43 protein-coding genes (2 of these 43 cut by a window edge) are annotated in these 57,671 nt (G+C 44.3%); 18 read left to right on the plus strand and 25 right to left on the minus strand.

From position 1 onward, the window contains the following. From H1A11_RS12260 to yaaA, 12 genes are all read right to left on the minus strand, one after another. Positions 1 to 497 carry the 5' portion of a PA14 domain-containing protein gene (locus tag H1A11_RS12260; protein ID WP_181757267.1) on the minus strand. Its footprint begins 952 nt before the window's first position, so only the first 497 of its 1,449 coding nucleotides appear in the window; it begins with the start codon at positions 495 to 497; its stop codon lies beyond the left edge, outside the window. Between the two features lie 12 nt (positions 498 to 509). After that, entirely contained in the window at positions 510 to 2,831 is a 2,322-nt protein-coding gene (locus H1A11_RS12265; protein WP_181757268.1) for a glycoside hydrolase family 20 protein, read from the minus strand. Then, complete coding sequence (locus tag H1A11_RS12270; protein ID WP_117600841.1) at positions 2,828 to 4,279, minus strand: glycoside hydrolase family 125 protein; 1,452 nt, start codon at positions 4,277 to 4,279, stop codon at positions 2,828 to 2,830. The genes H1A11_RS12265 and H1A11_RS12270 overlap by 4 nt, the downstream gene beginning before the upstream one ends. A gap of 14 nt (positions 4,280 to 4,293) precedes the next feature. Continuing rightward, positions 4,294 to 5,898: a trehalase family glycosidase gene (locus H1A11_RS12275; protein ID WP_181757269.1), complete on the minus strand. Its 1,605-nt coding sequence runs from the start codon at positions 5,896 to 5,898 to the stop codon at positions 4,294 to 4,296. 20 nt (positions 5,899 to 5,918) lie between these two features. Then, positions 5,919 to 7,061 (minus strand): alkaline phosphatase, encoded by a 1,143-nt coding sequence (locus H1A11_RS12280; RefSeq protein ID WP_181757270.1) that lies wholly within the window; start codon positions 7,059 to 7,061, stop codon positions 5,919 to 5,921. A gap of 13 nt (positions 7,062 to 7,074) precedes the next feature. After that, the gene (locus H1A11_RS12285) at positions 7,075 to 7,938 is read right to left on the minus strand and encodes an endonuclease/exonuclease/phosphatase family protein (RefSeq protein ID WP_181757271.1); all 864 of its coding nucleotides are present in this window, start codon (positions 7,936 to 7,938) and stop codon (positions 7,075 to 7,077) included. 18 nt (positions 7,939 to 7,956) lie between these two features. Further along, a complete protein-coding gene (locus H1A11_RS12290) occupies positions 7,957 to 10,887 on the minus strand; it encodes a GH92 family glycosyl hydrolase (protein WP_117965226.1) in 2,931 nt (976 codons plus the stop codon). Positions 10,888 to 11,087: 200 nt separating this feature from the next. After that, positions 11,088 to 12,734: a RagB/SusD family nutrient uptake outer membrane protein gene (locus H1A11_RS12295; protein WP_181757272.1), complete on the minus strand. Its 1,647-nt coding sequence runs from the start codon at positions 12,732 to 12,734 to the stop codon at positions 11,088 to 11,090. Positions 12,735 to 12,756: 22 nt separating this feature from the next. Continuing rightward, positions 12,757 to 15,906, minus strand: a complete 3,150-nt coding sequence (locus H1A11_RS12300) for a TonB-dependent receptor (RefSeq protein WP_181757273.1) — start codon at positions 15,904 to 15,906, stop codon at positions 12,757 to 12,759. A gap of 175 nt (positions 15,907 to 16,081) precedes the next feature. Continuing rightward, positions 16,082 to 16,906, minus strand: coding sequence for an ROK family protein (locus tag H1A11_RS12305; protein ID WP_181757274.1), 825 nt, complete (start codon positions 16,904 to 16,906; stop codon positions 16,082 to 16,084). Positions 16,907 to 16,989: 83 nt separating this feature from the next. Beyond that, complete coding sequence (locus tag H1A11_RS12310; RefSeq protein ID WP_181757275.1) at positions 16,990 to 17,985, minus strand: phosphatidylinositol-specific phospholipase C; 996 nt, start codon at positions 17,983 to 17,985, stop codon at positions 16,990 to 16,992. A 147-nt stretch (positions 17,986 to 18,132) separates the two neighbouring features. Beyond that, positions 18,133 to 18,906, minus strand: coding sequence for a peroxide stress protein YaaA (gene yaaA / locus H1A11_RS12315; protein ID WP_131225422.1), 774 nt, complete (start codon positions 18,904 to 18,906; stop codon positions 18,133 to 18,135). A gap of 191 nt (positions 18,907 to 19,097) precedes the next feature. Between yaaA and recJ the strand changes: the two genes are divergently transcribed. The 9 genes from recJ to dnaG all read left to right on the plus strand — a co-directional run bounded on the left by recJ (position 19,098) and on the right by dnaG (position 31,450). Then, the gene (gene recJ, locus H1A11_RS12320; RefSeq protein WP_181757276.1) at positions 19,098 to 20,813 is read left to right on the plus strand and encodes a single-stranded-DNA-specific exonuclease RecJ; all 1,716 of its coding nucleotides are present in this window, start codon (positions 19,098 to 19,100) and stop codon (positions 20,811 to 20,813) included. 187 nt (positions 20,814 to 21,000) lie between these two features. Then, positions 21,001 to 22,980, plus strand: coding sequence for an ATP-dependent DNA helicase RecQ (locus H1A11_RS12325; RefSeq protein WP_227201684.1), 1,980 nt, complete (start codon positions 21,001 to 21,003; stop codon positions 22,978 to 22,980). 114 nt (positions 22,981 to 23,094) lie between these two features. Then, positions 23,095 to 24,054 carry a lipopolysaccharide assembly protein LapB gene (locus tag H1A11_RS12330; RefSeq protein ID WP_181757277.1) on the plus strand — a complete coding sequence of 320 codons (960 nt, stop codon included), beginning with the start codon at positions 23,095 to 23,097 and terminating at the stop codon, positions 24,052 to 24,054. Positions 24,055 to 24,075: 21 nt separating this feature from the next. Further along, a complete protein-coding gene (locus H1A11_RS12335) occupies positions 24,076 to 24,825 on the plus strand; it encodes an endonuclease/exonuclease/phosphatase family protein (RefSeq protein WP_181757278.1) in 750 nt (249 codons plus the stop codon). Between the two features lie 294 nt (positions 24,826 to 25,119). Beyond that, positions 25,120 to 25,968 carry a prephenate dehydratase gene (locus H1A11_RS12340; RefSeq protein ID WP_181757279.1) on the plus strand — a complete coding sequence of 283 codons (849 nt, stop codon included), beginning with the start codon at positions 25,120 to 25,122 and terminating at the stop codon, positions 25,966 to 25,968. Further along, a complete protein-coding gene (locus H1A11_RS12345) occupies positions 25,943 to 27,127 on the plus strand; it encodes a pyridoxal phosphate-dependent aminotransferase (RefSeq protein WP_117965209.1) in 1,185 nt (394 codons plus the stop codon). Before H1A11_RS12340 ends, H1A11_RS12345 begins: the two co-directional genes overlap by 26 nt. Positions 27,128 to 27,317: 190 nt before the next feature. Then, positions 27,318 to 28,385, plus strand: a complete 1,068-nt coding sequence (locus tag H1A11_RS12350; protein ID WP_131225425.1) for a bifunctional 3-deoxy-7-phosphoheptulonate synthase/chorismate mutase type II — start codon at positions 27,318 to 27,320, stop codon at positions 28,383 to 28,385. Between the two features lie 101 nt (positions 28,386 to 28,486). Beyond that, entirely contained in the window at positions 28,487 to 29,260 is a 774-nt protein-coding gene (locus H1A11_RS12355) for a prephenate dehydrogenase/arogenate dehydrogenase family protein (RefSeq protein ID WP_117600823.1), read from the plus strand. An 87-nt stretch (positions 29,261 to 29,347) separates the two neighbouring features. Continuing rightward, positions 29,348 to 31,450 carry a DNA primase gene (gene dnaG / locus H1A11_RS12360; RefSeq protein ID WP_131225426.1) on the plus strand — a complete coding sequence of 701 codons (2,103 nt, stop codon included), beginning with the start codon at positions 29,348 to 29,350 and terminating at the stop codon, positions 31,448 to 31,450. Positions 31,451 to 31,472: 22 nt separating this feature from the next. Here dnaG and folE read toward each other — a convergent pair whose 3' ends face one another. From folE to H1A11_RS12425, 13 genes are all read right to left on the minus strand, one after another. Beyond that, positions 31,473 to 32,060 (minus strand): GTP cyclohydrolase I FolE, encoded by a 588-nt coding sequence (folE, locus tag H1A11_RS12365; RefSeq protein ID WP_005829983.1) that lies wholly within the window; start codon positions 32,058 to 32,060, stop codon positions 31,473 to 31,475. Positions 32,061 to 32,068: 8 nt separating this feature from the next. Further along, a complete protein-coding gene (locus H1A11_RS12370) occupies positions 32,069 to 32,527 on the minus strand; it encodes an SPOR domain-containing protein (protein ID WP_181757280.1) in 459 nt (152 codons plus the stop codon). Positions 32,528 to 32,629: 102 nt separating this feature from the next. Beyond that, entirely contained in the window at positions 32,630 to 33,385 is a 756-nt protein-coding gene (gene tpiA / locus H1A11_RS12375) for a triose-phosphate isomerase (RefSeq protein ID WP_005829974.1), read from the minus strand. A gap of 79 nt (positions 33,386 to 33,464) precedes the next feature. Continuing rightward, on the minus strand, positions 33,465 to 34,757 hold the full coding sequence (locus H1A11_RS12380) for a BT_3928 family protein (protein ID WP_117965205.1): 1,293 nt from the start codon (positions 34,755 to 34,757) through the stop codon (positions 33,465 to 33,467). Then, positions 34,747 to 35,289 carry a DUF1599 domain-containing protein gene (locus H1A11_RS12385; protein ID WP_005833349.1) on the minus strand — a complete coding sequence of 181 codons (543 nt, stop codon included), beginning with the start codon at positions 35,287 to 35,289 and terminating at the stop codon, positions 34,747 to 34,749. The genes H1A11_RS12380 and H1A11_RS12385 overlap by 11 nt, the downstream gene beginning before the upstream one ends. A gap of 135 nt (positions 35,290 to 35,424) precedes the next feature. Next, positions 35,425 to 36,294: a M23 family metallopeptidase gene (locus H1A11_RS12390; protein WP_117965248.1), complete on the minus strand. Its 870-nt coding sequence runs from the start codon at positions 36,292 to 36,294 to the stop codon at positions 35,425 to 35,427. Positions 36,295 to 36,562: 268 nt separating this feature from the next. Beyond that, complete coding sequence (gene recG, locus H1A11_RS12395; protein WP_181757281.1) at positions 36,563 to 38,659, minus strand: ATP-dependent DNA helicase RecG; 2,097 nt, start codon at positions 38,657 to 38,659, stop codon at positions 36,563 to 36,565. Beyond that, entirely contained in the window at positions 38,647 to 39,321 is a 675-nt protein-coding gene (locus H1A11_RS12400) for a 2-C-methyl-D-erythritol 4-phosphate cytidylyltransferase (RefSeq protein WP_131225428.1), read from the minus strand. The genes recG and H1A11_RS12400 overlap by 13 nt, the downstream gene beginning before the upstream one ends. A gap of 34 nt (positions 39,322 to 39,355) precedes the next feature. After that, positions 39,356 to 39,910 (minus strand): DJ-1 family glyoxalase III, encoded by a 555-nt coding sequence (locus H1A11_RS12405; protein WP_131225429.1) that lies wholly within the window; start codon positions 39,908 to 39,910, stop codon positions 39,356 to 39,358. 14 nt (positions 39,911 to 39,924) lie between these two features. Further along, the gene (locus H1A11_RS12410) at positions 39,925 to 40,743 is read right to left on the minus strand and encodes a TonB family protein (protein ID WP_181757282.1); all 819 of its coding nucleotides are present in this window, start codon (positions 40,741 to 40,743) and stop codon (positions 39,925 to 39,927) included. Between the two features lie 34 nt (positions 40,744 to 40,777). Then, positions 40,778 to 41,188 carry a biopolymer transporter ExbD gene (locus tag H1A11_RS12415; protein ID WP_005833355.1) on the minus strand — a complete coding sequence of 137 codons (411 nt, stop codon included), beginning with the start codon at positions 41,186 to 41,188 and terminating at the stop codon, positions 40,778 to 40,780. 34 nt (positions 41,189 to 41,222) lie between these two features. Beyond that, positions 41,223 to 41,939, minus strand: coding sequence for a MotA/TolQ/ExbB proton channel family protein (locus tag H1A11_RS12420; protein ID WP_118273888.1), 717 nt, complete (start codon positions 41,937 to 41,939; stop codon positions 41,223 to 41,225). After that, positions 41,939 to 42,652 carry a pyridoxine 5'-phosphate synthase gene (locus H1A11_RS12425; protein WP_119961195.1) on the minus strand — a complete coding sequence of 238 codons (714 nt, stop codon included), beginning with the start codon at positions 42,650 to 42,652 and terminating at the stop codon, positions 41,939 to 41,941. Before H1A11_RS12425 ends, H1A11_RS12420 begins: the two co-directional genes overlap by 1 nt. 104 nt (positions 42,653 to 42,756) lie before the next feature. Here H1A11_RS12425 and H1A11_RS12430 point away from each other — a divergent pair, with 104 nt between their 5' ends. The 9 genes from H1A11_RS12430 to H1A11_RS12470 all read left to right on the plus strand — a co-directional run. Then, positions 42,757 to 43,626 carry an NAD kinase gene (locus H1A11_RS12430; RefSeq protein WP_118273887.1) on the plus strand — a complete coding sequence of 290 codons (870 nt, stop codon included), beginning with the start codon at positions 42,757 to 42,759 and terminating at the stop codon, positions 43,624 to 43,626. Positions 43,627 to 44,170: 544 nt separating this feature from the next. After that, positions 44,171 to 44,752: an RNA polymerase sigma factor gene (locus H1A11_RS12435; RefSeq protein WP_181757283.1), complete on the plus strand. Its 582-nt coding sequence runs from the start codon at positions 44,171 to 44,173 to the stop codon at positions 44,750 to 44,752. Positions 44,753 to 44,805: 53 nt separating this feature from the next. Further along, positions 44,806 to 45,810, plus strand: coding sequence for a FecR family protein (locus H1A11_RS12440; protein ID WP_119961196.1), 1,005 nt, complete (start codon positions 44,806 to 44,808; stop codon positions 45,808 to 45,810). A gap of 225 nt (positions 45,811 to 46,035) precedes the next feature. Beyond that, a complete protein-coding gene (locus H1A11_RS12445; RefSeq protein ID WP_181757284.1) occupies positions 46,036 to 49,359 on the plus strand; it encodes a TonB-dependent receptor in 3,324 nt (1,107 codons plus the stop codon). A 14-nt stretch (positions 49,360 to 49,373) separates the two neighbouring features. Further along, the gene (locus tag H1A11_RS12450; protein ID WP_119961198.1) at positions 49,374 to 51,104 is read left to right on the plus strand and encodes a RagB/SusD family nutrient uptake outer membrane protein; all 1,731 of its coding nucleotides are present in this window, start codon (positions 49,374 to 49,376) and stop codon (positions 51,102 to 51,104) included. 135 nt (positions 51,105 to 51,239) lie between these two features. After that, a complete protein-coding gene (locus H1A11_RS12455; RefSeq protein WP_119961199.1) occupies positions 51,240 to 53,120 on the plus strand; it encodes an FAD-dependent oxidoreductase in 1,881 nt (626 codons plus the stop codon). 47 nt (positions 53,121 to 53,167) lie between these two features. Further along, positions 53,168 to 55,231 carry an alpha-galactosidase gene (locus H1A11_RS12460; RefSeq protein ID WP_181757285.1) on the plus strand — a complete coding sequence of 688 codons (2,064 nt, stop codon included), beginning with the start codon at positions 53,168 to 53,170 and terminating at the stop codon, positions 55,229 to 55,231. Positions 55,232 to 55,244: 13 nt separating this feature from the next. Then, positions 55,245 to 56,537 (plus strand): acetylxylan esterase, encoded by a 1,293-nt coding sequence (locus H1A11_RS12465; RefSeq protein ID WP_119961267.1) that lies wholly within the window; start codon positions 55,245 to 55,247, stop codon positions 56,535 to 56,537. A 14-nt stretch (positions 56,538 to 56,551) separates the two neighbouring features. After that, positions 56,552 to 57,671, plus strand: the 5' portion of a protein-coding gene (locus tag H1A11_RS12470) for a glycoside hydrolase family 97 protein (RefSeq protein ID WP_181757286.1). Its footprint extends 875 nt past the window's final position; the window shows 1,120 of its 1,995 coding nt (coding positions 1-1,120); the start codon lies at positions 56,552 to 56,554; the stop codon falls past the right edge of the window.

Below are 57,671 nucleotides of genomic sequence, written 5' to 3' on the forward strand. Positions count from 1 at the left end.
TGATAGTCGTTGGAATCCATGCAATAGAGCAATGCCTCTACCTGGTCCTTCTTCTCCGGACTATAAACAGGAATCACACAATTACCACATCCCATAATATCTTCAGGGCCTTTTGCCCCCACATAGTAGGGAGACTTCAAGAGGAAATCATAGATTTCATTGCGCGTCAAGTATTCTGCATCATGGTTTCCCATCATCACCACAAAAGGCATCTTGGCCTCATTGAAAATATCCACTACACTTTTCCATCCATCCATAGCAGGGTCATCGGTCACCACATCCCCACTCAGTATAGCAATGTCCGGATGTTCGGCTGCCAGGACAGCACGGATAGCAGCTGCCGTTTCGGCACACTTTGCAGAACCCGGCATCCAGTGCAAATCTGTAAACTGTGCTACTACAAACTTGCCATCCTTAAAAAAGAATTGCTTCTGCGCAAAAGCCGTTACCGGCATACAGCCCAACAGTACAACTAAAAGAACAACTATTTTCTTCATAATTTCTTGAGATTAATATATTTCTATTTCATCTATTGCCAACTCACTCTGCAACCCTTCATGAAAATATCCTTTCGGGCACAAGCCACCACTCAATAATTCCAAGCGGACAAATGCAGCTTCCGTTTCGGCAAATGAAAGAGATACCGGAAAACGGGTGCCTTCCGTCAAGGTAAAATCATAAGTCAGCCGTTTAGTGCCCACCGGAATAAAAGTCTGACCATCCATTGACACAGAGACCCCCATCGCTCTTGCCGGCCATATCCCATTTACCGGCCTCCATAAAGAAGAAAAGGCAACTTCCTTGACTTTTTGAGGTTTCTTCAGTTCCACTACAATCTGTACAGTATCCTGGTAGAAGCTAATCCAGCGACGCATGTCGCGGGCATAGCCACGTCGTCCATCAGTCAGTCCGAAGCCTTTATTCAAGTGCTCCCATCCTGCTTCAGGATTACAAGTATAGTCACATCCGGTTGCCTTGTTTACAGCAAAACTCTTGCAGGTCACTTTTCCTAGCGGCTTACCGTCTCTGTAAACTGCCGAATAAACAGTTGCATCCTCGTCCAACGGTATCGGAGTCTCATAAAGGGAAGATGAAGTGTTGACCGTTGAATCATTTACCGCATAGTAAATATCGGCATCCGGACAGAAGGTGTTCAAAGTCACCTCATAAGTCTGCTGCGACTTGTTCCACGCACCAGTCTGATTGACTTCATAGAAGTTGCGGCAAGCATTCACTCCGCAATAATCCAATCGTTCAAACTCCTTATCCAGCCTACGGGCAAACGACTCGAAGTCCTTATGTTCCGGCTGTGTCCATTGCACCTCTGACATAGCCAGCAAACGAGGGAAAGCCATATATTCAAAATACTCGGGAGTCTGTATGTACTCTCCCCAGATATTGGCTTGTACACCTATTATATAAGCTTGTTCTTCCGGAGTCAGTTCAGCAGGAAGCGGGTTATAATTGTACACCGTATCCAGCGGAAGAAAACCGCCGATAGCCAACGGGGCAAATTCCGGACTTTCCTGGTAGTAATCCAAATAACACTTTTTGCCGGGTGTCATAATGACTTTATGCCGTTGGTGAGCCGCTTCGATACCTCCTTTTTCGCCACGCCATGACATGACGGTAGCATTAGGAGCAAGCCCTCCTTCCAGAATCTCATCCCACCCGATGATGTCACGCCCTTTACTGTTCACAAATTGCTCAATCCGATGGATAAACCAACTTTGCAGAGCTTCTTCGTTGGGCAGACCTTCCCGCTTCATCAAATGCTGGCAATGGGCACACTTCTTCCATGCTTTCTTGGGGCACTCATCTCCACCAATGTGGATATAATGGCTGGGGAAGAGTTCCATAACTTCGGTCAGCACATTTTGTAAGAATTCAAATGTATGCTCTTTGGGACAATAGACCTCATCAAAAACATCAAAATAATCACGCACCACATAAGTCTTTCCCAGTCCGCAAGAAAGTTCCGGATAGGAAGCCAGTGCTGCGGATGCATGTCCCGGCATTTCTATTTCGGGAATGACCGTAATGAAACGGTCGGATGCATACTTCACAATTTCCTTTATTTCTTCCTGCGTATAATAACCTCTCTTTTCTTTTCCATCGTAACGCCGTGGAAAATAATAATCAGAGTGTCCTATCTGAGTCTGTTTACGATAAGAACCTATTTCAGTCAGTTTCGGGTATTTCTTTATTTCTATTCTCCATCCTTGGTCATCTGTCAGATGAAAATGGAATTTATTCAATTTATAGAATGCCATCAAATCAAGAAACTTCAGCACTTCCTCTTTTGGCAGAAAATTACGTCCTACATCCATCATAGCCCCACGATGAGGAAAACGGGGAGCATCCGTAATGCTGACAGCAGGAATCCTAATCTTTCCTTCGTATTTCCGGTCACCATCATAAATGGCTGCCGGCATGAGTTGCAGCAAAGACTGGACACCATAAAAAAATCCTGCGGCAGTTTCATTGGAAGATATATTTATCCTATCGGAAGAAACCTCCAATGTATAGGCCTCATCGGGCAAGGAATTATCTATGGATAAGCAAATATCGGCCTTTCCCGTTTCCGAAATACCCTTCAACGTTACAGAAGTGTTTTTCAACGCATCCTCCAAATAATGAAAAACTTTCATCGCGGCTTCCCCGGAAGGGACAGCCACTGTTTTTTCCCCTTGCAGGACATACACTCCCTGCATTGGAGCAAGTTCATTCGGCATGGGTATAATACCATAGTTTGTCGCTACATCATCAGCCACTCTCCCACAAGAGAGAAAAATGAATAACATAGCCAGTAACCAATATCTTATCTTCATAGTATTTGGGATAATAAGTTGGGATATTCCTTGATTGTCTTCAATATCAGTTCACCGAACAAAGTATTTGTCCAGGCAAACCAGGAACGAGTAAAGTCCGCGGCATCCTCCGAATGGAAAGACTCATGCATAAAGCCCGTCCCTCCGTCCGTATCACGAAGTTGCTTCAGACAAGCACGTATTTCTTCGGAATCATCCGTTGTAAAAGCCTTCATAATGATGCTCATCGGCCAGATATAATTCAATCCCACATGAGGACCTCCTACCCCTTCGCCGGCTTTTCCTTTAAAGAAATAAGGATTATTGTCACTCCATATCATTTTGCGGGTACTCTGGTAAATCGCATCTTTAAAAGAACAATAACCCAGATAAGGCGCAGCCAGCAAACTGGGTACATTGGCATCGTCCATACAAAGCGCGTTACCAAAACCGTCGACCTCAAAAGCATAAATACGTCCACAAACCGGATGATTGAAAGTACCATACCTGCGGATAGCTGCATCCACTTCATCTGCCAGTGCTATACATTTGCCAGAGAAGTCCTTGTTTCCATAAACTTTATCCTCTATCTCGGCCAATTGGCGCAATGACACAACTGCAAACATATTAGAAGGAATCAGAAAACCGTATTGTGTAGCATCATCTGACGGACGGAAAGAAGAAACGATTAAGCCGACCGGCTTTACCGGTGCTCCCCATCCGTTGTTAATCTGCGAATCTGTAGGGCGGTCGCAATCGCGCGTAAAGCTATAAGGTCCTAAGCCTTGTTTCCTCTGTTGCTCTTTAAAGGTCTTGACCACCAGCAGCATCGCTTTATGCCAATTTTCATCGAACACAGACGTGTCTTCCGTGTATTGCCAATAATGATAGGCCAAACGAATGGGATAGCACAAAGAATCTATCTCCCATTTGCGTTCATGCAGTTCCTTAACCATATGTTGTGTATGGTCGGTTTCCCAATAGCTGCCCAACGGCCCGTCGTTGAAGGCATTGGCATACGGGTCTATCAAGATACATTCAGTCTGTCTGTTGACAAGTCCTGCCACCATCAGCTGCAAGTCCCTATCTTTCTTCATCAACGGCAGATAGGGCCATACTTGCGCTGAAGAGTCGCGCAGCCACATGGCATCTATATCACCTGTAATGACGAAAGTATCCGGTCTGCCATTCTTCACTCTATATCTGACAGTAGTGTCAAGCGTATTGGGAAAACAGTTCTCGAACATCCAGCGCAACTTCTCGTCCTTTATTTTAGGCTTTGCTTCTTCAATGGCAGCATCTACTGCCTTCGAAATGAAGCTCCTTTTGCTTGCAGAAGGACGCAACGAAACATATCTCTGGCTCAAAGTCCCGGATGAAGATAATACGGAAGCGGGCTGAAAGGTCATTGCAGCCAAGGCAAGCCCGCCAGTCTTCAGAAATTGGCGTCTTGACATATTGTTTTTCATGATTGATGTCTTCTTTAATAGGTATGCTTACCGGATGTCACATTTATCTTTTTCTCTTTTCCACCATAGAGTACACACAGTTCAAAATCGATATTGGAATCTACTGTAATACGAGGTTCATCACTTGCCGAACGGCGTGCCTCAGCTTTTAAGGAAATAAGCCCTTCGGGACCAAAAGGATAACGTTCTATGCCGTTAGTCTCCGTCAAATTCATATCCCAGATAATCTGCTTTTTGGCATAATCTCCCCGAATACCGATAATAAATTCTATCAATTCGGCAATAGGAGGAAGTCCTGCCCAACCTACAAAATTATCCCTTGCCATAAATCCCGGCTCAGCACTTTCCGGAGCATAATATTCCCAAAAAGTTCCAGTCTTCTTATAGACCTCAAACACTTGAGCATAATGATTCAAACAAATCTCCCGTGCCAGTTTACCATAACCTTTCTGCACAAGTCCCTGCATCACCATGTAATTAGTTCCCGGCCATACGCCACCCTGCCAATAACGGCCATTCTCCTTGTATTTGGGATTATCGGCAGACAAAGAAGGAATACGGTGTTTCCGGTTGAATGTGGCAGGATTATCCAATTCCTTCACCATACGGTCCAACTGTACAGAATCCAATACATCAGTAAACAGAGCCCAATAGGCACCTATTCCCTTGGTTGTACAGAGAGTACCGTCAGCATATTGGTCATAAAGGAAACCGGTCTTTTCATCCCAAAGATTGTCATGGATATATTTTCCCAGCATTTTGGCTTCGTCTTCAAACTCTTCTATCTCTTGCCAACGTTCCAGATAAAAGCCCATCTCAAGTAGTAAATTGGCAGTAAATAATTGCTGTAGGTTTGTATCCAACCAAATCATATGCCCGTGACTGTAGATAGGGCTGTATTCCGACGGAACACGGGGCATATTATCCATGCCGGTTCCCCATCCGCTTGACCAGTAGGTTCCATTTCTCCAAGTATGGTTCAATTTCAACCACTTATAATAAGCACAAAGTACCGGAAATATCTTGTGCAGGCGTTCTGTATCACCAAACTGATGGAAATAGACCATCTCACACCAAGGCATCAAATTCGGTCCGGTACTCACCGGATCATAGCGTTCAAAGCAATCGGCACCATCTGCCTTTATTTCACGGCAAATGAAACCGTCGGGATGCTGCTTGGCGTAAAAGTTGTTCAGCGTATTCTGGAAAGGAAAGAAACGGGTACCATAGCGGGCAAACATCAGAATGAAAGAGGAATCCCACATAAAGATATTACCATTATAAGCTGTATCCAAATAGCTTGAGACAAAACCCGAGCCTGCTTGAGGAGCACGAATATTACCGATAGCTATTTCCCATGCCTTCCAATACATTTCAAGTTCCTTGTCATGTCCACCCCAAATGGGATTGGGAAGAATCTGCCGGGCTTCTTCGAAGCTTTTCGGCACAATCGTCTCAGGTTTTGCCACACGATATTCGTTTTCAGTGACCAACGGTTCCTTTACATACGTATTTTTATAAGGCAAATGATACTTTTCATCATTGCCACAGCTCTGAGCTTTCAGCAAAGGGAGAGTGGAAAAAGAAAGTAATCCTAGCAATAAAATGTGTTTCAACATAGGGAATAGTTATTTTTTAATTACAAATTGAGCAGTTTTTTTATCTTGTCAAAGATAGCAGTATTTTCAAAAATCCCTGTAAACTCCTCTGCACCGGGACCAAAAGCATACACTGGTACCATTACACCACTATGACCGCCAGTAGAGAACTTACATACGATTCTGCCTTCTGCCAAATCTCCATCAACCAACGTAAGTCCACCGGTCTCATGGTCTGCAGTAACTACTACCAATGTTTCTCCATCCTTGGCAGCCCATTCATAAATGGCACCGATAGTACGGTCAAAGTCATGTGTTTCCTGCATCAGCAAATCAATGTCGTTGAAGTGTCCGTAGTCGTCCAGCTGCGACCCTTCTATCATCATAAAGAAGCCGTTTTTATTTTGGTCCAGCAATTCGATGCCTTTCAATGAAGCACGTGCCAAAAGGTCGCCACGTTCAGCAGGAAGAGGAGTATCGACGGGATAAGGTACGGCAAATACCTTACCACTCTTTATGCCAGCCAATTCATCCCAACTACGAGGAGTCTGAAATCCTTTGTCACGTAGTTCCTTAAACAAATTGCGTCCATCTTCACGATTTTCGAAAAGCTTGGCACCTCCACCGAATACATAATCGGCACTGCAATTAACGTAATCTGCTACGATTTCAGCTTCCGCATCCCTATCCTTGTTGTGGCAACAGAAGTCAGCAGGAGTGGCATCCCACAGACGGCAGGTCACCGCTATACCGGTAGATTTACCTTTAGCAGCAGCCAGGTCTACCAATGATTTCAAAGGACGTCCTTCGGTATCTACACCCACAGAATGATAGTTGGTCTTCTGCCCCGTAGCTATGGCTGTTCCACCCGCTCCCGAGTCTGTAATCAACTTGTTGGCACAATAGGTTTTAGACAAGCCTACTACCTGGCAATTATCCAAAAACAACTTGCCTCGATTGGCTGTCCAAGCAGAATATACGTGCATAAGGCTCATGCCATCACCAATCATCAAGATGACATTCTTTACCTTCTTGCCTTGGGGAGGGGTAATCTTTGTCACCTCATAGGGTTGTTCTAAGACATAGGTCTGTTCTTTATCACGGCGGCTTTGTGCCGATAACTCTACCGGCAGTAGCAGGACTGCCAAGAGTGTTATGATACATATTCTTGTTATCTTATTCATAATAATCATTTTATTATTCAACCGTTACTAAGATAGGAGCATGGTCGGAGAGGAAAGCATTATTCTCTGTTTCAGCCAACACACCATACCTCAAAACTTTCAGTCCATTACGTACAAATACGTAATCAATCAGCGGACGTTTATCGTAAGGAATCCTTCCGAAATCATGGAAACTCCATGCCGGACCATAAACAATTGCCGATGCCTGACGCGCGTCTGTCAAGTGTTCCGGGTTGGAAGGGTCAGTCACGTGTTTGATGACATCCGATTCCGGACTAGCATTAAAGTCGCCCGTTACTACTACGGGTAAGTTACCACTCAACTCATTTACTTTATCCAGCATAAGGCTTATGCCTTCACGACGTGCAGCAACACCTACATGATCCAAGTGGGTATTCAACGCGAAGAGCTCCTTACCACTTACTTTATCTTGCAGTTTTGCCCATGAAGCGATACGTTCACAAGCTCCATCCCAGCCCTTGGAACCGGCAACTTCAGGAGTCTCGCTCAACCAGAAATAACCGGAATCCAGCAAGTTGAAACGTTCTTTCTTATACCAGAGTGCACTATATTCACCCTTTTCCTTTCCGTCTTCACGGCCTACACCGATGACTCCATATTCCGGCAAACGTTGTTTAAGGTCTTCCAACTGATTATGAAGTACTTCTTGCGTACCCAATATGTCGACATCATAAAAGCGAATGGCGTTGGCCGCACGCTCCTTGCGATACTCCCAATTATCCAGACTGTCTTCCGGATTGTCATAACGAATATTGAAACTCATGACATTAACGGGCTCTGGTGCAGATGCCTGCTGCTTCACCTGTCCGCATGATGCAGCGAACAAAGGTAAAAATAACAAAAATAACTTTCTCATAGCATATATATTAAACTATTATTTCACAAATAAAGCCAATGCAGGAATGGGTACCAACTTCTCGGCAGAAGGCAGTTTCCAAGCCCAGCTTAAATGCTCACCTTCATAATCTTCAAAGTAATAGAGCTTGTAAGGATGAAAACCTTTCTTCAGTGCAACCATTCCGGTAGCAGGAATTGCAGCATGGGAACCATCATTGTTGACTACCTGCTCACCGTGAATGTATAAAACACTGCCATCATCCGAACGGGTCTGGAAAGTATAGACTCCATCTTCGGGAACATTTATCAATCCAGAAAAGATATAACCGAAATGATCCTCCTGCTTAGCACCCTTAATAGAAGGTTCGGGCATGACACCAGACTCCAGCAACGGTGACTTCTCTACATCAGCCACTTTCTGGTAAGTGCCTTCAAAGTACTTATAAGATGTACCATTCTGAGTAGGATTTACAGAAAGAGCAGCCTTCAATTCAGCTTTCGTTGCCAATATGGATAATGTTCTGCTTGAGCGGAGACCTTCCTTGAATCCTTTGGCTTTTATTAAAGTGGTCTTGTCCAGTTCAAAAGGCTGCTCGTACAATGCCGACTGCTCTGTGGGCTCGCTGCCATCCAATGTATATCTGATTTCGGCATCCTTGGTTGTTGTGGCCAATGCAACCGTTACCTTATCCATAAACAAGTTCAAATCCTTATCCACATAGGGAATGGAAACGACTTCATCTTTAGTATAGGAATAAGGGGATGCTTCAGAGGAAACACCTCTCTCCATATTCGGCTTGTCAGACAAAGTAAAACGAAGTTCTCCACCTTCCATCAACTGTGCATAAGTAATGAAATTTACATCTATCGGTTGACCGTTCAATTCTACTTTTGTGATATAGACATTCTTCTTTGGATTGTTGGCAAGGATGGTCAAAGTCTTTCCATTTGCCAGATTGACAACCGCTTTCTCAAATAGAGGAGTAGTCAGTGCAAACTCATTGCTTCCTGGACAAACTGAATAAATACCCAAGCTGGATAATATATACCAACCAGACATCTGTCCACAATCTTCATTACCAATGATTCCTTCAGGCGTAGGAGCGTACATTTCATGGAGCAGACGACGTGTTATTTCTTGCGTCTTCCAAGGCTGTCCTACGTAATCGTACAGATAGGCGATATGATGGCTCGGCTCATTGCCATGAACATACTGACCTATCAGTCCGGTAATATCCACTAAATCGCCATGTATATCCGACTCTACAGTAAAGATAGAATCGAGTGCAGTAAAAAACTCTTCCTTACCACCAAACAGTTGTGCCATACCGCTTACATCGTGAGGTACAAAGAAGCGATACTGCCAGGCTGTGGCTTCCGTATAGGCACGACCTACCTCAATAGGATTGAAGGGAGTTTCCCAGTTCCCATCCATCCGCTTGGGGCGGAAGAATTTTGTATTACCATCAAAAACATTGATATAGTTCTGGGAACGTTGAATATACTTTTGATAAATATCATCCTTACCCATTTCCTGAGCCATACGTGCAATACACCAGTCATCATAGGCAAACTCCAGCAAACAAGAGATGGACTCTTTCTTTATATTAGAAGGAATAAAGCCATTCTGAATATAGTAATCGGCTCCCTTTTTGTTCTTTTCAGAAGAAACTACCATAGCTTCCAACGCCTTTTCCGCGTCAAATCCTCTAATACCCTTCATATAAGCATCTGCTATAACGGACACTGCATGATAACCAATCATAGTTCCCGTCTCTCCGGCAGAAAGCGGCCAGATAGGAAGTTCACCCGAAGATTCGTAAATGTCCAAAAAGGAATTTATCATATTATTGACCAAAGTTGTATCAATCAAAGTCATCAACGGATTCCATGCACGGAAAGTATCCCAAAGCGAAAATGTAGAATATTGCACTTTACCTTTTGGCAGTTGCCCAACCTCCATATTATGACGGCGGTACTCACCATTGACATCACTCACGACATTGGGTACAACCATAGAATGATACATGGCTGTATAGAAATTCTTCAAGTCGTCCGTATTGCCGCCTTCTACCGTAATAGCAGAGAGAGCTTGTTCCCAAGCGGAACGGGCAGCACTACGCACGGCATCAAAATCGAAACCTATCACCTCGGTTTCCAAATTCTCACGTGCATTCTTTTCACTGACAATGGATAATCCAACTTTGGCTATAACCGGCTCTCCATTACTATTATCGAAGGACAAGCAAGCCTGCAAATCGGTACCGATCAACTTAACTCCTGCAGAAACCATCTTTTTATTCTGTATAAAGTCTATGGCCTGAAAAGGTTTCGAGAACTGGGCTACAAAATAAACGTACTGATTGTCCGTCCATCCCCTGGTTCTGCGCATACCTGTTATTTCGTTGGCGGCAGTCTGTTCAAGTTCAGCCTCATAAATATATTCGTTATCAAGCAAATGAGTCAAATCTATAATAATAGATGCTTCTTTGCCGGAAGGAAACGTATAGCGGTGCATACCGGCGTGTGCCGTTACCGTCAATTCAGCTTTTATTCCTTCTTCTTTCAGAACAACCGAATAATATCCGGCAGAAGCATCTTCGTCTTTATGGGAAAAAGCCGCCGGCTGGTAAATGTTTTCCGTAGTCAAATCCGGTTTCAGCGTAGTAGGACGAAACAGTATATCCCCAAGATCAATGCATCCGGTCCCACTTAAATGTGTGTGTGAAAAACCTTTTAGAGTCGTATCATCATAATGATACCCTGAACAAGCATCCCAGTTTCCGGCACGCGTGTCAGGACTTAACTGTACCGCCCCGAACGGAACGGTTGCCCCCGGATAAGTATGCCCATGAAAGCCGGTACCGATAAAAGGGTCTACATAGTCTACGGGAGATAGTTCACCGGACGTACAAGAACAGCAAGCCCCAAAAGCAGCAGCTGCACATATAAGAGTTTTTAATTTCATCAGACTGTATATTTGAAGAGCGCTGCAGACTGTCGGGAATGCCGTCTCTCCGTATATTAAAATGATTTTATGAATAGCCTTTGCAAATGAAAGAAAAAGAAGAAATATCTGCAAGGATCAATACCCGAAAATACCAACCCCTGCAGATTAGACCAATGGCAATGAGGTCTATCTATATTTCCAACTTCCTATAAAGGAGATTAATTATAACCCGGATTCTGTTTCAACTGACCATTAGAATTCACAATCTGTTGGTACGGATAAGGGAAAACCATACGGTAGTCCTCATAAACTTTAGATGCTTTACGGAATGCTTCATAAGTATCAATCCTGAAATTCGACTCCGGATTAGAACGTTCTTCATAAATACGTACACGAGGAAGTGCATTCAGCTCTTTCTTTGCTAACGCCTTGATTTCAGCATTGGAAGAACGATGCCAACGTTTCAAATCAAACAAGTGATCAGTAAATTCAAAAGCCAACTCACAACGACGTTCATGATACAATTGTGTCATGGTAGCTGGCGCCGGGGTATCCAAATCCCGTCCACAAGCACGTTTGTGAATACGGTTCAAATCAGTCCATGCCTTATCAGCCTGATTAGTCATCAAGTAAGCTTCCGCACGGAACAACAACATCTCGGCAAAACGGATGACCGGGAAATTAATCCGTGCCGTTGGCCAGTCACCGTTGCTATTAATGTAACCGGTAGTGGGGTCCTTGTGTTTGAATGGATCCATATATTTGTTGATCATGAATCCTGCTTCTATATCAGAAGAGGAATAGAAACGGCGAGTCTCTCCAAAGAATTGGAATTCCTGATTGTATTCCAAAATAGAACGAATCAGGCGAGCATTTCCTTCACCGTCCTTGCGCATCTCCTCATAAATATCATAAGAAGGCTTGTTCTGTCCCCAGCCATTATACATTCCCCATCCCTTGTTCTCTAAGACAACGCCGGGAAATTCGGAACCGCCTCCATTGGAACCTCCATTACCGGGAATGGCCCAAATGTATTCTTCATTATAGAAATCGGCAAACTCCGAAGAGAACACTTCATCCAAAGAGCCTGCCAAGTTGCGGCGGTAGGTAGATTCCAAATCATTGACCATGGCAATCACATCTTTCCACTTTTCAGGTTCCCAAGTAGCCCAATAGGCATAAACCTTGGCTTTAAAAGCCACAGCAGCGGCATCATGTGCACGCCCGATATTATCCGCATCATAGTCTTCCAAACGAGGCAAGCGTTCTATAGCCCAGTCCATGTCTTCAATAATCATCCTATAGTTGTCTTCCACTGACTTCTGCTGAGGTGGAATAGAATAATCATAGTCACCTTCAAAATCTTCATAGCGAACAAAAGGCACTCCTTGCTCGGGCAATCCATAACGATAGGCCATCAAAAAGTGTGCCCATCCACGAGTAAAGTAAGCCTCACCCAAGCTTCGTGTTTCTACGGGTGTAAGAGCTGTTTTTTTCTCCTTATCCAATAAACTTTTTATTACCCAATTGGAACGCGCCATCACTTTATAGAGCGTTTCAAAAATACCATTTAACGGAGTAGAGCTGGAAGCATCATTTTTAAAAAGAGCCAAGTCGGTATAGTCACGAGTACGCCCCCATACCACATCGCAAGCAGCTCCCTGCTCCCAAAAAAGTTCACGTCCATAAAGAGCCTCCTGATGGAAGCGTTCGTACAATCCGTCAACGGCATCAATGGCTTGTTGATCGTTCAAGAAATAGGCATTTATAGTAGCATTTCCTTCAGGCTGCACATCTAGAAAATCACTACAAGAGCTTGTCAATAGTGCAGCCGACATAGCTAAAAACAATATATTTTTTTTCATAATCATTTCTATCTTTACGTTATTAATAAGTCAGTTTCACACCTACCGACAATACACGCGATACCGGGTATTTCAAAGCATCCCATCCACCGCATTCAGGATCCATGCCTGAATATCCAGTAAACGTAACCAGATTCTCACCGCTAAAGTAAACAGAAAGACGGCTATTACGTTCGTTCAAATGAGACCATTTGCGGAATACATCGCTCAAATCATAAGATACGGTCAAGTTTTTGAACCGCAAATAGGATGAGTTTTCCAAGAAATAGTCAGATGGACGGGTGAAGTTTTTATTATCATCCAGCTTAGAAAGACGGGGAATATCCGATCCTTTATTTGTAGGACTCCAAGCATTCAATATTTCAGCAGAACGATTGAAACTACCTTCCACATCGCTCAACAACATGGATTTACCTACATAAAGCGCTTGTGCACCGCCTACACCTTGGAACATGGCACTGATAGAAAGTTTCTTCCATGTAACGCCCAAAGTGAAGGCGAAAGTTGTTTTAGGCATGGCATTACCCATATACTGACGGTCCTCATCACTAATTTCTCCATCACCATTATAATCCACGAATTTCAAATCACCAGCTTGAGCTCCCGGTTGTATCGGTTTCCCATCCTTATTCTTATAATTGGCTGCCTCTTCATCGCTTTGGAAAATACCGTCAGTTTTAATCAGATAGAAAGAGTTCAACGGTTTTCCTTCTGCAGATTGAATCATGTAAGGTAAATTACGGAAAGTCTTGTCACTTGTCCACACCCCCGAAGTACCGTCAGCATTTTTCACACCTATGTCCGAAACCCAGTTCTTCAAATAAGAGAAATTGCCCGATACAAAATATGAAAGGTTTTTATTGATTTTATCACTCCAATTGACAGAAACTTCAAAACCACGATTACGTACCTCACCCAAGTTTATAAGCTGACGTTTCACACCGATAGTCTGTGGCCATCCCGTAGTACGTGTCTGGATAAGATTGAATGTCCGCTTATCAAAATAATCCATTGACAATGACAGACGGTTATTAAACATCTCCACATCAAGTCCCAAGTCTGTCTGTTCTGAAGTTTCCCAAGTCAAATCAACATTCAAGGCATCCGTCGGAATAAAAACAATATTGCCCCACACCGTATTCGAAGCAACACCATACTGAGCTTGTTCATTCCAACTAGTCTTATCAAGTACCGGTGATTTATAAGCTATAGGTACAGAACTGATGTTACCGATACGTCCCCAAGAGGCACGCACCTTCAGTAAACTGATTAAGTCACTTTTCTTGAAGAACGATTCATTCGAAATCTTCCATCCCAAAGTAAAAGCAGGAAAATCACCATAATTATTCTCCTTGGGCAGACGACCGGCATAATCACGACGGAAAGAAGCCGTGAGGAAATAACGGTCAGCATATGAATAAGCCAAACGACCAATCAAGGATACATTGGCATCGGGACCGGTCAAATAGTCAGTACCCTTCAAAGATTTGGCATAAGCCAAGTATTGTAGATAAGCAGATTCATCTGCAAGGTCAGTGCCAGTTACCTCCAGCCCACGCGTTTCACTATGATCAGCGGTAGTAGCTAAAAGCACACCTATTGTATGGTCACCGAAAGTATTATCATAGGTCAACGTATTCTCTGTCTTCCAAGCATCAGCACGATAAGTCGTTTCTTGCAAATTATTGCTGAGAACCGGCTTACCTACTTCATCACGAATAGGATTAAATTTCTTAAAGTGATTTGTACGCAGATTATAAGTAAAACGGCTGACAAACTTCAGACCCGGAATCACATTATCAATGTTCAAGCTGGTAGTACTCCACACATCACTCGTCTTGTCATAAACGTTTTCAGCTTCAAGCAAACGAACCGGATTCACCGCATCACCGTGAGCATCAGCAAAGTTACTTCCATACTTTTTGATATATTCAGGATCCTCAGTTGTGGTTCCGCCATAACTCCCATCTAGCGGATTGTAGACAGTAGCACTGGCAGGCATGTAAATTGCCGAGATAATAGGCCCCGTAAAAGCGTCATTATCCGTACTTTTGGTACGTGATGAAGTGTTTTGCCAAGTAAAGTCTTCACTGATACTCACCCATTTGTTCAGTTTCAATTTACTGTTGTAACGTAATGACAAATTCTTTTTGAAAGTATTAATCAGCACACCTTCATCATTATCATAAGCTAAAGACAAACGATGTGTAAAATTCTCGGTACCCACATTTAAAGCTACATTGTGACGCTGATAAAAAGCCGTGCGGAAAATCTCGTCCATCCAATCAGTGCGGGTAGTACCTATCCAAGGATTCTTGTTTATATCCCAACCATCAGGCAATGTAAGCCCTGCATTTGCATAAGACATTTTGCGCATTTCCAATTGCTGTTCAGCATTCAGTGGTTCTATCAGATTGGTGGCCTGACGAATGCCAAAAGTACCATCATAAGTCAGTGACGGTGCACCTTCTTTAGCCTTTTTAGTGGTAACCAACACGACACCACCTGCACCCGATTGTGCACCATAAATGGCAGCCGAAGCAGCATCCTTTAACACTACAATGCTCTCAATATCATTCATAGAAGCGATAGGAGCCCCCGGCACGCCGTCTACAACCCAAAGCACATTATCACCATCTTGTGAGCCTTGACCACGGATTACAATGGAAGGAGAGGAAGTGGGATCACCACCATCTGCCTGAATGGTAACACCCGGTAGCTGACCTTGCAACATACTCTCTGTAGAAGTTACCGGACGCGCAGCCAATTCCTCAGTATTACTTACTACTCCCACCGAAGCGGATAAGTCTTGTTTACGAGCACTAGCCCCGTAACCCAGAACCACAACTTCATCCAAGAGTTCAGTATCCTCTTTTAAAATCACAGTCAGTTCTTTCCCAGTCACCGGTACTTCTTGAGAGGTATAGCCCACAAAACTAATTACTAGCACACCATCCTTCGCAGCCGACAGAAGGAATTTTCCGTCAATGTCCGTAATCACTCCATTGGTCGTTCCTTTCACTAATACATTGGCACCAATCACAGGTTCGCCAGTCTGATCTTTTACTGTTCCTTTCACAGAAATCTGCTGTGCATAAGCACCTGCCGACAAGAACAGCCCCAACAATAGGGTCAGAATCGTTCGATAGATTCTAAGATTTACTTGTTTCATGCATTTAAAATTTAAAGTTTATAATATAGAAAATTATAATTCTGCCACAAAGGTCAGAAAGCAGAATTACATAGTTATTACAAAAGGAGTATTTCTCTAACAGCCCTTATTTATCTGTAAAACAATATAACAATAAAACGTTTATTATTTTTTCAGTCAAACCGTATAGGGATTATTACTCAAGAAGAGCGGCAGCGCCCAATAAACTGGAATCCTTTTGATGCGAAGCCACTACCCTCACATTATCCGATATGATTTTGTAGGGGAAACTTTGCATTGTTTGTTCCATAGCATCTTTAAAGAAAGGAAAAGCCGATACGATACCGCCTCCTAAAACAATAGCTTGGGGAGCATAGGCAAAAAGAATTGCCTTTATAAGATTGCCCAAATGCCTCCCAAACTCTTTCCAAATCTCCAATGCAGTTTGTTCTCCTTGCTGGGCTTTTTCAGCTACTACCGCACCGGTAGTTCCATAACGTTTAAACAAGAAACTACTGCAATAGTGTTCAAAATCAGAGTCCAAATAAGGAAATGAGCCTATCTCACCGGCTCCCATATATTGCCCACCATACAAATGGCGGTCAATGACAACACCAGCTCCAATTCCGGTCCCAATAGTAACGCCTACCATATTGGTGTAAGATTTTCCTTCGCCGTATAGGCTCTCCCCTAAAGTGAAACAGTTGGAATCATTATTAATGGCAACTGCCACCTTGAATTCGTTCTCCAAAATCTCCTTCAAGTGTATTTCTTTCCAAGAAGATATATTTGCTACATTATATACAATTCCTTTCTCCGGATCAACAATTGAAGGGACACCGATACCGATACCATCTACCTGCTCATTCATCATATTCCGAATAAGCAGGGAAAGCTGGTTTAACACAGTAGAAGCATCTTGCTGAGCTAAACATGGAACCGACACTTTATTCAAGCAGTTCTCTTTTTCCACTTGGGCTATTCGAATATTGGTTCCTCCTAAATCTATTGACAGTTTCATAGTATATAACATTAAGGTGTTCAACATGTGCAAAATTAAAAAAATGCTTTTTTTTCAGTATTCCCAATTGCGCATATAAATCTTCATTTTGCGCAAACATTACTATCAATCAAATATTCCACCAAATCTTTTCCTCCAGGTTCACAGACAAAATCGATAAAAACAATACCACAATTCCGGCTATTCTTTTGTTTTAAATAGTCAGCAATAGACTTGTTCACCTTATCAGCAAAGACTTTAGGGGTTCCCAAGGGCAGCCCCGTCGCACTTACAAAAGTAATCCCCCACCGACGTGAAGAAACCGGCTCAACAGATATCCCTTCAATATTATGAATACAAACCCCGACCTTCTTCCCGGCCTCCTCACCCGATTCATATTGATACTCATCTTCGAGCAGAGCTATCCCTTCCTTACCATCTTTATTGCGAAGAGTGAGCAGGCAAGTGCTGTCATCCTCCCAACCTACACATGCTGCTCCAGGATAATTATCCATAGCATAATCCCTATGCAGGAAAAGAATCTTTCCACGGCAATCTTTCAGCGTCAGTTCAGGGCGAAAGTCCATCACGAAATAACTTTGATACTTAGGGTTGTTTAAAGAAGCAGACAGCAGAGAAGCATAATCCCGCGATTCTCCCTCTTCCTTTTTCAAAGAAACAATCAAAGTCTCAGAAGGATATGTTTGCAAAAAGTGTATAAAAGCAGGTAAAACATCATCTTCCCAATATATATCCTGAAAGGCATGGCTGTGAAATACCCCCAGTTTATCATCCTTCTTTTCCAAACGGATATCAAAAGCGCGGATGCCTTGTTGCAATTGGGCAGGAATATCTGTTGCTTGCGTTTTCAACATATGCCCTCCTTTGATACTACCACTATCGTGTGAACCGGGAATAGAAATCTTACATATAGGAAGTGTATCATGGAGAATCCTCATCCACTCAGGCCGCAATGCAGCCTCATCCCCCGCCTCCGCACAAGTATCCTGCAATCTGGGAGCTGTAGCACAAACCGGAGCATTCAATAGAAATATGGTCAAAGCTAATACAACAACTGTTCTAAATCCGTTTCTCTTCATAGTATATTGCTTTTAAGTTTACTGCATGCAAATGTAGAGGGTTCATTCTTTTCCCTCATCCTAAATTGCGTATTTAGTTCTTCATTTTGCGCAAACATCAAAAGCAACATATAGTAACATCCGAGCCAAACGTAATGTACCTTTTCATTACATAGATGTACCTAACAAAAAATGCCATACATTCTCCGTACTGCGTATCTCATCCCAGACGAAGCCCTCCCAAGAAAAGGATTTCAACTCCTCAGGACACTCCAGACGGTTCTTGACAATAAAACGCGTCATCTCTCCGCGACACATCTTGGCATAGATAACGACAGTCTTAGGGTGTCCGGCCTTCCAAACTTGAAACTCGGGCGTAATAACACGCACCTCTTGCTCCACCCGCTTCCAGTCGAACAAATCTTTCATTTCAGCACTTGCCAAATTAATGAGAACACCGCCACAGTTTTTAATTTCCTCTATGAAGTAATCCGTCAACAAAGGCTTCCAATAATCAAACATGGATATTCCACCTTTTTCGGGCAAACGGACATCTCCTTCCAAGCGATAGGGTTTGATACCGTCCAGCGGGCGAAGCAACCCATAAAGAAAAGAAGTGATACGCAGATGTTCTTGCGCATAACGAAAATCCTCCGCTGAAAAATCCTTCGGAAGAATACGTTTAAAAACAGCTCCGGTATAGGCGCAGATGGCCGGCATCGGACAATTCTCTTCCGAACAGAAATCATGAAAACGCAAACGGTTCTCGGCAGCAATTTTGGTATTCACCCGAAGAAGCCTTTCCAATTCGGATACCGAATACTGAGACATTTCCAACGCATTCCGCACAGCCTCCACCTCGAATTTCGGGACTGTGACTTCGGGCACGACAACAGAGCAGTGCGCTGCCATGGTCTTTGCACAAGAAATAAAAACAAGCATAGCAATATTTTTTTATAGATACAAAAATAAAGATTTTTAGTGGAGAATGCATATAGTTATAAAGATTTTCCACAGAATCCACCTCCGTTTCAAGAGTTTTTCATACCTTTACACCTTGTTAGAGAAAAGTGCACGTATTAGCCCCCACTCCCCAACATCTCGAGATAGAAAAAGAAAAAATAATATATAAAATGACTCACAAATGGAATTATCAACCCATTACACCCGAACAGGCAGAAGCAAGCCAACAACTGGCCCAAGAATTGGGAATTAGCTCAATATTGGGAAAATTGCTGGTGGAGCGGGGAATAACAACGGCAGCGGATGCCCGAAAGTTTTTCCGCCCCCAATTACCGGACTTATACGACCCATTCCTGATGAAGGATATGGATATAGCCGTAGAGCGCCTGAACAAGGCAATGGGAAAGAAAGAGCGCATTCTTGTTTATGGAGATTATGACGTAGACGGTACCACGGCTGTGGCATTGGTCTATAAGTTTATTCAACAGTTCTATTCGAACATTGATTACTATATCCCCGACCGTTACAATGAGGGGTATGGAGTTTCAATCCAAGGAGTAGACTATGCCGCAGAAAGTGGTGTAGGCTTAATTATTGTATTAGACTGCGGTATCAAAGCCGTCGAAGAAATCACATACGCCAAGGAGAAAGGCATTGATTTCATCATCTGCGACCATCATGTCCCCGATGATGTACTCCCCCCTGCTGTAGCTATTCTGAATGCCAAACGGGAAGACAACACCTATCCTTATGAGCATCTGTCCGGATGCGGTGTAGGCTTTAAGTTTATGCAGGCATTTGCCATCAACAATGGTATCGAGTTCCATCACCTGATTCCCCTATTGGACCTTTGCGCCGTCAGCATCGCATCAGATATTGTACCCATCATGGGTGAAAACCGTATCCTTGCCTACCATGGCCTAAAGCAATTGAACAGCAATCCCAGTGTAGGTCTGAAAGCCATCATTGATGTCTGCGGACTAACGGACAAGGATATCACTGTCAGTGACATTGTATTCAAAATAGGTCCTCGTATCAATGCCTCCGGACGTATTCAGAACGGAAAAGAAGCCGTTGACCTGCTTACTGAAAAAGATTTTTCTCTTGCCCTGGAGAAAGCCGGACAAATCAATCAATACAATGAGACCCGCAAGGACTTGGACAAGACCATGACCGAAGAAGCCAATAAGATTGTGGCCGATTTGGACGGACTTGCCGATCGCCGTTCTATAGTATTGTACAATGAAGACTGGCATAAAGGTGTCATCGGAATCGTTGCCTCCCGGCTGACTGAAATCTATTACCGCCCGGCAGTAGTGCTGACGCGCACGGATGACATGGCAACCGGCTCTGCCCGTTCCGTCTCCGGATTCGACGTCTACAAAGCCATTGAATACTGCCGCGACCTTTTGGAAAACTTCGGAGGGCATACCTATGCCGCCGGCCTTTCCATGAAGGTGGAAAATGTACCAGCTTTTATCGAACGTTTCGAAGAGTTCGTATCACAAAATATCCTGCCGGAACAGACATGCGCCGTCATCGACATCAATGCCGAGATTGATTTCAGAGACATCACTCCGAAATTCTTCAGCGACCTGAAGAAGTTCAATCCATTCGGACCGGACAATGCCAAACCTATTTTCTGCACGCACAATGTCTATGATTATGGTACCAGCAAAGTCGTAGGTCGCGACCAAGAACATATCAAGCTGGAATTAGTGGATAATAAATCGAACAATGTGATGAACGGCATCGCTTTCGGGCAAAGTTCCCACGTACGCTTCATCAAGACCAAACGTTCCTTCGACATCTGCTATTCTATTGAAGAGAATACTCATAAGAGGGGTGAAGTGCAGTTGCAGATTGAAGACATAAAGCCGAATTAAAAGTCATGAGGATGTATCAAAAGTATATAAGCATTTTCTTTATGTTATAATTTCAGGCGCGGATTACGCGGATTCCACGGATTTATTTTACTGAATCCGCATTATTCCTCGTAATCCGCTTCTAAAGAAAGCATTAAGAGTATTTTGAAACACCTACGATAGGAATGGCAAGAAGTTTAATAAGACCATGAACAGCAATAGTAACTCCAAAACTCCCCTCCCTACGGGATTGCTCTCCCCTGATAGCGGAGGAGCTGGAGAAGGTAGATTGGGGGGGAAGCTTCTGAAACAATACTGGGGCTATGACGCCTTCCGGGGAATCCAGGAAGACATCATCAATAGCATTACTGAGGGACGGGACACTTTGGGACTAATGCCCACGGGAGGAGGAAAATCCATCACTTTCCAAGTTCCGGCTCTTGCCAAAGAAGGACTTTGCCTGGTCATCACTCCGTTGATTGCCCTCATGAAAGACCAGGTACAAAACCTGAAAAAACGAGGAATCAAAGCGCTTGCCATCTACTCAGGCATGAGCAGGCAGGAAATCATCGTCACATTAGAGAACTGCATCTTCGGCAATTTCAAGTTTCTCTATATCTCCCCCGAAAGGCTCGATACCGAAATCTTCCGCACCAAACTGCAGAAGATGAAAATCAGTATGATTACAGTAGACGAAAGCCACTGCATATCACAATGGGGTTACGATTTCCGTCCTGCCTATCTGAAGATAGCCGAAATACGCAAACTGCTGCCCGGCATCCCCATCCTGGCATTGACAGCCACCGCCACTCCGGAAGTAGTGAAAGATATCCAGGCCAGTTTGCATTTCCGTGAGGAAAATGTGTTCCGCATGAGTTTCGAACGCAAAAACCTTGCCTATATCGTCCGCAAGACGGAAAACAAGACGGGAGAGCTGTTGCACATCCTGCGCCGTATGCCCGGAAGCGCCATCATCTATGTGCGCAACCGCCGCCGCACCAAGGAAATTACCGAACTGCTGCACAACGAAGACATCACCGCAGATTTCTACCATGCCGGACTGGATAACGCCACCAAAGACATCCGCCAACAACGCTGGCAAACAGGAGAAAGCCGTGTCATGGTCGCCACCAATGCATTCGGTATGGGTATCGACAAACCGGATGTACGGATTGTCATCCACATGGATCTGCCCGATTCCATAGAAGCCTACTTCCAGGAAGCAGGACGTGCCGGAAGGGACGGACAAAAAGCCTACGCGGTCATCCTTTACGCCAAGTCGGATAAGGCAACACTGCACAAACGCATTCCCGACACCTTTCCTGAAAAAGAGTATATAAAGGAAGTATATGAGCATCTTCAATACTATTACCAGATGGCAATGGGAGATGGACAAGGCTGTGTACGCGAGTTCAATATAGAAGACTTTTGCCGAAAGTTCAAGTACTTCCCCGTTCCCGTGGACAGTGCTTTGAAGATTCTGACACAAGCGGGATACTTGGAATATACAGACGAACAAGACAATGCATCCCGTCTACTGTTCACTATCCGACGAGACGAACTTTATAAACTAAGGGAACTCGGCGAAGATATGGACAAACTCATCCAAACCATTCTCCGCTCCTATACCGGGGTCTTCACAGACCATGCTTTCATCAATGAAGATTCACTGGCCATATGCACCGGACTCACACGCCGGCAAGTGTATGAACAGCTCATCCACCTAGCCAAGCTACATATCGTCAGTTACATCCCCCGCAAAAAGACACCATATATAATATACACGCGAGAGAGGGTTGAAATGCGCCACCTGCAAATCCCTCCCACCGTGTACGAGGAACGCAAAGAGCGATATGAGAAACGCATAAGTGCCATGCTGGATTACGTGAGCAGCGATACCGTGTGCCGTAGCCGGATGCTGCTACACTACTTCGGAGAGAAGAACGAGCATAACTGCGGGCAGTGCGACACTTGCATCAATTTGAAGAACAAGAAACCTTCCGGCCACCTTTCGGAAAAGGAATTTTCTGAAAAGATTCTTCAAGCCCTATCTGATAAACAACAAACTCCAGCCACTTTGGCAGAACAGATACCGGACGATAAAAACATGCTCATCGATGTGTTACATGAATTGTTGGACGAAGGCAAGGTAATTGCCGTCAACGGAATGCTTCAAATCAAAAAATAATTCATTACTTTTGCCGTTGGAAAAGAATGTCCTGCCGCTGACGAGGAACATCTCTTATCAGCCATGCTCCTCCTTTTCCTTTTTATTTTTTAATTCTTTAATTTTTAATCACCTATGGGATTCTTTAAATTTTTTTTCTCCGGCAAGTCAGACAGTCCGACAAATGAGAAACAAAAAAACGAGCAGAAGAATTTTGAGATATTCAAGTATGACGGTATGCGTGCACAACGCATGGGCCGTACAGACTACGCCATCAAATGCTTCATTGAAGCCCTTGCCATTCAGGAAGACTTTGAAACCATGGGCTACCTTGCCCAAGTCTACACCCAGACCAACGAACTGGACGAGGCACACAAACTACTGGAACGCATGACCGAAATAGAGCCGGAACATACCTCCACCTACCTCAGTCTTGCCAACGTATGCTACATGCAGGAAGACTATCCTGCCATGGCAGGAGCGGCAAAGAAAGCTATCGAAATAGAAGAGGGCAACGCCATGGCACACTACCTGCTAGGCAAAGCAAACAATGGACAAGGAGACGGCATCATGTGCATCGCTCATCTTACGAAAGCCATCGTACTGAAAGATGATTTTACCGAAGCCCGTCTGCTCCGTGCCGAAGCACTGGTCCAAATGCAGCAATACAAGGAAGCGATGGAAGACATAGACACCATTCTGGCACAAGACCCGGAAGACGAAAGTGCCATCTTGCTCCGTGGAAAGATAGAAGAAGCTACGGGAGACAAAGAAAAAGCAGAAAGCAGTTATCAGAAAGTGACGGAGTTGAATCCCTTTAACGAACAAGCCTTCCTCTACTTAGGACAGCTTTACATCACCCAAAACAAGCTGGCAGAAGCCATCGAGCTCTTTACGGAAGCCACAGAACTGAACCCTAATTTCGCAGAGGCCTATCATGAGCGCGGACGTGCCAAGTTGCTGAACGGAGACAAGGAAGGCTCTGCGGAGGACATGAAGAAAGGACTGGAACTTAATCCTAAAGAGATACAGAACTTTAACGGACAATATGGTAATCAACCGGGGGGAAGTACCGGTAATATCCTAGGATTATAACAAATTCAATTATTGCCGCCAATGAAACGAAATTTATTTCTATCAGTACTTTTTGTACTGATGTTCGCACCTGCCCATGCACAGCAAGTGAACATATTGTCCTATAACGTACATAATTGCATCGGTATGGACAAGGAGTACAATTGCCGACGCATTGCCAATGTTATCAGTCAAACTTCTCCGGACATAGTCGCCCTGCAGGAACTTGACAGTGTAACGGTGCGCAACAAAGGAATCCATGCTCTCGGAGAATTAGAAAAACTGACCGGAATGCACGGGACTTATGCAGCAGCCATTCCTTTTCAGGGTGGAAGCTACGGCATCGGAATCCTCTCCAGAGAGATACCCATAAAATACAAAATCATTCCAATGCCCGGACGGGAAGAAAAACGTACCCTCATTATTGCAGAATTTAAAGATTATGTATTTTGTGCCACACACCAGTCCCTCACTCCAGAAGACCAGCTCCTTGCCGTACCATTGATAGAAAAAGCCTTGCAAAACGTCGATAAGCCCATCTTTATGGCAGGCGACATGAACTCTGCACCAGCAAGCGCTCCCCAGCTGGAATTGGCAAAACATTTTGCCACCCTCAATGACACAACCTCTTATACTTTCCCGGCAGACCGTCCCAACCGATGTATAGACTACATCTACGGCTATTCCAAGAATGGGTATCGGTTTGACGTACAATACCGGAAAGTCATAGAAGACACCATTTCATCCGACCATCGTCCGGTTCAAGTCATTGTACAAATTAAAGGGAAATAAGTTAAATTGCTACTATCCCTAAAAAAAACATTGTTTTTTGTTTGTATATAAAAGAAAAGCATTACTTTTGTCGCGTAATTCAAAAACAGAGAATACAAGTATGAAGTCATTTACTTATGCATATTACTTCTTTTTTTACTTTTACTTTAGCCAAAAAGTAGAGCGGGAGTTTGTATGTATCAAGTGACAGTGATGCTTAAGGACTGAATAGAGAAACAAGTAAATATACAGAATCCCGCTCCATCGTATGGAAGCGGGATTTTTTTTATAGCATAACCAAGAAAATAAAGAATAATGAGAAAGGTAGCCATTCAAGGAACATTAGGCTCGTATCACGACATCGCCGCACACAAGTACTTCGAAGGAGAAGAAATAGAGTTAATCTGTTGCGCCAACTTTGAAGACGTGTTCAGTGCCATCAAAAAAGACAGTCAGACCATAGGAATGCTGGCAATAGAAAACACCATTGCAGGTAGTTTGCTACATAACAATGAGCTATTACGCCAAAGTGGTGCACAGATTGTTGGCGAATACAAGCTGCGCATTTCCCATAGTTTTGTCTGCCTGCCCGATGAAGACTGGGCTGATATTACCGAAGTCAACTCCCACCCTATCGCCCTGATGCAATGCCGTGAATTCCTCGGACAGCACCCCAGTATAAAAGTGGTGGAAGGCGAAGATACCGCCCGCAGTGCCGAAATCATCCAAAAAGAAAACCTGAAAGGCCATGCTGCCATCTGCTCCAAAGCAGCCGCAGAGCGTTATGGCATGAAGATTCTGCAGGAAGGCATCGAAACAAACAAGCACAACTTCACCCGCTTCCTTGTGGTAGCCGACCCTTGGCAGGTGGATGAACTGAACCGGCACCGCAGCAAGGATGTCAACAAGGCCAGCATGGTGTTCACACTGCCCCACACCGAAGGAAGCCTTTCTCAAGTATTGTCCATCTTGTCCTTCTACAGAATCAATCTGACCAAAATACAGTCCCTCCCCATCATCGGACGGGAATGGGAGTATCAGTTTTACGTAGATGTCGTGTTCGACAATGTACTGAGATACAAACAATCTATCGCAGCAATCACACCGCTGACCAAAGAACTAAAAATATTAGGAGAATATGAAGATGGAAAATCAAACATCTAAGATAAAGCCAGCCGAACGTCTGGCAAGCGTAAGCGAATACTACTTCTCGAAGAAACTGAAAGAAGTGGCGCAAATGAACGCCGAAGGCAAGGATGTCATCAGTCTGGGCATCGGAAGCCCTGACATGCCACCCTCTGAAAAGACCATCCAAACGCTCTGCGAAGCCGCCTGCAACCCGGATGGACACGGCTACATGCCCTACGTGGGCATCCCCGAACTGCGCCAAGCCTTTGCCCGGTGGTACGAGAAGTGGTACGGCGTAGCATTGAATCCCAACACAGAGATACAACCGCTTATCGGTTCCAAAGAAGGCATCCTGCACGTGACGCTTGCCTTTGTCAACCCCGGCGAACAAGTGCTGGTGCCCAATCCGGGGTATCCCACCTACACCTCATTGAGCAAGATTCTCGGTGCCGAAGTGGTGAACTACAACCTAAAAGAAGAAAACGGCTGGATGCCCGACTTCGACGAGCTGGAACAAATGGACATGAGCCGCGTGAAGCTGATGTGGACCAACTATCCCAACATGCCCACCGGAGCCAATGCCACCCCCGAACTATACCGGAAGTTGGTAGACTTTGCCCGCCGCAAGGACATCGTCATCGTGAACGACAACCCTTACAGCTTCATCCTGAACGAACACCCCATCAGTATCCTCAGCATCCCCGGCGCCAAGGAGTGTTGCATAGAGTTCAACTCCATGAGCAAGAGCCACAACATGCCGGGCTGGCGTATCGGCATGCTTGCCTCTAATGCCGACTTCGTGCAATGGATACTAAAAGTGAAGAGCAACATCGACAGCGGCATGTTCCGCGCCATGCAACTCGCCGCCGCCACTGCACTGGAAGCCGAACACGACTGGTATGACGGCAACAACGCCAACTACCGCAACCGCCGCAGGCTGGCAGGCGAAATCATGCACACCCTGGGATGCACGTACGATGAAAACCAGGTAGGCATGTTCCTCTGGGGCAAAATACCCGACACCTGTGCAGATGTGGAGGAGCTGACGGAACGCGTGCTGCACAAGGCGCGTGTATTCATCACCCCGGGATTTATCTTCGGCAGCAACGGCAAGAGATACATCCGCATCTCCCTCTGCTGCAAGGACCAAAAGCTGGCAGAAGCATTGAGCCGCATCAAGGAGATAATGAATTAGCACATAGGATATAGTATATTAAGAATCATACCCTTATGTTTACCTGTATTTTCAAAGGCAGGTAAATGCATTTTCCATATAGGGTAACGATAGTTCCCATATAGGGAAACGACGATTCCCATATAGGAAAACGGACAGTGAAAAAGAGACATTCATACAACAAACTTTAAAAAACTAATAAACAAAGAATATGGAACTCGAATTAGAACCCATCACCCTTCCCGGCATTGAGGACAAACGCCCCCTCATCATTGCCGGCCCTTGTAGCGCAGAGACAGAAGAACAAGTAATGAGCACTGCCAAACAACTGGCAGACAAAGGCATCAAACTATTCCGTGCCGGCATCTGGAAACCGCGTACCAAACCGGGCGGTTTCGAAGGCATCGGTGTAGACGGCCTTGCCTGGCTGAAAGAGGTAAAGAAGGAAACCGGCATGTACGTTTCCACCGAAGTAGCCACCGCCAAACATGTATACGAATGCCTAAAGGCTGGAGTTGACCTTCTTTGGGTAGGTGCACGTACCACCGCCAACCCTTTCGCCGTACAAGAAATTGCTGATGCACTGAAAGGCGTCGATATCCCGGTACTGGTAAAGAATCCGGTAAATCCCGACTTGGAGCTCTGGATTGGAGCTTTGGAACGCATCAACAATGCAGGCCTGAAACGCCTAGGTGCCATCCACCGCGGATTCAGCAGCTATGACAAGAAGCTCTACCGTAACTTGCCCCAATGGCATATCCCCATTGAGTTGCGCCGACGCATCCCGAACCTGCCCATCATCTGCGACCCCAGCCATATAGGTGGAAAGCGCGAACTGGTAGCTCCACTCTGCCAGCAAGCTATGGATTTGGGCTTCAACGGACTGATTATCGAGAGTCACTGCAACCCGGATTGTGCCTGGAGCGATGCAGCACAACAAGTAACTCCGGATGTGCTAGATTACATCCTCAACCTGCTCGTCATCCGCAAGGAAACGCAAAGCACTGAAAACCTCAGTGAATTACGTAAGCAGATTGACGAATGTGATAACAATCTCATTCAAGAGCTGGCCAAGCGAATGCGTGTGGCACGAGAAATCGGCACTTACAAAAAGGAACATGATATGACCATCCTACAAACCGGACGCTACAACGAAATCCTTGAGAAACGCGGCTCGCAAGGTGCATTGTGCGGTATGGATGCCGAGTTCATCAAAAAGGTATTTGAGGCGATACACGAAGAGAGTGTGAGGCAACAAATGGAAATTATAAATAAGTAATTATTTAATGTACTAATGTGCCAATGTGCTAATTGGCTGCGCAGTAATGCCGCATGGCAATTAGCACATCAGCACATTAACACATTAGCACATTAAACATCATGAGAATATTAATACTTGGAGCCGGAAAAATGGGCTCTTTCTTTACAGATATATTGAGTTTCCAGCACGAGACGGCTGTGTTCGACGTTAACCCGCACCAACTGCGTTTTGTCTACAACACCTACCGTTTCACTACATTGGAAGAAATCAAGGAATTCGAACCAGAACTAGTCATCAATGCAGCTACGGTGAAATACACACTGGACGCCTTCCGCCAAGTGCTGCCAGTACTGCCTAAGGACTGCATCATCAGTGACATTGCTTCGGTAAAGACCGGATTGAAGAAATTTTACGAAGAAAGCGGTTTCCGATATGTATCGACACACCCCATGTTCGGCCCGACTTTTGCCAGTCTTAGTAATCTGAATACAGAGAATGCCATCATCATCAGCGAAGGTGACCACTTGGGAAAAATTTTCTTTAAAGACCTTTACCAGACAATGAAGCTAAATATCTTTGAATATACATTCGACGAACATGATGAGACTGTAGCCTATTCGCTGTCCATCCCTTTTGTTTCTACCTTCGTATTTTCGGCAGTCATGAAACACCAGGAAGCTCCGGGCACTACATTCAAAAAGCACATGGCTATCGCCAAAGGATTGCTGAGTGAAGACGATTACCTGCTCCAAGAAATTCTCTTCAACCCGCGCACTCCCTCACAAGTGGAGAACATCCGTCTGGAACTGAAGAATCTGCTGGAAATCATCAACAACAAGGATGCGGAAGGCATGAAGAAGTATCTGACCAAAATCAGAGAAAAGATTAAATAGATAAAATGTCCATTGTGAAAACATCAGGTTCCCTCGTCCTCAACGAGGGATTTTTTTTATCTTTGCACTGTTAATAGAACCGCTTTCATGATAGACCAACCCACTATAGACAGAATTCTTGATGCCGCACAAATATACGATGTCGTATCGGACTTCGTTACCCTGCGCAAACGCGGTGTGAATTATGTAGGACTGTGTCCCTTCCACGATGACAAAACCCCTTCCTTCTATGTATCCCCCGCCAAAGGGCTCTGCAAGTGCTTTGCCTGCGGAAAAGGAGGAAATGTAGTGCATTTCATCATGGAACACGAACAGATGTCTTATCCTGAGGCACTGAAATATCTTGCTAAGAAATACGGCATTGAAATCAAAGAACGCGAACTATCCAGTGAGGAGAAGATAGCACAGAGCGAACGGGAAAGCCTCTTCATCGTAAACAACTTTGCCCGCGACTACTTCCAGAACATCCTAAAGAACCACATAGACGGACGGAGTATCGGCATGGCCTATTTCCGCAGCCGCGGCTTCCGCGATGACATCATCGAGAAGTTCCAGTTAGGTTACTGTACCGAGAGCCACGATGCACTCGCTCAAGAAGCCCTAAAGAAAGGATACAAAAAAGACTATCTCGTCAAGACCGGCCTCTGCTACGAAACAGACGACCACCGACTGCGTGACCGCTTCTGGGGGCGGGTCATCTTTCCGGTACACACTCTCTCCGGCAAGGTGGTAGCTTTCGGAGGACGTGTGCTTGCCGGTGCCACCAAAGGCGTCAAGGTAAAGTACGTCAACTCGCCTGAATCGGAAATTTATCATAAAAGCAACGAGCTGTACGGCATATACTTTGCCAAACAAGCCATTATGAAACAAGATCGTTGCTTTCTGGTCGAAGGTTATACAGACGTCATTTCCATGCACCAATCGGGCATAGAGAATGTGGTTGCTTCTTCGGGTACAGCATTGACACCCGGACAAATCCGGATGATTCATCGCTTCACCAACAATATGACAGTACTTTACGACGGTGATGCTGCCGGTATAAAGGCCTCTATCCGAGGTATTGACATGTTGCTAGAAGAAGGCATGAACGTCAAAGTTTGCCTCCTGCCCGACGGGGACGACCCGGACTCCTTTGCTCGCAAACACAATGCGACGGAATTCCAGAATTTCATACAAGAGAATGAAACGGACTTTATCCGCTTTAAAACCAATCTGTTGCTTGAAGATGCAGGAAAAGACCCCATCAAGCGCGCCGAGCTTATAGGAAACCTTGTGCAGAGCATTTCCATCATTCCCGAAGCCATTGTGCGCGATGTCTATATCAAGGAGTGCGCCCAATTACTGCACGTAGAAGACAAACTGCTGGTTTCTGAGGTTGCCAAACGTCGCGAAAAGCAAGCCGAGCAACAAGCTGAGCGAGCAGAACGTGAGCGTCGGTCGGCCAATGCCTCAAGAGCCAATGCAGAAGCAGGCATCAATGGCAGTCAAACAGCCACAGTTGCCCCCCCCGACGCACAGCAAGTTATCGGCTACACGCCCGAATCACTGCCTGCCAGTCTCCCTTCCGAAACACCTCCACCTTTTCTACCCCAGGAAGAATATGTATCCTTCATCCCGCAGGAAGGCAAGGAAGGCCAGGAGTTCTATAAATACGAACGGCTTATTCTGAAGATGGTAGTGCTCTATGGCGAGCGGGTGATGTGCAATGTCACCAATGAAGAGGGGCAGGAAACTCCTATCACTGTAACTGAATATATAGTCAATGATTTAAAAGAAGACGAGCTTGCCTTCCATAATCCGCTTCACCGGCAAATCCTGACAGAGGCTGCCGAACGTATCCACAATGAGGGCTTTACTGCCGAACGGTATTTTGTGGCGCATCCCGACCCCGTCATCAGCAAGCTGAGCGTGGAGCTTATCAGCAACCGCTATCAGTTAAGGAAATCACAGATAGAACAAATGGTGACGGACGAAGAACGCCTTTATGAGCTAATACCACGGTTAATGATTAACTTCAAATATGCCATCGTCTGCGAAGAATTGAAGCATACTCTATTTGCATTGCAAAACCCTACCATAGCCAACGATGAAACTCAATGCAACAGTATCATGGAGCGCTACAACGAATTGAACAAAGTAAAAAGCATCATGGCAAAGCGACTGGGAGACAGAGTCATCCTGAATTTTTAAATTCAATTCGGAGAGTTTTCCATCAAGAATTATGCCTGATTAAATTCATAAATTCCTCGCGGGTCTTCGCTTGGTTGAATGCTCCGGTAAAATCGGATGTAGTGGTAATGGAGTTCTGTTTCTCTACTCCGCGCATCTGCATGCACATGTGTTTAGCCTCCACAACAACCATAACCCCCAGCGGATTCAGCGTCTCCTGAATACATTCTTTTATTTGGAGAGTCATACGTTCCTGCACTTGCAGGCGGTGAGAGAAAATATCCACTACGCGGGCTATCTTGCTCAGTCCGGTAATATAGCCGTTAGGAATATATGCCACATGTGCCTTTCCGTAGAAGGGAAGCATGTGATGTTCGCAAAGTGAGAAGAAATCAATGTCTTTCACAATCACCATCTGACTGTATTCTTCTTGAAACTTGGCTGAACGAAGTACCTCGTGCGGGTCCATATGATACCCTTTCGTCAACGACAACATGGCCTTCGCAACCCGTTCAGGTGTCTTCTGCAAACCTTCACGTCCGGCATCTTCACCCAGCAGAGTAAGGATGCGGTGATAATGTTCCTTCAGTTCATCCAATGAAGGAGATACAATTTCTTCTTTTCCTAACATGATATTCTTTATAAAGGGATATTTATCTGCTCTTTCACAATAGAGACTTCCTTGAATACACCGGTAGCCCGCAACTGACGCATCATGGCATCCGCTTCTTCGATACTGCGGAAATCTCCTGCACGGCACAACCAGCGAGGAGGATTGAAAGAGGTATAAACTGTAAGTTCGGGGAAATGTTCCTTGATGCGGGTAGCTACCGCATAAGCTTCGTTCTTGGCCTGACGGGTATTATTCCCTGCATAAACCTGTATGCGGTAACCCGAACTTTTAATTACTTTCTGCTCATCCGAACCGGCAGGTACATATTCCGAACCTATCAATGCCGCAATGCGCGCATCTTGATGGATAGTCACCCTGCCTTGTCCTGGTACATTACGTTCCAGGCTTTTCACAATATTGTTCTGCGCTACAGAAATCGTTACAAAAACGAAACATGCAACTAAAAGTAAACCAAGCTTTTTCATAATTGATAATTGATAGTAGATAATTGATAATGAAAAACAAAGGGAATTGATAACTGACAACGGGCACATCCCCATTATCAATTATCAATCCTCCATTATCCATTAATTAAAGGCATCGATGATACCCTTGAAGTCAGAAACCTTCAAGGCAGCACCGCCAATCAGACCGCCGTCAACATCCGGGTTGGCAAACAATTCCTTTGCATTGGAGGGCTTGCAGCTACCACCATAAAGGATAGAGCAGTTGTCAGCGATTTCCTTACCATACTTTTCAGCAATCAATGAACGGATGAAAGCGTGGATTTCCTGTGCTTGTTCTGCAGTAGCAGTCTTACCGGTACCGATAGCCCAAACCGGCTCGTAAGCCAAGATAATCTTAGAGAAATCTTCGGCAGACAAAGAGAATACAGAAGCCAGCTGAGCAGCTACCACTTCATTCTGCTTGTTTGCTTCACGTTCTTCCAATACCTCACCGATACAGAAAATCGGAGTCAGACCGTTAGCCAAAGCCAATTTTACTTTTTCTTCCAGAATAGCAACTGTTTCACCATAGTAAGCACGACGTTCAGAGTGACCCAGAATGACATATTTTGCACCAGTAGAAGCAACCATAGCAGCTGATACTTCGCCGGTATATGCGCCTGACTCCTTGTCTGCACAGTTTTCTGCACCTACACCAATCTTGGCAGCGTCTACCAAAGGAGTAACAGATGCCAGGTGGATAAACGGAGTACAGATGATTACATCACAGTTAGGCTTTTCGTTAGCCAATGTTTCATTCAGTTCTTTTGCAAGAGCAATACCCTCTTGGAGGGTTTTGTTCATTTTCCAGTTTCCTGCAACAATGTTTTTTCTCATTTTTTTTATTATTAAAAGGGTTAATGTATTTACTATTTGACAATTTACTATTTGACAATTTACTATTTACTATTTGATACTATTGTTGTCTGAGGCGTTGTTTCTCCCGACGCCTTACGACTAAAATATCGACACAAAGCACCATCATCAGAGGAAGGATGAACCACAGCAACACATAGCCTATTGTTTGTAAGTCACTTTCCTGTTTCTGCTTGCCCAATTCCAACTTGTCCAGGCTATCGGTCAGCACATATTCATCAGGCAGCCGGTTGTCACTCCACTTATTCAAAATTGTTCCGTCCTTTACCAACAACAGACCAGGATTTGAACGGATAATGGTCTTCAGCGTAATATCATCTGTCTGGCAGAAAGGATATTCCGCTCCAGTCTTGTCACGCCACAATTCTATCTCGTCTTCCGGAGATGAAGTCAAGGCATAAAAGCCATAACCATGCTCCACACTGTAATCGTATATTTCATTGATAAGGTCGATGTTACTGTCGTCCGCTCCTTCTATCCGATGGGCAACCAGCAGAAACGTATATCCTTTATCCGACAGTACGCTGTCCGTTATATCTTCCCATGTATCCAGACTCATCATGGAAAAATCATGAATGGGAGGTTCATAACCTTTTTCCTTCAGTATCGTATGTGATTCTACAAACGTCCATGTACTGTCCGGATAGTTGTCCAATGTAAATTCCTGACGCTTTCCTCCTTTTTCCAAAATGAACCGGCTTTCAAACACGCTTGGTTTAGCACCTTCCGGAATTTCCATGCCCTCCTTGATATTCGCTCCAATTCTGTAAGGTCGGAAATCAAGTATCGGCAAATTCTCCAGGCAATAGAAGGACAACGCAAACACAAATAGAAACGTATACATGGAAATCATCCACTCCATCTTCGGAGTAATGAAACGTACCAGTAAATCCTGCCACTTGAATACAGATACTGCCGCCACCAACAAGACTACGTTCTTGCCGAAAGTCTGCCAATTGGTCAATATCCACGCATCACCGAAACATCCGCAGTCAGATACCGGATTCGCCAAAGCCAAATAAAGTGTTAGCGGAGTCATTACAGCCATCAGCAATAACGCCAATGCAGATGCCACCTTCCGGCGTATACCCAAAAACAAGAAAACACCTACACTAAACTCTATGGCAGACAACACTATCCCTACCAGCAAAGGTGCATAAGAAGGAAACCAGGAAATCATGCCGAAAGCCGTCAAGTAATCTTGAATTTTATAGAAGAAGCCCAACGGATCAACGGCTTTCACAAATCCGGAAAATATGAACAAAGCCCCCAACAGAAAACGGCAGAGGTTCACCCAAACTTTCCTGATAATATGTTTCTTGTCAATCTCCAAATTCAATCTTAATTAAACCAAATACAGAATAGTTAATCATATCCATATAATTGGCATCAATACCTTCCGAAACCAAAGTCGCTCCGGACAAGCTTTCAATCTGCTTTGTCCGATAAATCTTCATCAATATCAAATCCGTATACGAACTGATACGCATACTGCGCCAAGCCTCATCATAGTCATGATTTTTGGCAAGCATCAACTCCAAAGAGGTTTTGGCATATTTATCATACAGCACCAATGCCTCTTCATTGGTCATATCAGCAGCCTCGGCATATCCAAGCTCCAACTGTATCAGCCCTACAATTCCGTAGTTGACAATAGCTATGAATTCAGAACGGATGCCTTCATCTACCAAAGTCACTCCTTTCGTTTCAATGCTTCTGATGCGGTTAGCTTTGATGAATATCTGGTCTGTCACAGAAGACGGACGAAGAATGCGCCACGCCGGACCGTAATCATGAAGTTTTTTGGAGAACAAGTCACGGCAAACCGCAATGACATGTTCAAACTGTTGCTTGGTATCTTTCATTTCCTTGCTTGTTTATGCTGGAATACAGCCTATTTTCACAGTGCGCTGCAAAGATAGGAATAATTAAAGAAAAAGAAAAAGAGGGCACTCTAAAATCTATTAAAGTACCCTCTTCTATAGAGATTGTTTACGTTTTTATGAGCAGCGTAATACTTGTCCCGGTCTCAGGATTGTTTTACGCGTAATTCTGTTCAGCTTGCAGAGCTTGTCTACAGAGGTTCCCTGACGGGCGGCAATCCTGCCCAATGTATCTCCCTTCTTCACCTTATAGAACAGACCTTCACCCGATGCCATGCTACGCGCCGTACCGGAAGAGCCTTTTGTCTTATGGAAAGTATAGGAATCAGCTACGATATCCTGCTTTTCAAAATCAAACATAAGCGCAGGATTGATGGGAATACCCAAGAAACGCGTTTCAAAGTGAAGGTGTGAACCGGTAGAACGTCCGGTATTTCCTCCCAATGCAATCGGTTCGCCAGCTTTTACCAACTGGTTTGTATCAACTAATTGTTTAGACAAGTGTCCGTAAACGGTTTCCAAACCATTGTCGTGACGAATAACGACGTATTTGCCGTATCCACGACGACCTTGATTCTTGACAACGCGTACTTTTCCATCAAAAGCCGCACGGATTGTATCGCCTACATACACCTTGATATCCAAACCATAATGAGCTCTTCTTCTCCGGGGACGGTAACCGAATACATCTGTGATACGGGTATTGGGAGTAGGCATACAGAAACCGGTCAAATCAAATGTATAGCTCTCAGGCACAATCGCATTGCCATAGGCTTGTACGAATTCGTTGTTCCAGTTGGGATACAAATCTAAACCCGGATACAATGATTGTTCCGCACGTATCTGTTTTTGCAAAGCCAGTGAATCTACACTCTTAAGTTTTCTGTCGACGGGGGCTTGGCGGGCAATCAAGTCCTGCGAGAAAGAATTCAAGCTAACCATTGCCGTCGCAGCCAATAAAGCAGTTTTTATCCAATTAAAATTCATCCGTTTCGTCATTCATTTTGATATCCGTTGCAAGCATCTCGGCAAATCAAACACCACTTGTTCTACGCGAATATCCAGATTGATTTTCAAAAATTCTCCCAAAGGTAACATTTCTCTCTGAAAAACGACATCAGTCATTAACTATTTTTTCGAAGAGGAGGAAAATGTAAAGCTCGCAAAGATGTCTTAATCCCCTATAGATAGGAGACTTACAAGCAAACATGTTTTACAACATAAAATGTAATAAAAGTGCATGTTTAACCGTTTTTTAGCTAATGGCAGCCCAATTAACGTTCGTTTTTCTCAACGCTTTCAGTTGTCGCCACAAGACCTCGTTCTCAGGCAACATGCCATGTGGATCTGTATCCACCACCGTTTGCGCTACTTCACGGACATATTGCAGCAGTTGTCCGTCACGGGCTATATCGGCAATCTTCAGATCGAAAGCAATGCCGCTCTGCTGTGTCCCTTCCAAATCTCCAGGACCACGTAGTTTCAAGTCTGCTTCCGCTATTTCAAAGCCGTCATTAGTCCGCACCATTATCTCCAAACGCTTCCTTGTATCCTCCGCCAACTTGTAGCCGGTAACCAGGATACAATAGGACTGGTCAGCTCCACGTCCTACACGTCCCCGAAGCTGATGAAGCTGGGACAGCCCGAAACGCTCGGCGTTCTCAATCACCATCACCGAAGCATTGGGCACATTTACACCTACCTCAATCACGGTGGTAGCCACCATTATCTGTGCCTCACCGGATACGAACAATTGCATCTGAGCATCCTTTTCAGCAGGTTTCATCTTTCCATGCACCTTGCAAACCCTACACTCGGGAAACTCTTCACAAACATGCAGATACCCTTCTTCAAGATTCTTCAAGTCAATCTTTTCGCTTTCCTTAATCAGCGGGTAGACAATATAGACCTGCCGGCCTTCGGCAATTTGCTTGTGCATGGACTGATACAAGCTTATCCGACGGCTATCAAACTGATGAAGAGTGACAATCGGTTTACGTCCGGGAGGCAATTCATCGATGACAGACACATCCAGGTCGCCATAAAGCGTCATTGCCAATGTGCGGGGAATCGGGGTTGCCGTCATCACCAATACATGGGGAGGTTGTACATTCTTTGTCCACAAGCGTGCCCGTTGGGCCACACCGAAACGATGCTGCTCATCAATCACAACCAAACCGAGCGAAGCAAAATTCACCGTATCTTCAATGACGGCATGGGTACCTATCAGTATATGTATGTCTCCCGTCAACAAACCGACAAGGATAGCTTCGCGCCGCTTGCCCTTAACAGAACCGGTCAACAGTTCCACACGTACCTCCATTCCATACAGCAGCTCACGGATGGTTTCATAGTGCTGGTTTGCCAAAATCTCGGTAGGTGCCATCATGCATGCCTGAAAACCATTATCGAGCGCCATCAACATACTCATCAGTGCGACAAGCGTCTTTCCACTTCCCACATCCCCTTGCAGCAAGCGGTTCATCTGCTTTCCTGAGCCTACATCCTTACGGATTTCCTTCAATACCCGCTTCTGTGCATTGGTCAGTTCAAAAGGAAGATTACGGGAGTAGAAGGTATTGAACACTTCGCCCACCCTTTCAAAAATATAACCGCGATATTTCCGCTGACGGTCTTTTGCATACCTCAGGATATTCAACTGTACGTAAAAGAGCTCCTCAAACTTCAGCCGATACTGTGCCTTACGCAATAAATCCGGATTAGCGGGAAAGTGTATATTGACCAAAGCTTCCGTCAACGGCATCAGATGATGCTCGGCAAGTATAGCGGGAGAAAGGGTCTCGGGCAACGGCTCACGCAACTGCTGCACCACCGTATTCATCATCTTCTCGATGGCATGCGAATTGAGAGAACTCCGTTTCATCTTTTCAGTCGTATTATAATAAGGTTGTAACCCCATGGACGACAATTTCAAATCCGAAGCAGAGTCTATATCCGGATGAGCCATATTGATTCTACCATTGAAGAAGGTCGGTTTTCCGAACACAATATATTCCTGATGCACTTTATACTTCCCAACCAAATATTTGATGCCCTGGAACCAAACCAAGTCCACCACCCCCGTACCGTCCGAGAAATGAGCAATCAACCTGCGCTGGCGCCCTTCTCCAGCCATCTCAAAACTTAGTATTTCACCTTTCAGCTGAATATAGGGCATTGTCCCATCGATCTCCTGAATATAATAAATCCGACTACGGTCTACATATTTATATGGAAAGTAATATAGCAAATCGTGCAAGGAATAAATGCCCAATTCCTTATTGAGCACCGAAGCACGCTGCGGCCCGACGCCCGACAAATATTTTATGTCACGCGTGGCTAAATCGAACATGAACCTATCAGAGCTGTGGCTATTTTTAAATCAAAAGGAGTGGTTATTTTAATGTTTTCCCGATTTCCCGGCGTCAAAAAGACAGATACGCCCAATGCCTCCACCACAGAAGCATCATCGGTAAAATGGGGTGCATAAGGCTGCTCGTATGCCGCTTTCAGCAGTTCCGCATCAAAAACCTGGGGAGTCTGCACCAATCTATAATCATCCCTGCCGACAGTCACACTGCCTTTCCCTTCCATACGGCGAACGGTCTCCACCACACCGATTACCGGAATTACGGCCTTTTTTTCGGCCGCCAAGTCATAACAGCGTGCAATCACTTCCCGGGCCACGAACGGACGCACCCCATCGTGCACACCGACTAAAGCTGGTGTCTTGACCAAAGCCAAACCGTTCTTTACAGAGTGGAACCGCGTCTCCCCTCCATCTGCAATGGCATGCGGCAATGAAAAACGGTACTCCCTGCACAGCAGCCTCCAGTAATCCTGCTGGCTGTGGGGAAGCACCAATATTATCCGTATCTCAGCATTGTAGTCATAAAACGCCTCCAGAGTGCGCATCAAAACAGGTTTCCCCCCTATCGGGAGAAACTGTTTGGGGAGTTCGGTCCCCATGCGCAAGCCCTTGCCACCGGCAACAATCAGAGCATACTGAACCATTTATGATTTATGATTTATGATTTATGATTTAAAATCATAAATCTGTTACGCACATGGCTTCTTTCAGTTCCTGCACCTTCTCTTTGCCCTGCAACAGTTCCACTACGGCCAATGCAAACTCCATGGCAGCGCCCGGTCCTTTACCAGTGATGATATTGCCGTCTCTTTCTACCGGAGCACCCGTACATTCGGCACCTTCCAAATACTGTTCAAAGCCGGGATAGCAAGTAGCCTTCTTGCCTTTCAGCAATCCCAGCTTACCCAATACCATAGGAGCCGCACAAATAGCAGCAATCGGTTTCTGCTCTTGGGCAAAACGCAGTAACAGATTACGCAGTTCTCCACACTTCTCCAAAGTGGACGCACCCGGCATACCGCCAGGCAATAATATAAGCTCTGCATCAAAGAAGTCGCAGTTCACTACATTCTTATCGCACAAGACCGGAACATCGTGTGCTCCCGTCACTATTTCATCAGGGGTTACCGTCACCATTTCTACGTTCAGTCCGGCGCGTCTCATCACATCCACAGAAGTAAAAGCTTCTATTTCTTCAAATCCGTCGGCAAAAAAGACATAAACTGTACCCATAATTGTTCCTCCTCTTATTTTAGATTAAAATAATACGTTATTGTTCCCGTCTGATTGTTCAAGCCGCTTACCGCATTGAAACGGGCTTTCTTGGCAGCATCCTCTGCCGCTTTCCGCAATGCGGGATTGACGGTATTGGTCTGGCGGTTGATGCTGGTCGCTATCACATGTCCGGCAGGGTTCACTATGATGGTCACCACAACCCTACCTTCATCCTGCACATTATATACCGGTCGCGGCAATCCGCCCTCACCAAGAGAACGTCCGCCCAAATTAAACGAGCCGTAGCCTCCCGTACCCGAAGTGGCTCCGGACGGAGCATTCCCCGTAGGACTTCCTTGAATACCTTCGCCTTCCGTATCGCCTTTACTGCCCATTTGAGCACCTTTGCCAAAAGCGCCAGCTACCCGTTTACGGGCAGCTTCCTCGGCTTCCTTACGTTCCCGTTCGGCTTTTGCCGCTGCCAGTTTGCGAGCCTCTTCTGCTTTTTCGGCTTCCGTCTTTTCCGGTTTCTTCACCTCCTCCTTTTTCTTGGGTTCGGCTTTAGGCTTTATGGCAACGGTTTCTTCAGTTTCCTGCGTAATGATGTCCTGCTCCACCGTTTCCTGCACCTGAGGAGCGGTTTCCTCCGGCATGACATCCACCTTTACCAAAGAAGGGTCGGCAGGGCCCAGTGCATCGGGCACCTCTCCCAGCATAACGGGCACACCGCCTTCTTCCGAGGGTTCCGGCAGTGTGAATCCTACCAGTATCAGAAGGGCAATAATGGCAACATGCACCACAAGTGCACCTGCCATACCTATATATTTTCCTTTCTTCTTCCGATTCACCATTGCATTTACAATTTAGCCATGTACAATGTACGATTTAGTTTTCCGGTGGTCGTGTAGCCAGCACCATCTTGAATTTATTCTCGTTTGCAATGTTCAGCACCTTCACGATTTCCCGGTAAGGCACTGTTTCGTCAGCATACAAAGCTATATACATTTCAGGCTCCCTCTCCGCACACGATTGTAGGAAAGGAGTCAATTCTTCAAGCGTCAGAGACAGTTCCTTGTCATTGCCAAAAGCAGCATAATAATTCAGATTCTTATCTATGATAACTCTTGTCAAAGGCTTTGCAGAAGTCTGTTGCTTTCCCTGCGGCAGCAGTACCTTGATAGCATTGGGCGATACCATGGTAGATGTTATCATAAAGAAAATCAGCAGCAGGAAAATCAGGTCCGTCATGGACGCCATACTGAAATTGGGTGATATTTTAGCTCTACGTTTTAACACGCCTTTAAGTTTTAATTCTTAATTCTTTAATTAATCATTTCGCCGGTTCGTTCAACAAGTCCATGAATGCCATTGTCTTGGCTTCCATCTTATTGACCACGCCATCTATCAATGTCACCAGGTAATTGTAGGCAAACATAGCTATAATACCGACTATCAAACCGCCCACCGTAGTAATCATCGCCTCATAAATACCACCGGAAAGCAACGTTATATCAATATTATTTCCGGCATTTGCCATTTGCCAAAACGCACGTACCATACCCGTCACCGTGCCAAGGAAGCCTAGCATAGGAGCGCCACCGGAAATCGTGGCCATAATCGTCATTCCCTTCTCCAGTTTGGCAACCTCAATATTACCCACATTCTCGATGGCAGCCTGCACATCGTTCACCGGGCGTCCCAAACGGCTGATACCCTTTTCAATCATACGGGCCGAGGGAGTATCCACACTGCGACAATAAGCAATGGCAGCTTTCAATTCCCCACCCAAAATATAATCCTTTATTTTATCCATGAACTGAGGGTCTTCTTTCCCCGCCTTCCGGATAACATAATTACGTTCAAACAAGATGTAGAAACAAAGTACGGACATCAACCCCAAGACAACCATAATCCAGCCACCCTTGATGGCCATACTCCATAAATTCATTTCGTCGGAAGCGTTTACTTGTGTCAGTACCGGATTGGCACCTGCAATAGAGTCAGTCAGTGCCGGAGCCACTTGGGCCAATAACAACATTACATTCATCAGCGAAGACAGTTTTTATATTCCTTGACCGTACGCTCCAATCCCAGATACAACGCGTCACTAATCAGCGCATGCCCGATGGACACCTCGTCCAGCCACGGAATGTTTTGATAAAAATAATTCAGATTCACCAGGCTCAGATCATGTCCGGCATTCAGCCCCAGACCTAAGCTGCGGGCCACCTTGGCAGCCTCGACAAAAGGAGCTACAGCCGCTTCCCGTCCTTTGGGATAAGCCGTAGCATAAGGTTCCGTATATAGCTCCACGCGGTCGGCACCGGCTTTGGCAGCATATTCTATCATTTCGGCATCGGTGGAAACAAATACGGAAGTACGGATACCGGCATTGTTGAACTCATCCAACACTTCGTTCAAGAAGTCAAAATGGGTCTTGGTATCCCAGCCTGCGTTTGAAGTCAGCTGTGTAGGGCTGTCGGGCACCAAAGTTACCTGATGCGGTTTCACCTTCAAGACCAAATCCATAAATTCGGGTGAAGGATAACCCTCGATATTGAACTCTGTCCGCAGCAACGGCCGCAAATCATATACATCCTTACGGCGGATATGCCTCTCATCAGGACGGGGATGCACCGTAATGCCATCAGCACCAAAGTCTTCACAATCCAGCGCTACCTTCACAACATTCGGAACATCACCTCCACGGGCATTGCGCAGCGTTGCCACCTTATTTATATTAACGCTTAATCTAGTCATAATTCGGTTTATAGTTTGGGACAAAAGTACAAATAATAGTTATATATTGGCAGCATTCTGAGAAAAAAATAGCATCTTTGCACTTCAATCCAACAGAATTGATTATGAAATTTGCCATATTCGGAAATACCTACCAAGCAAAGAAATCCTCGCATGCAGAAAACCTCTTCCGGTTGCTCGGACAGCATCATGCACAGCTCTGCATCTGCCGGGAATTTCATCACTTCCTGACTGCCGATTTACATCTAAACATACCTGACGCCGAATTGTTTGACGGAGATGATTTCTGTGCCGACATGGTTATCAGCATCGGTGGCGACGGCACTTTCCTGAAAGCAGCCAGCCGTGTAGGAAAGAAGAATATCCCCATACTGGGCATCAATACCGGCCGGCTGGGTTTCCTTGCCGACATCTCACCGGAAGAGATGGAAGAGACCTTCGATGAAATCTACAACAATCACTATAAGGTAGAAGAGCGTAGTGTACTGCAACTGAGGTGCGACGATGAACGCTTGATGCAATCCCCTTACGCCCTCAATGAGATAGCTGTATTGAAGCGGGACAGTTCGTCCATGATCAGTATCCACGCCGCCATCAATGGCGCTCCGTTGACCACCTATCAAGCTGACGGCCTGGTTGTCTCCACACCTACCGGTTCCACCGCCTACTCACTCAGCGTCGGTGGTCCGGTCATCGTGCCTCACAGTAAAACCATCGCCATCACCCCTGTGGCTCCACACAGCCTCAACGTCCGTCCCATCGTCATTTGTGACGACTGGGAAATTACACTTGATGTGGAAAGCCGCAGCCATAACTTCTTGGTTGCCATCGACGGCCGTAGCGAGTCCTGCAAAGAAACGACCCGGTTGCACATCTCACGTGCCGACTATAGCATAAAGGTAGTCAAGCGGTACAACCACATCTTTTTTGATACGCTTCGTAATAAACTGATGTGGGGGGCAGATATCAGATAAGCCTATATCACTTCCCAAAATTCTTATTCGTATCCACTGCGAAATGAGCGCAATGATATTCCGGCAATTTGTCGCATTTTATTAAGGACGAAACAAAAGTTTGTAACAATCTGATTATCAGTATTATTAAGCACACTGTATTCAACATATTACTGAACCTTATTCAATATACGACTGAATGGCATTCACTATACGACAGAATTAGGTTCAGAATACGACTCTATTCAGGCCCACACTATTTGTAAACAATACAGATTATTATTCAGCCCTTGTTTCGGCTGGGAATAGATGAAAACGACATACCGAAATGAGATACCTACCACCTGTAGCCGATAACTGATTCAACACGCGACAGAAGAATAAAACAAGTCCAGACGTAGAAGCAATAAGAATGTATATTTTCAACCAAAAGCTTTTAAATAAATAATAAAAACGCCACCTTTGCAGTCTATTCTTGCATAATCTATGTAAAATAACACTTTGTCAAACAAAGGAAATGCCATTTAGAATGGCGTCTATAACCTTAAATATAAGATGAATTAATATGCAGAAGGAAAATGATACTCTATTGGTAGCCAAATTGAGAGAAGGCAATAAATTTGCCTTTGAAGCGCTGTACGAAAAATATAGTGCAAAGCTGTATAACACCATTATTCTTCTTGTATATGATAAGTCATTAGCCAAAGACATCACCCAAAGCAGCTTCATGGCGATATGGGAAAAACGCAGCAATCTGGATACAGCGAAGAGCTTTCCGGCATATCTATGCACCATTGCACGCAACATGGTATATAAAGAAACCGAACGCATGCTACTGCACAACAAATTTGTAGAAAACAAATTGAAAACAGAAGAAGCAGCTATCGAAGGAGATACCGTGGATATGGACATCTCCATCATTGAAAAACAGATGGAACAACTACTGCAAGGCTTACCGGAAATTTCACGAAAGGTTTTTCAGCTGAAGAGAGCAGGAGAACTGTCCAATAAGGAAATCGCATCCCAGTTAGATTTGACGGAACGTGCTGTAGAGGCTCATTTCTACCGTACTATGAAACTACTGAAAGAAGAACTACGTAAATTCATCATGTTATTTCTCTCCTTTTACTTTCTAAACAATTGTTAAAATTCAAAATTCTGTGAGTGTTTTGACAGACTTGCGGATATATATTACAGAACATGGATAAAAAAGACAGTCATATTGAACTATTGGATCGTTTTTTTCGTGGACTGACCAGCCCTGAAGAAGATGTGCAGTTAAAATCATGGATTAAGCAACCGGATTTTCAACAGAAATTTTCCGTATACTATCAGCAATGCTGGGCACTGGCTCCGGACACGATGGACAAAGCCGTACAAAATGAAATGTTCACCGAACTTTTAAGCCAGATAGACGCAAGTTCCACCACGGAAACGAAGGTCCTGAAAACAAGGAACCGTTTCCTGCGTCAGATTGGGCGCTATGCTGCAGTTGCCTGCATCATATTGGCAGTGGGAAGCGGAGCCTATTATGCAGGAGTCAAACGACTGGCCGATGACGCCAATACAGAAGTCACCATGTCCGTATCCAACGGGCAGAAGGCCGACATCATTTTGGCTGACGGCACAAAGGTCTACATCAATTCCGATTCAAGAATTGTATATGACAACACTTACAACAAGAAAACACGTATGGTCTCCCTGGAAGGAGAGGCTTATTTTGAAGTTGCAAAGGACAAGGAAAAGCCTTTCATCGTGAAAGCAAATGGCATCAATGTACAAGCACTAGGTACAAGCTTCAATATACGTGCACATAAAGACGATAAATCAGTAGCTGTAATCCTGATAAGTGGAAAGGTTAAAGTAGACGACGGCAGACACGAGGCATATATGAAGCCAAACGAAAGGCTCGTTTGTAACCTGACCAATGGACAGTTCGAAAAAAGCGAGCTTCATCCTAATGCAAGTTATTTGCTATGGAGAAGCAATGAACTAGCGTTCTACGGTGAATCTTTTGAAGAAATTTGTACCATGCTTACTCGAATGTATAATTGCAAATTTATATTCAAAAACGAGAAAGTAAAACAATATACTTATCACGGCATCATTAAGAATAGCAGTTTGAATAATGTATTAGAATACATCAGCCAAGCTGGCGGCATTAATTACAAAATAAAATCTGATAATACGATCGTAATATATTAGTAGTGTTTAATAAACTCTTTATGTTAACTTAAAAAGGAAAATATGGAATAGATTTTATAAACTTTTTACTTCATCAAACACAACTGCCAGCTTTCGGCAGCAAAATAAAATTCTAGTTTAAACATTCACGAGAAATTCGTCATAAGTTACTCTAATATCTTATTAGAGCAGGTCTTTGGTACGCCTTTCTCAAAATAAAAAACAATTAATCTAATATTATTAGACATGAGACAAAACAAAATGATTATGCGGTCTTTAGTACTGCTGGGTGCACTGTTTTTCTGGGGAAACAGCTTCGCCCAAATCAGTTTATCTGTAAACAAGCAGACCATCAAGCAGATTATACCGCAAATTGAAAAAGCTAGCGGTTATAACGTATTCTACACAGACAAACTTCCCAATCTTGAAACAAAAAAGGATTTAAATGTATCAAATGCTTCACTTGAGACCGTATTGAAAGAATTATTTAAAGGAACGAAAATCTCCTTTGAAATAAAAGCAAACAAGCAGATTTTGCTGTTCCAGCAAACCAACAAATCTGTAGGTGCTAAAAAGAAAGTAACCGGTAGAATCGTAGACGAAAATGATGAGCCGCTTATCGGAGCTTCCGTTATTATCAAAGGCTCTACAGAAGGAACAATAACCAACATTGACGGTGAATATACATTGGAAGATGTGCCGGAGAAAGCTACTCTAACCGTTTCTTACGTAGGCTATATACCGGCATCTGTTGCTGTCAACGGTAAAAGCGCAATCAATGTAGTGCTGCAAGAAGATTCAAAGACTTTGGAAGAAGTAGTTGTTATCGGTTATGGTACCGTAAAAAAGAAAGACTTGACCGGTGCAGTAGGTTCTGTGGGAGGTGCAGAAGTAGCCGCCCGTAAAACAACTTCCCTTTCCACCGCTTTGCAAGGAACCATCCCTGGGTTAATGGTAACCCGTAACAATAATGCGCCTGGTGCAAATGCAGACAAGATATATGTACGTGGTATCACAACCATCGGGAATTCAGATCCTTTGGTTATCGTTGATGGAGTACCTGGTGACATCAATTCAGTAAATGCCAACGACGTTGAGAGCATTTCTGTATTGAAAGATGCTGCTTCCGCTGCTATTTATGGTTCTCGTGCCGCTGCTGGCGTTATTCTTGTCACCACCAAAAGAGCCAGTGACAAGGAACTGTCATTGACCTATAACGGTGAATTCGGTTGGGAAATACCTACCGCAGAGCCTGAGGTTGTAGGCGTGCAACGTTTTCTGGAAATGGCTAATGAATTACGATATACAGATAATCCGGACGGTGGCAAATACCAAGCCTATTCAGAAGATCAAGTTAATAACTGGGTGAAAAACAATGCAACCAATCCCAACCAGTATCCTATAACCGACTGGCAAGATCTGATTCTTGAGAAGTCCGCAACCCGTCAAAGTCACAGTATCCACCTTTCAGGCGGCAGCAAGGTCGTTAAGACCAAAGCATCCTTAGCGTATGATGAAGTAGGCGGTCTGTACGGTGACCGTTATTTCCAACGCTATACATTACGTGTAAACAATGACTTCAACATTACCCAAAAGTTAAGTGCTACATTGGACTTCAATGTTAAGCGCACTAAACACCACATGCCGCAATTCACTCCATTCGGAATGATGCGCTACATGCCTGCTATTTATGCAGGAGTATGGGATGACGGCCGTATAGCTGAAGGCAAATCAGGAGCCAACCCTTATGGATTGATGAAATTGGGTGGTACAACAAAAAAATGGTACACAGCATTGGGCGGTAAAGCATCTATTGATTTCAAGCCTTTTGACGGATTTAAAATTTCAGCAATCGTTGCTCCTCGCTTTAATTACGACAAGTTCAAAACATTCAAGAAAGCAGCCAGCTATACATTGGCAGATGATCCCAATACAATAGGGGGATACTTAGACAACAGCGGACTATACAACACAACCAAACTCTCAGAAACCCGCAATGACAGCTACAATGTCACTACACAATTAATAGCAAACTATGCAAAGAAGTTTGCCGGAAAACATGACATCAACCTTATGGCAGGTTACGAAAACTATTACGAATATATTGAAGAATTAGGTGCTGACAGAGACGGCTACGTTCTCACGAACTTTCCATACCTCAATAATGGACCTAAAGATTTAATTGGCAACTCTGGAAAAGGAAAAGAGTACGCTTATCGTTCCTACTTCGGACGTGTCATGTACAGCTATGCCGACAGATATTTATTCCAGGCCAATATACGTCATGACGGCTCATCACGTTTTGCAAAGAAACACAGATGGGGTACATTCCCTTCCTTCTCTGCCGGTTGGGTACTCAGCGAAGAAAATTTCATGAAGAATCTTAATTGGGACTGGCTGTCATTCTTGAAGATTAGAGCTACATGGGGAGCATTGGGTAATGAACGTATTGGCGATTTCCCATATATGTCAACCATTGCATTTGGGAACACTATTTTCTATCAAAACAACGGTATTTATTTTGACCAAACTGCATCCCAACAGAAATATGCCATTGAAAATGTAACATGGGAGAAAACTGAATCTACAGACATTGGCTTAGACATTTCTTTCTTGAACAACCGCTTACGTGTGAACGGTGACTATTACTGGAAAAATACTAAAGACATGCTATTAGCAATGGCTATCCCTGATTTTCTAGGATTCTCTGACCCAGACGTCAATGCCGGCAAAATGTCAACCAAAGGTTATGAATTGAATGTCAGTTGGAATGACCACATCGGTGACTTCAGCTACGGAATAGCCATTAACTTCTCTGACTTCACCTCCAAAATGGGGGATTTACAAGGAACCCAATTCCTCGGTGACAAAGTTAAAATGGAAGGCAGTGAATTCAATGAGTGGTATGGCTATGTTAGCGATGGTCTTTTCCTGACAGAAGAAGACTTAAAGAATTCTCCCAAAATCAATGATAAGAACACTCAATTGGGCGATATTAAATACAAAGACATATCTGGTCCTGACGGTGTACCCGACGGAAAGATTTCTCCTGAATATGACCGAGTATTACTAGGCAGCTCATTACCCCATTTCCTATATGGTGGTAATATCAATTTGGGGTACAAAAATTTTGACATTTCATTGGCATTCCAAGGTGTCGGAAAACAAAATGCACGCTTGGCAAGAGAAATGGTAGAACCATTCCGTAACAATTACGGGAATTTCCCCGCCATCATTGATGGAAACTATTGGAGTCCTTATAATACGGACGAACAAAACGCAGTTGCCAAATATCCTCGTCTAACCCATGTAAACAAAAGTTCCAACTATGCCATGTCAGATTATTGGCTGTTCAACGGAGGTTACTTCCGTCTCAAAAATATAACTTTAGGCTATACATTCCCTAAAGAATGGATGAACGCAATAGGCATCAAAGGTGCACGCATTTATGCCAGTGCTTCCGATCTATTCTGTTTGAGCAAATATCCGAAAGGATGGGACCCTGAAATGGGAGTAAGTGAATATCCTATCACAACATCTATATTATTAGGCGTATCTGTTAACTTTTAAAAGAAAGAAAAAAAATGAAACATAAATTTATAATATTAGCTTTAGGACTTGGATTTTTAGCAAGTTCCTGCAATGACTTGGACTTAGTTCCATTGTCTGAGGCCTCCACTGAAAACTGGTATTCTTCAGAAGAAGAACTATTGATGGCTGCCAATGAATTCTATAAAATAGGATATTGGAATAAAATGAACCAGGGACTTCTGGAACAAGCCACCGACAACTTCACCTATAGAAATGTGAATCGTTGCAACCTCCTAGACGGTACAGTAAATGGTGATGGTGGAACAGAGAACTGGTATCCAGTAGAGCAATGGCAATCAAACTATAAATGTATAACAATGGCCAATACATTTCTTGAAAAGTCTGAGCGCGCCGAAAAGGCTGGTGTCTCTGAAAAAATATTGAATCAATACAGAGGAGAAGCTTACTTTACAAGAGCTTGTAAATATGCAGTACTCGTTTCTTTCTTTGGTGATGTTGTCTGGCTAGATAAGAATATTTACATTGAAGAAGCCTTCCAAAAAGGACGTACTCCAAAAGAAGAGATTATACCTTTAATTTACCAAGACTTCGACAAAGCAATTTCTATGTTACCAGTATCTTATACCGGTAACTCGACACAACGTTTCACAAAAGGTGCTGCGCTAGCCATGAAAGCACGTTTTGCCCTTTACATGGGTGATTGGGAACTTGCGGCCGAATCAGCTAAAGCGTGTATGAATTTGCAAGCTTATCAATTACATCCCGACTTCAGCGACTTATTCTTGATGAATACCAAAAATTCTATAGAAAGCATTCTTGTATTCCCACGTTCCGTGCAATACAACATTCTATACGATGCTACTGCCACAAAAAATGAGCTACCTAGAAATGCTGGAGGATACGGTTCGTATGCACCCTCTTGGGACTTGTTGGCTTCGTTCCTCTGTACAGATGGGTTGCCCATTGACGAGTCACCTCTTTTTGATCCCCACAATCCTTTCAAGAACCGTGACCCCCGTTGTACTGCCACCATTGTAGAATTTGGAACCCGCCATTGTAGCTTTGACTTTGATCCTCATCCCGATGCATTAAAAGTAATGAACTACAAAACCGGTAAAATGGTAACCAACCAAGATACCCGTGCCAATGCACAATACACCTCATTCAATGCATTGCTATGGAAAAAAGGTATTGACGATTCTTGGGTAGATAACAAACAAAAAGTGGAAAGTGACTATATTGAAATACGTTACGCAGAAGTATTGTTGACTTATGCAGAAGCCATGATTGAACTGAACAAGATTGACGAATCTGTATTAGAAGCCATCAATAGTGTACGTGCCAGAGCATACGGAGTGAAATCTTCTGAAACAGACAAATATCCGGCAGTAACAGCACGTGACCAAAAGTCCTTACGCCAGACAGTCAGACTGGAACGTCGCGTAGAGTTTGCTAAAGAAGGACTCCGCTACATGGACCTCATTCGTTGGAAATTGGCAACCAAAGCTCTGAACACCAAGAACTACGGCATTCTATATCCTGCTGACATATTAAGAGACAAAGTTACATCAAAAGGACTGTGGTTCTGGCCTACTACACCACAGATAGATGAAGATGGAATCGCAGACTTCTCTGCTATGGAAAAAGAAGGCTTAATCCAAGTACTTTCCCAGCGCAAATGGGACGAACGGCAGTATTTATGGCCAATCCCCACATCTGAAATCATCATTAATGAAAACATGAAACAGAATCCAGGGTATTAACAGTTAAACATTATAGGTAAAAAGATTGTGAATAAAAGGATAAACAAACTGTAATGAAAGGACTGCTCTGCAAATTAGAAATCCAGGGCAGCCCTTTTATACCGTTTCCACAACAAAATAAAGAACCGCATATTTATGAGAAGAATTATATTGATTTTAAGTCTACTGTTCTGTAGCCAGCTTATCACAGCCTCCAATCTATTGATAGAAGCAGAAAGCTTTGACCAAAAAGGAGGATGGGTAGTAGACCAGCAATTCATGGATCTTATGGGGTCACCCTATCTAATGGCTCATGGAATGGGAGTCCCGGTTGAGGATGCTTCCACTACCATATCTTTTCCCGAGAGCGGTACATATTATGTATATGTACGTACCTATAACTGGACTTCTCCCTGGTATGATGGCAAAGGAGCAGGAAAGTTCACTCTAAAAATCGGTAATAAAAAGCTGCCTATAGTTTTAGGTGATGAAGGCAACCAATGGATGTGGCAACCCGCCGGAAAAATTTCAGTAAAGGCTGGGAATAGTAATCTAACATTAAAAGACTTGACCGGTTTCAATGGCCGTTGCGATGCTATTTATTTTACAACAGAAAAAGAGCAACTACCTCCTAACGAAACTGTACAACTGACAAATTTCCGTAAAAAAATGCTGGATATTCCAGCCGAACCGGAGCAATACTCCTATGATGTGATTGTAACTGGTGGCGGTATAGCCGGTATGTGTGCAGCCGCAGCCGCTTCCAGATTGGGATGCAAAGTGGCATTAATCAACGACCGCCCAGTACTTGGCGGCAATAATAGCTCTGAAGTCAGGGTTCACTTAGGGGGCAATATCGGAGTAGGCCCCAATTCCGGACTGGGACGTATGATAAGAGAATTCGGACATTCTAAAGAAGGAAATGCCAAACCTGCCGCAAACTATGAAGATGAAAAGAAGGAGCTTTTTATCGCCAATGAAAAGAATATCACCCTTTATGCCAACTACCGCGCCATATCTGTAAAGACCGATGGCAACAGAATAGAATCTGTCATCATCAAGCATATAGAGAATGGAAAAGAAGTGGAACTGAAAGCACCATTGTTCTCCGACTGTACCGGAGACGGCACCATCGGGTATCTGGCCGGTGCAGACTACAACATGGGACGCGAATCCCGTACCGAATACGGAGAAGAGCTGGCACCGATTCAACCGGACAAAATGACAATGGGTTCATCCGTACAATGGTACTCTGCAGACAAAGGTAAACCTACCCGTTTCCCTATTTTCTCGTACGGTCTGCAATTCAATGAAAAGAATTGCGAAAAAGTGACGATGGGTGAATGGAAATGGGAAACCGGCATGAACTTCAATCAAATCGACGACTTCGAACGTATACGTGATTATGGCTTAATGGTCATCTATTCTAACTGGAGTTTTCTGAAAAATGAATTAAAGGACAACAAGAAATATAAGAACCGCGCATTGGACTGGGTAGCCTATATTGCCGGGAAACGCGAATCACGCCGATTGTTGGGCGATTATATTCTAAAGCAAGATGATATAGACAAAAATGTCTATCACGAAGATGCCTCCTTCGTCACAACCTGGAGCATCGACCTGCATTTCCCGGATTCGCTCAATGCGTCACACTTTCCTGATGCGCCCTTCAAAGCAGCAACCAAACACATCCATATATATCCTTACGCAGTGCCCTACCGCTGCCTATATTCCAGGAATATCGAGAATCTTTTTATGGCAGGCCGCAATATCAGTGTTACCCATGTGGCACTGGGCACTGTCCGCGTAATGCGTACCACCGGAATGATGGGCGAAGTTGTCGGGATGGCGGCTTCCTTATGTAAAAAGTACAACACCACTCCGAGAGGAGTATATCAGAAACACCTACCGGAATTGAAAGCACTGATGAAAGAGGGAGTAGGAAAAAAAGAAGGGATTCCCGATAATCAGAAGTTCAATGAACAAAAATTATTAAAAGAGCCTCGTATATTTATCATTGAAAAAAACAAGAAGTAAGAAACACGTTGATACTACAATTTAAGTATTAATAAAACACGCATATCATGAAAAATATTCTAACATTATTATTTGTCCTTTTCGGAGGATATTCGTTACACGCACAAGATGCTTGTTACGGCCGTCTGAAAAATGACACTTTAACCATCGGAAACAGCTTGGTCGAACGTACCTTTTTGTGGAACGGGGGAAATATCATAACTTACCGCCTGACCGACAAGAGTAATGGAAAATCATGGAAGAACCACAGCCTTACTCCAGATTTCAGAGTAACGAAAGATTTGCCGCAACCATCAAACGGTTCACTCAAAGTAGTTCCCGTAAAAGAGACTAAAATATTTCCCGCTTATCTGAAAGTAGAAGTTTCTTTCAGCCTGGAGAAGCTAGATATAAAACGGGTATATCGTATTTATGATGATTGTCCAGCCATAGCCTGCGACACCTACCTCAGAGGAACAGTAAACAGTATTTTCGGAGGCAGAGAAGTTAGTGCAGCCGACCGGAAGAATATTGAATTCGCCGAAGACATGAAATCTAAAGAAGTAACCGCTGTACTAGACCAGTTCCATTTCCAAGGACAACATTGGCACGCCCGCAGCGTGGAATTTTCCGATGTGACGGACTGGCACAACAACCTGGTTTTCGAGAAAGAGATTATTTCCTATCGCAAACTGGGATATCGCGGCAATCTGCTGTTTGCCTTTAATGGCGAGGACAACTGTGGCATCTTCTTTTTAAAAGAGGCTCCCTGCTCTTCGGTACAATTAGCCTATCAAGGAAAGGATTTTCTGACTGATTTCGGAAAGTTTACAGTAACCGGCCTGGGCATTACCGAGAAAGACGTGACTCCCGACCGTTGGACCCAAACATACGGATGCGTATTGGGAATATACGGAGAAGATGAACTGAGCCGACTACAAGCGCTTCGTTCATATCAGAAGAATATACGTACTTACCGGGCCGACCGCGACGAGATGATTATGATGAACACCTGGGGAGACCGTAGCCAGGACTCAAAAGTAAACGAATCCTTCTGTTTGAAAGAACTGGAACGCGCCGCCCGTCTGGGAATCACCCATTTCCAGATTGATGATGGCTGGCAAATAGGTAAAAGCCCTAATTCAGCTGTAGCCCGCGGTTCATTCAAGAACATTTGGGACAATAAAGACTACTGGAAACCCGACCCGCAAAAGTATCCACGTGGTTTGCATCCCATCGTAAAACGTGGCAAGGAATTAGGTATTGAAATCGGTCTTTGGTTCAATCCCAGCATACAAAATGATTTTGCCGATTGGCAGAAAGATGCGCAAGCACTCATCAGCCTTTATCGCGAATACGGCATCAAAGTATTCAAGATAGACGGGCTCACCATTCCCAGTAAAGAAGCCGAAACAAACCTGCACCGCTTATTCAACAAAGTGCTGGAAGAGACGGACGAGGAAGTGATTTTCAACCTTGATGCGACAGCCAGCCGCCGCGGAGGCTACCACATGTTCAATGAATATGGAAATATCTTTCTGGAAAACCGTTATACCGACTGGCAGAACTACTATCCTTACTGGACTTTGCGTAACCTCTGGATGCTTTCCAAATATGTTCCGGCAGAAAAGCTGCAAATAGAGTTCCTGAACAAATGGAGAAATACGGATAAATATAAAGGAGAAGTCTTCGCTCCGGAAAACTATTCATTTGAATATCTGTTTGCTACGACTTTAGCAGGACAGCCGCTTGCCTGGATGGAAGGTACCAATCTACCCGAGGAAGCATTTACATTACGAGAACATACAGAAGCCTACAAGAAATTTCAGCATGACATGCATTCCGGCACTATCCTACCCATAGGAGATGAACCGTCGGGACGCTCTTGGACCGGCTTCCAGTCTCTAAAGAAAGATAGAGGATACTTGATTGTGTACCGTGAAAATCATCCAGAAGGGACTACAGAAGTCGAAACCTGGCTGCCAGAAGGTGTCACAGTAAGATGTATCCCATTGATGGGACACGGCAAAGCGATGACAGCAGTAACCGGAAAGAAAGGAAGGCTGGAAATCTCTCTGCCATCAATCAATGACTATGTTGTCTACAAGTATGAGATTAAAAACAAACGCTAAAATAAAGACTGACATGAAAATCACAAGGAGTATACTCTTAATCGCCTTCTTGATGCTGTTTTACCGAGCCTTCGGACAACCTGCCGAACGGCTGATTCGGATACAGATCACTCCCAATCATACAGACTGGCTATATAAGCCAGGCGAAAAAATAGAATTCAGCATTACGGTACTGAAAAACAACGTACCAATTCCTGACACAGAAATTCGGTACCAGATTTCAGAAGATATGATGAAGCCTCACAAAGAAGGCATATTGCAAGCTGAAAAAGGGACAGCTACGGTGGAAGCCCAAACAATGGAAAAACCTGGCTTTCTCCGTTGCCAAGCCTTTGTTAAATATGGAGGACGCGAATACCAAGGGATAGTAACCGTTGGAATCGATCCAGAAAAATTAAAACCTATCACATCATTGCCCGAAGACTTTCTAAATTTCTGGGAAACAGCAAAGCTCCAGGCTCAAAAGACACCAATGGATGTACAAATGACCCTTGTACCCGAACGTTGTACAGAGAAAGTGAATGTATTCCATGTGAATATACAGAATTATGAATCCCATACACGCTTATACGGCATGCTGGCTATGCCTAAAGCAAAAGGTCGATATCCCGCAGTTTTAAAGCTACCAGGTGCAGGAATACGTTCTTATGCCGGAGATGTGGAACATGCTGCCAATGGCTGGATTGTTTTCGAAATAGGAATACACGGTATTCCGGTCAACATGTCAGGACCGGTATATACCAATCTCTATATGGGAGCATTAAAAGGGTACCACACGTTCAATCTGGATAATCGGGATAAATACTATTATAAACGTGTATATCTAGGCTGTGTACGTGCCATTGACTTTATTTATTCCCTACCACAATTCGATGGGAGCAATTTGATAACATTCGGCAGTAGCCAAGGAGGAGGATTGTCCATCGTGACAGCTGGACTTGATTCACGTGTCAAAGGACTGGTAGCCTTTTACCCTGCTCTTTGTGACATGGTCGGCTATATACATAACCGTGCCGGAGGATGGCCACACATGTTTAACAAGCAAGAAAATCAGACTGCAGAAAAGGCAAATACAGCACGTTATTATGACGCAGTTAATTTTGCACGCCAAATAAAAGTTCCCGGATTCTACTCATTCGGATATAATGATATGGTCTGTCCACCCACTACTACCTATTCTGCCTACAATGTAATTCAAGCACCCAAACAAATATTAGTATCCGAAGAAACGGCTCATTATGCCTACCCAGAACAATGGGTAGCCGCATGGAAATGGGTCGCTGATTTCTTTCAACAAAACAAATAAAAACTATAAGAATCATGAGAATACTTTTTTTTATTACAACACTGCTTTTCATCATCCCGAACATGTTCGGACAAAAGGAATATCGTCTGAACTCACCGGACGGCAAGTTGGAGGTTACCTTATATATAGGTGACCGGATCACTTACGAGCTGACGGAAGAAGGGCATACATTGGTAGCCCCCTCTCCCTTATCAGTACATCTGGATAATGGGACAGTCTGGGGTAACGGCTCCCATCTTAAGAGAGTCAGTCATCGCCAGGCAAATGAGGTGATTCCCTCTCCTTTCTACAAACGCAGTGAAGTAAAGGATGTCTATAATGAAATGACGTTAAGTTTCCGGGAACATTTCAACCTCATTTTCAGAATGTACAATGAAGGAATGGCATACCGGTTCGCAGCGACCGGAAACAGACCGTTCAAAGTTACAAACGAAGAAGCCGCCTTCAACTTCAACAAGGACTACAAATCGATTGTCCCTTATGTAAAAGATGGCGATAAACAACCAATAGAGGCCCAGTTCTCCAACTCTTTTGAAAACACCTATACACATATAGAGCTATCCGGACTGAACCCCCAAAGACTGATGTTTACCCCCGTAGTAATAGAGCAGGAAAACGGCCGTAAACTTTGTATTGCCGAATCCGACGTGGAGAGCTATCCGGGCATGTTCCTCATCAACAGGAACGGGGGAACAACACTCACTTCCGCTTTTGCCGCCGTCCCCAAAACAAAAAAACAAGGCGGGCATAACCAACTGCAAATATTGGTCACAGAGCGTGAAAACTACATTGCTTCCTGCCAGCCGAAAGCCAAACTACCCTGGCGCATCATTGTTGTGGCAAGAAATGACAAGGAGCTGGCAGATAACGATATGGTTTATAAGCTGGCTGCTCCATCACGCATGAAAGACATCTCATGGATACGTCCGGGCAAAGTGGCCTGGGAATGGTGGAACCATTGGGGAATTAAAGGCGTGGATTTCGAAGCTGGAATAAACAATGAAACATACATGCACTATATCGACTTCGCCTCCCGGCATGGCATCGAGTATGTGATTCTAGATGAAGGCTGGGCTGTCAACCTCGAGGCTGACCTCTTTCAGGTTGTACCGGAAATAGATTTAAAGAAACTCA

This window comes from Bacteroides sp. CACC 737 (assembly GCF_013874375.1).
Taxonomy (GTDB): Bacteria; Bacteroidota; Bacteroidia; order Bacteroidales; family Bacteroidaceae; genus Bacteroides; species Bacteroides uniformis.

Bases quoted from the DNA above. Each gene is read 5' to 3' on its own strand.
- H1A11_RS12265 (WP_181757268.1), bottom strand. From the start codon at position 2,831: ATGAAGATAAGATATTGGTTACTGGCTATGTTATTCATTTTTCTCTCT.
- H1A11_RS12270 (WP_117600841.1), bottom strand. From the start codon at position 4,279: ATGAAAAACAATATGTCAAGACGCCAATTTCTGAAGACTGGCGGGCTT.
- H1A11_RS12275 (WP_181757269.1), bottom strand. From the start codon at position 5,898: ATGTTGAAACACATTTTATTGCTAGGATTACTTTCTTTTTCCACTCTC.
- H1A11_RS12280 (WP_181757270.1), bottom strand. From the start codon at position 7,061: ATGAATAAGATAACAAGAATATGTATCATAACACTCTTGGCAGTCCTG.
- H1A11_RS12285 (WP_181757271.1), bottom strand. From the start codon at position 7,938: ATGAGAAAGTTATTTTTGTTATTTTTACCTTTGTTCGCTGCATCATGC.
- H1A11_RS12290 (WP_117965226.1), bottom strand. From the start codon at position 10,887: ATGAAATTAAAAACTCTTATATGTGCAGCTGCTGCTTTTGGGGCTTGC.
- H1A11_RS12295 (WP_181757272.1), bottom strand. From the start codon at position 12,734: ATGAAAAAAAATATATTGTTTTTAGCTATGTCGGCTGCACTATTGACA.
- H1A11_RS12300 (WP_181757273.1), bottom strand. From the start codon at position 15,906: ATGAAACAAGTAAATCTTAGAATCTATCGAACGATTCTGACCCTATTG.
- H1A11_RS12305 (WP_181757274.1), bottom strand. From the start codon at position 16,906: ATGAAACTGTCAATAGATTTAGGAGGAACCAATATTCGAATAGCCCAA.
- H1A11_RS12310 (WP_181757275.1), bottom strand. From the start codon at position 17,985: ATGAAGAGAAACGGATTTAGAACAGTTGTTGTATTAGCTTTGACCATA.
- yaaA (WP_131225422.1), bottom strand. From the start codon at position 18,906: ATGCTTGTTTTTATTTCTTGTGCAAAGACCATGGCAGCGCACTGCTCT.
- recJ (WP_181757276.1), top strand. From the start codon at position 19,098: ATGACTCACAAATGGAATTATCAACCCATTACACCCGAACAGGCAGAA.
- H1A11_RS12325 (WP_227201684.1), top strand. From the start codon at position 21,001: ATGAACAGCAATAGTAACTCCAAAACTCCCCTCCCTACGGGATTGCTC.
- H1A11_RS12330 (WP_181757277.1), top strand. From the start codon at position 23,095: ATGGGATTCTTTAAATTTTTTTTCTCCGGCAAGTCAGACAGTCCGACA.
- H1A11_RS12335 (WP_181757278.1), top strand. From the start codon at position 24,076: ATGAAACGAAATTTATTTCTATCAGTACTTTTTGTACTGATGTTCGCA.
- H1A11_RS12340 (WP_181757279.1), top strand. From the start codon at position 25,120: ATGAGAAAGGTAGCCATTCAAGGAACATTAGGCTCGTATCACGACATC.
- H1A11_RS12345 (WP_117965209.1), top strand. From the start codon at position 25,943: ATGAAGATGGAAAATCAAACATCTAAGATAAAGCCAGCCGAACGTCTG.
- H1A11_RS12350 (WP_131225425.1), top strand. From the start codon at position 27,318: ATGGAACTCGAATTAGAACCCATCACCCTTCCCGGCATTGAGGACAAA.
- H1A11_RS12355 (WP_117600823.1), top strand. From the start codon at position 28,487: ATGAGAATATTAATACTTGGAGCCGGAAAAATGGGCTCTTTCTTTACA.
- dnaG (WP_131225426.1), top strand. From the start codon at position 29,348: ATGATAGACCAACCCACTATAGACAGAATTCTTGATGCCGCACAAATA.
- folE (WP_005829983.1), bottom strand. From the start codon at position 32,060: ATGTTAGGAAAAGAAGAAATTGTATCTCCTTCATTGGATGAACTGAAG.
- H1A11_RS12370 (WP_181757280.1), bottom strand. From the start codon at position 32,527: ATGAAAAAGCTTGGTTTACTTTTAGTTGCATGTTTCGTTTTTGTAACG.
- tpiA (WP_005829974.1), bottom strand. From the start codon at position 33,385: ATGAGAAAAAACATTGTTGCAGGAAACTGGAAAATGAACAAAACCCTC.
- H1A11_RS12385 (WP_005833349.1), bottom strand. From the start codon at position 35,289: ATGAAAGATACCAAGCAACAGTTTGAACATGTCATTGCGGTTTGCCGT.
- H1A11_RS12390 (WP_117965248.1), bottom strand. From the start codon at position 36,294: ATGAATTTTAATTGGATAAAAACTGCTTTATTGGCTGCGACGGCAATG.
- recG (WP_181757281.1), bottom strand. From the start codon at position 38,659: ATGTTCGATTTAGCCACGCGTGACATAAAATATTTGTCGGGCGTCGGG.
- H1A11_RS12400 (WP_131225428.1), bottom strand. From the start codon at position 39,321: ATGGTTCAGTATGCTCTGATTGTTGCCGGTGGCAAGGGCTTGCGCATG.
- H1A11_RS12405 (WP_131225429.1), bottom strand. From the start codon at position 39,910: ATGGGTACAGTTTATGTCTTTTTTGCCGACGGATTTGAAGAAATAGAA.
- H1A11_RS12410 (WP_181757282.1), bottom strand. From the start codon at position 40,743: ATGGTGAATCGGAAGAAGAAAGGAAAATATATAGGTATGGCAGGTGCA.
- H1A11_RS12420 (WP_118273888.1), bottom strand. From the start codon at position 41,939: ATGAATGTAATGTTGTTATTGGCCCAAGTGGCTCCGGCACTGACTGAC.
- H1A11_RS12425 (WP_119961195.1), bottom strand. From the start codon at position 42,652: ATGACTAGATTAAGCGTTAATATAAATAAGGTGGCAACGCTGCGCAAT.
- H1A11_RS12430 (WP_118273887.1), top strand. From the start codon at position 42,757: ATGAAATTTGCCATATTCGGAAATACCTACCAAGCAAAGAAATCCTCG.
- H1A11_RS12435 (WP_181757283.1), top strand. From the start codon at position 44,171: ATGCAGAAGGAAAATGATACTCTATTGGTAGCCAAATTGAGAGAAGGC.
- H1A11_RS12440 (WP_119961196.1), top strand. From the start codon at position 44,806: ATGGATAAAAAAGACAGTCATATTGAACTATTGGATCGTTTTTTTCGT.
- H1A11_RS12445 (WP_181757284.1), top strand. From the start codon at position 46,036: ATGAGACAAAACAAAATGATTATGCGGTCTTTAGTACTGCTGGGTGCA.
- H1A11_RS12450 (WP_119961198.1), top strand. From the start codon at position 49,374: ATGAAACATAAATTTATAATATTAGCTTTAGGACTTGGATTTTTAGCA.
- H1A11_RS12455 (WP_119961199.1), top strand. From the start codon at position 51,240: ATGAGAAGAATTATATTGATTTTAAGTCTACTGTTCTGTAGCCAGCTT.
- H1A11_RS12460 (WP_181757285.1), top strand. From the start codon at position 53,168: ATGAAAAATATTCTAACATTATTATTTGTCCTTTTCGGAGGATATTCG.
- H1A11_RS12465 (WP_119961267.1), top strand. From the start codon at position 55,245: ATGAAAATCACAAGGAGTATACTCTTAATCGCCTTCTTGATGCTGTTT.